Genomic DNA, 57,671 nt, shown 5'->3' with positions numbered 1-57,671 from the left:
CCTTAAGTATGCTGCAACTAAGAACTTATATGTATCGCGGTAATATCCCTGACAATGCGCAATCATCTTTTCATTTTCCATAAACTTATCCATAATGGATAGTCCCCAGAAGCAGTTCTCCTCTACCTCTTCTAAGGGGCTGACCCACATCATGCTCTCTGCATTGTAGAGAATCTGCTTATTTATGGCTCTTATGAAATTCTGATAATTGTCACGGATCTGTGCCTTCCAATTCTCCTTGCCCTCTTCCGTATCTCGATAGATAAAGTATGGTAGGAGTGTTTCCTTTAGCATATTGCTACTGATAGAAGGAAGGGCTTCAACATGCTGCATGCCTTTTTCCCAATCGTTAGAATGCCAGCAAAGCCATGCTAGCGAAAAGTGACACTTGTCCTCCAGCTCTTTGACCCCAGAGTAGCGAATAACCTGCATCGCTCTGTTTTCTGCTCTCCTGACTAGCTGTTTCCATTCCTTACCATCATTCTCCATGAGTCCTGAATAGTAAGAATTTTTTGGATTTACATAACGACTCATGTGCCCAACCGCCTGAACAAAGCTTGTCATAATACCATAATTGAATATATTCTCTTCACACTGCTGATCCAAATATTGAACTGCGCTGTAGGCTCCCTGAGACTGTTCTCCACTGTCCCTAAGCGAATTTGCTTTTTGCTCTACTTCCTGAGCAAGCCTAACATCATAGTTCTCAGTATTAAATCCAAACAACGCATCCGTTGATACATTTAAAGCCTGTGCCAGCGGAACTATCTGAGTAACATCTGGAAGACCAGCTCCGCTTTCCCATTTGCTGACAGCCTGACTGGTAATACAAAGGATACTTGCAAGTTCTTCCTGTGTATAACCCAAATCACGACGAAACTTTTTTATATTATTTCCCAACGCCATATGCTTCTACCTCTCTTTAGTTTTTTCAATAGATGCATCTTTGATAATCTCAATGTAGCAGAAACCAAAGAGAATTCCTAACAACTAATTCTCGGAGAAAAATCAACTTTGCGTTGTATCGGAGCAATTCTCAACCCCTTACCTTGTACTCATACCACTCTTCATCTGTCTTTACGAAGCCTACGCTTTCAAACATATGCTGACTCTGCGAATTGAAAGAGTAGACATTTGCCTTAACAGTCTCCATACCCTTTTCTTTTGCCAGCTTAAGCATTTCCTCTACGCAAAGCCTACCAATATGGCGATTCTGGTACTCCTTGCATACTACTATAGCCACTTCAGCATTATCTCTTAACGATACATCACCAACAAGCTCTCCTCTGTACTCTATGTAATAACAATCTCCATGTGAGCTAAGGAAATCATACATAGCATGCAAAAGATCTATATCGTAAGGCTCATCTTTGTTGTCAACCTGCTTACACACATCAAGATCCTGATACCAGGCAAGAGACACCTCATCATTCCTGTAGTAAGGAATCAATTTTATTTCTTCGTTTATAATTCGTTCTGTCATAGTTATCTTGCCGCTTTTGTTAATAGAACTACAGTTTCAACATGTACCGTATGTCCGAACATATCGCATGGCGTTACCGCCTTAAGCTCATATCCTCCATCCACAAGGATTCGGAGGTCTCTAGCCAAAGTTGCTGAGTCGCAGCTGACGTATACAATGCGCTCTGGCTTCATCTTAAGCATTGTATCAAGGCAGGCCTCATCGCAGCCCTTACGAGGTGGATCCACCACGATCACATCTGGATTCAAAGCGTTGTCATCAGCCATTCCCTTGTTGTAGAAATCTGGAAGAACCTCCTCAGCCTTTCCACAATAGAATTCTGCATTATCGATGTTGTTGCGCTTGGCATTAGCCTTGGCATCTTCGATGGCTTCTGGAATAATCTCAACGCCATATACCTTCCTGGCATCTGCTGCCATGGACAATGTTATGGTTCCAATTCCACAGTACAGATCCCAGACAGTCTCTTTACCAGTAAGTCCGGCATATTCGATAGCCTTGCCATAGAGCTTCTCACACTGCTTAGGATTGACCTGATAAAAAGAAAGTGGTGATATCTCAAACTCCAAACCACATAAGGTGTCTTTAATAGTATCTCTTCCCCAGATTGTATGGATCTCAAGGCCCATAATAACGTTGGTCTTCTCAGTATTTACACTAACAGAAATGCTGGTCATTCCTGAATTCTTACGTAGCCTTTCAACCAGCGAATCCTGGGCTTTAATAAACTGGGCCGGGCTCTGACCACCCTTGCCCTTATAGTTCACCACCAGGCACACCATGATCTCACCGCTGGTAAAGCCCTTTCTAATAAGCACATGTCTCACAAGGCCCTTACCTGAGGCCTCATCATAGGGCTCCACACCATTCTTATTCATGTGGTCTATGATGATATCCAGAATCTCTTTATTCTCTTTGGTTCCGATAAGACAGTCATCAACAGGGATAATGCTATGGGTTCTGCCTGCATAGAATCCTGCCACAATCTTGCCATTTTTATCCCTTCCAATTGGGAACTGAGCTTTATTGCGGTATCTCCAGGGATCCTCCATGCCAATAATGGACTGCATAACGCCGTCCACATAGCTTTCCTCAAATCCCCCAAGCCTTACAATGTTATTCCTAACCTTGTTCTGCTTGAACTGAAGCTGTCTTTCGTAATCCATGTTCTGGATCTGACAGCCACCACACTGACGGGCAATCTCGCACCTTGGCTTAACGCGGACATCAGATGCAGTTATCACCTCTTCAAGATGGGCATAGGCATAGTTCTTTTTAGCCTTCATGATCTTAGCCTTAACCACATCGCCAATTACCGCATCCTTAATAAAGAGGGTATAGCCGTCTACCTTACCTATGCCCTCTCCATCGTTGCCTATATCAGTGATCTCTACAGTTAGAAGATCACCCTTATCATATTTTGTTATTTCTTTTGATTTCTTATTACTCATTTATTTTCTTTCTTCAGTTCTCGCTCTTCCAGTGAAGTCTGTGGAGCTCGCCTTCCTTTTCAAGCCCTGCGAAATTGTTCTGCCTCAGAGCTTCATAAAGAACTATAGCCACAGAGTTAGACAGATTCAGTGATCTGATATCCTCGCCCATCGGAATCCTAATGCAGTTCTCCTCATTGTCCACAAGGATCTCCTCCGGAATTCCAGCACTCTCCTTACCAAACATGATGAAGTCATCCATGCCAAACTCTACTTCTGTGTAGGAGCGCTTAGCCTTGGTAGTAGCCATCCAGATCTTGGCTCCCGGGTGCTTCTCTTTGAAATCGTTGTAATCAATGTACCTTGTGACATCAAGCTTATCCCAGTAATCCATTCCGGCTCTCTTTAGATCTTTTTCCGAAAGTCTAAAGCCCAGGGGCTCGATCAGGTGTAGGCTTGTATTAGTAGCCACGCAGGTTCTTCCGATATTGCCTGTATTCTGAGGAATCTCAGGCTGATGTAAAACTATATGCATATCTATCCTATCTAGTCATCAGCATCCATAACTGCTGCCTTTGGCAGGGAAAAGATAAACTCAGTTCCCACACCAACTGTACTGATGACGTTAATGTTTTCTTCGTGGGCCTTAATGATCTCTTTTACGATGGAAAGGCCAAGGCCTGTGCCCTTCTTATCCTTACCTCTTGAGGTATCTGACTTATAGAATCTGTCAAAGACAAGCTTCTGATCCTCTTTAGGGATACCGATTCCGCTATCCTTAACAGACACAAACACCTTACTGTGCTTCTCGGTGGTCTCAATCTTAACGCTGGAGCCCTTGTGACTGAACTTAATGGCATTGTCCACCAGGTTATACAATACCTGCTGAATCTTGCTCATGTCAGCATTTACCAGCATCTGCTCGTCGGTAAGCACCAGCTCAATGCCGATATTCTTGTCCATACAGGTTCCACCAAAGGATTCCGCCACGTTCCTGATGACCTGATTGATATCAAAGTCTGCTCTATCCAGCAGCATTCCCTTGGTATTCAGGTTATTAAGTGTAAGAAGCTCATTGGTGAGCTTGGTAAGTCTGTCAGTTTCGTTGATAACGATACCCAGGTACTTGCCATGCATCTCCTCTGGAATAGTTCCATCCTGCATTGCCACAAGATATCCTCTGATTGATGTAAGGGGAGATCTGAAATCGTGGGAAACATTGGCAACGAACTTCTTCTGGTCATCCTCCTGACGGGCGATCTCACCTGCCATGTAGGAAAGTGACGCTGCCAGATATCCCATTTCATCCTCTGACTCCACAGAGAATTCATACTTCATATTGCCGGCTGCGTACTGCTCTGTTGCCGTAGTGATCTTCCTAAGCGGAATGTACACCAGCTCAGTAAAGAAGATAAGGATTATCAGTGAAAGCAGGAACAACACTATCAGCATCAGATATGAGATGTTAAGGAAATCATTGGCTGATGCCTGAATGGAAGCCACAGGAGTATGAACTACCACGTAGGCCTGAACCTTATAGTTGGACTGGATAGTGATGGGCGCGAATACGCTCAGCATCTCCTGGTCAAAAGAGCCAAAGAAGTCACCGGTAGTATAATAAGAGCTTCCCGTTGTAGTGGGATCAAAGCCCTCAACCACTATCTCATCGCCAGGTCCCAACAATCTTGAAGAATCCAGAACCAGTCGACCTGAAGGGTTGACGATCCAGATGGTAGTATCATCCAGATATCTGGAAAGAGCTACAATCTGTGTATGAACCGTATCAAGGGAAGTCTCTGCATTATAAAGGTCAGCCGCATAGGTATTGGCTATCTGGGTGGCAAACTGATACATGGTGTCAGCCTTGTCTCTTCGAAGTCTCTCATAGGTCATGCTGTAAACAAAGGTTGCAACCACTATGAAGCCAAAGATAGCAAACAATACGTAGGCCAACAGAAATTTTAAATAAAGAGTTCTCTTCATTTACTGTTGTACCTCAAACTTGTATCCAATTCCCCAAATTGTGGCAAGACGCCAGTTGGCATGATCACTTAACTTCTCACGAAGTCTCTTGATATGCACGTCTACTGTTCTTGTATCTCCGATATACTCATAGCCCCAGATCTGATCCAGGAGCTGTTCTCTTGTAAATACATGATTAGGAGAAGCAGCAAGGAAGTACAAAAGCTCCAGCTCCTTAGGTGGCATATCCACCCTTTCTCCCATGTAATTAACTGAATAGTTGGTCATGTTGATCTCAAGGTCAGGATATCTTACGATCTTGTCGTCTGACTCCTGGGTCTCCATGGTCTGTGGCTTATATCTTCTAAGCACTGCCTTTACTCGTGCCACAAGCTCTTTTGAATCAAAAGGCTTCTCCATATAGTCGTCAGCGCCCATCTCAAGGCCAAGAACCTTATCAAAGACCTCGCCCTTTGCTGAAAGCATGATGATAGGCACCTGTGACTTAGTCCTTATCTCTCTGCAAACCTGATATCCGTCGATGCCTGGAAGCATAAGATCCAAAAGCACCAGATTAGGCTTAAAGGTATCAAAGGTATTGATCGCAGACTCTCCGTCATTACAGATTCTGGTCTCAAAGCACTCCTTGATAAGGTACAGTGAGATGAGCTCTGCGATGTTATTGTCATCATCTACAATTAGAATTTTCTGTTTAGTAGCCATTTAGTCCCCCTGTTATTACTTCATGAATGTAACTATTGTTACGCCTGCGTCGCCCTCGCCAAACTCACCGAGCTTGAAGGACTTAACGTAAGGCACACCCCTCAAATAATTATGAACAGCTTCTCTAAGGATACCAGCACCCTTTCCATGCACAACTCTCACGTTGTTAAGATGAGATACATAGGCATCATCAAGGTATTTATCCAATGCAGCGATGGCGTCATCACTGTTCTTACCAATAAGATTGATCTCTGTTCTTATGCTGGCAGCTCTTGAAAGATCCATCTTTCCCCCGGAAGAGCTTGTATTCCTGCCATAGAACTTCTTCATGGCAGCCTTTGGATCCTCATCCTTAATAAGCACCAGATCTCTTATATTGGCCTTGGTCCTCATGATTCCGCACTGGATGTAAAGGTTACCATCCTTATCAGGCTTGGAACTAATTGTTCCCTTAAGTCCCATGGATACGATCTTAACTGACTCACCAAGCTTAAGCTGAGATTCCTTAAGGATTGGATGGGTCTCCTTGGGCTTTTCCTTCTTTGCTGACATGGCCTTATTCTTATCAGAAACCTTCTGACCAACGCTGGTCCTTGCTCTTTCAAGATCCTGCATTGTAGCATCAGGCCCGGCCTTTCTAAAGGTCCTGATAGTCTCATCAGCAAAGTCCTTGGCCTCCTGAAGAATATCTCTTGCTTCCTCGTTGGCCTTACGGATAATGTCATCCCTTTGTCTGTCCAGCTTATCGCTCTTTTCCTCAAGCCTTGCCTTAAGCTCTTCAACTTCTTTCTTGTACTGCTGGATCTCAAGCCTCTCGCTTTCAATGATCTTACGGCTCTTCTCCAGGTCAGCAAGCAGGTCCTCAAATCTCTTATCGTCAGTGCTTATCTGCTCCTTGGCAGCCCCAATGATCTCATCAGAAAGTCCCAGCTTGGAAGAGATTGCAAAGGCATTACTCTTTCCAGGAATACCGATAAGAAGCTTATAAGTTGGTCTCAAGGACTCAACATCAAACTCACAGCTGGCGTTCTGGATACCCTTTGTATTAAGGGCATATACCTTAAGCTCGCTGTAGTGGGTTGTAGCAAGGGTTCTGATCTTCCTTCTGTGAAGATCATTAAGTATTGATATGGCAAGGGCCGCACCCTCTGTAGGATCAGTTCCTGCGCCAAGCTCATCGAAAAGACACAGCGAATTCTCGTTGGCATTTTCCAAGATCTTAACGGTGTTAGTCATATGTGATGAGAAGGTAGACAAGGACTGCTCAATACTCTGCTCATCTCCAATGTCCGCATACACCTCATCAAACACTGACAGTTCTGATCTATCTCCTGCAGGAATCGCAAGGCCCGCCTGTCCCATCAATGTTAAAAGACCTACCGTCTTAAGAGTTACTGTCTTACCACCGGTATTAGGTCCGGTGATAATGAGCATATCGAACTCTCTGCCTGCGTAGACATCAATTGGAACCACCTTTTCTTTTGGAATAAGAGGGTGTCTACCCTTCTTGATATCAAAGGCGTGGATATCGTTAAATACTGGTGTTATAGCATTTATTGAAAGGGCATAAGAAGCCTTGGCAAATACGAAATCAAGATCTGTCATGATCTCGCTGTTATACTTGATAGCTTCCACATGCTCTGCAGTCTTAAGGCTAAGCTCAAGGAGAATCTTCTCAATCTCTGCCTGCTCCTGAAGAGCCATCTCTTTTAACTTGTTATTAAGCTCTACTACTGCGGCAGGCTCAATGAAAAGGGTTGATCCGGAAGATGACTGGTCATGGACAATACCATTTACCTGTGACTTGTACTCAGACTTAACAGGAATACAGTATCTGTCGTCACGCATGGTAACAACGAAGTCCTGAAGATAGGTCCTCATTGAGCCGTTGATCATCTTGCCAAGCTGCTCATGGATCCTGTCATTGGTCAGCATGATGCCGCGTCTGATGTGCTTAAGTGTAGGGCTGGCATCGGAGCTCATCTCCTCTTCGGAAACGATGCACCTTCTGATCTCGGCAGATACAAAGGTAAGGGGCTCAAGCATGCTGAATGCTTCTGATAATGAATCCCCCTCCTCGTCATCTCTCTGAGGTCTTCCATAGGTCTTTACCCTGTTAACATTGTCAAGAAAAGCAGCAACCTTAAGAAGTGAAGCCATGTCCAGTGAGCTTCCGATCTTAAGTGCCTTTAAGATTCCGCTAAAATCCTTATTGTCGCCAAAGGAAGTTGATCCCTTTTTGAAAATTCGCGCGATGGCGTCCTTTGTCTTTTGCTGATTCTTCCTAATCTCTTTAATATCAGATGAAGGCTCCAACTCCAGGCACATCTTCTTTCCTGGCTCTGAGCTGGCAAACTCTGAAAGCTTCTCGATTATTTTGTCATATTCTAAAATGTGTAATGCTCTTTTATTCATTTCTAATACCTACTGTGTTACATAATCATCCAAACTACAGTTTATCATTTAAACGGCTTTATTACTAGGTGAAAAGAAGCTATAATGATATAGATTATATTTCTATGGGGAGGTTCATTCATGCCAGCAAGTCCCGACGATAATAAAAATGAGAATCTGGCCAACACCAAATTCATAAGTGAAAAGATAAAACAACGACCCATCAACAGAAAGAAGCTTCTTAGAAGGACCATTATCACAGTGTCTATGGCTGTGGTCTTTGGCATAGTTGCATGCCTTACCTTCCTTCTGCTTCAGCCTATATTCAGTAACAGACTATATCCGGAAAAGGAGCCTGCAGTAGTTTCTCTTCCAGAAGAGTCAGCCAGCGACGAGCTTTCTCCAGAGGAGATGTACGCAGACGACAGTCAGATCGCTGCCGATGAAGCCCTAAGTCTTGAGGCATCTCAGAAGGATCAGATCGATGAGGCTATCGCCTCCTACTCTTTTGACTCTTCCGATTATGGCAAGGTTATGCAGTCCCTTAAGGCAGTTGCCACATCTGCTGCCCAGAGTATGGTAACTGTTACCACCATCAAGAACGACACCAACTGGTTCAGCTCCTCCTACGAAAGTAGCGGAAGTGCTTCTGGCCTCATCGTTGCAGACAACGGAACATCTATCTTCATCCTTGTTCCAGCAACCGCGGTGTCAAAGGCAGAATCTATCGGCGTCACCTTCAACAACGGAGCCTATGCCAGCGCTGAGATAAGTCTCATTGATTCAATCACCAATCAGTGCATCATCACAGTTAAGAGATCAACTCTTACAGAGAACACCAGACAGTCTATTGTTGTTGCAACTCTTGGAAGTTCCAACTCCAACGGTCTTACAGGTCTTCCAGTAATAGCAATCGGAAGCCCTATCGGTGTTCAGGATTCCATCGCCTACGGAATCATCACTTCTGAAAAGACACCTCTTGACCTGGCAGATACAGATTACAAGCTTCTCACAACAGATATTTATGGAAGCACCCAGGGAAGCGGAGTTCTCATTAACCTTGAGGGCCATGTCCTTGGAATAATTGATATGTCCTACAACTCAGAGGATCTTCCCAACCACATCTGTGCCATTGGTATCACAGAGATGAAGAGCCTTATAGAGGATCTTTCAAATGGCAAAGAAAGGGCATACCTGGGAGTTCACGGAACCACCATTCCACAGGATATTCAGACAGCCCAGAATATTCCTCAGGGCGCCTACATCACTTCCGTTGAGATGAGTTCTCCTGCCATGAGAGCAGGTCTTCAGAGCGGTGACATTATCACCTCAGTTGACGGAACAGAGATTACAACCTATGAACAGCTTATTGGCAAGCTTGCTCTATTACAGCCAAATGATATAATAACAGTTACTGTTATGCGTCAGGCACCAACAGACTATATTACAATAGAACTATCTGTGACACTGTCCAGTTCGACCCACGACTGATCACAGAAGTAGCTACTTAGAAATGAGGATTTTTTAATGAAGTTTATCAAGGATTTAAAGCCCGGTGACCGCATTGCTGACATCTACATGTGTAAGCACAAATTAAGCGCCACTACCAAGAACGGCAAAGAGTACTTTTCTGTTACTCTCCAGGACAAGACAGGCACTGTCGATGCCAAGATCTGGGAGCCTAACAGCGACGGAATAGATGAGTTCGACGACACAGATTACATTGATGTATTTGGAGAGGTTACAAGCTTTAACGGAGCTCTTCAGATCAATGTAAAAAGAGCTAGAAAGTGCCACGAAGGTGAGTACGACCCAGCACTTTACCTTCCAGTTTCTTCCAAGGACATTGAGGTAATGTACAAAGAGCTTCTTGGTATTATCGGAAGCATCACTAACCCATATCTTAAAAAGCTCCTTGAGAAATTCTTTGTTGAGGATGAGGCCTTTATCACAGCCTTCAAGAAGTCCAGCGCAGCTAAGACTGTTCACCACGGATTCATCGGCGGACTTTTAGAGCATACCCTTAGCGTTACCAAGCTCTGCGACTACTACTGCACAGCATATCCAATGCTTAAAAGAGATCTTCTCTTAACTGCATCCATCTGCCACGATATAGGTAAGACTCGTGAGCTTAGCCTATTCCCAGTTAATGACTACACTGACGAGGGACAGTTCCTTGGACACATCGTTATGGGATGTGAGATGATCGGTGAGAAGGCAAGATCAATCGAAGGCTTCCCTGAGCTGTTAAAGCAGGAGCTTCAGCACTGTATCCTTGCTCACCACGGTGAATTCGAATACGGTTCACCTAAGAAGCCATCCATTATGGAGGCTGTAGCACTTAACCTTGCAGATAATACTGATGCCAAGATGGAGACCTTCACAGAACTTCTTGCTAACATCACTGCTCCTGGCTGGCAGGGTTACAACAAATTCTTTGAGACCAACATCTTCGATACCAAGATGGAATAAACAATACAAAATAAGAGTGTCTGGATACTCCAGACACTCTTTCTTTTTCAAAAGTAAATCAAAGCTTAGAAATAAATCTTTCAAATCTCTCCATGGCAGTCTTAAGGTTTTCCAAAGAATATGCATAGGAAATTCTAATAAAGCCCTCTCCGCAGTCTCCAAAGGCTGTGCCAGGAACAACTGCCAGCTTCTCCTCTTTAAGAAGCCTTGTACAGAACTCATCACTGCTCATGCCAAACTTCTTGATGCAAGGAAATACATAAAAGGCTCCAAAGGGTTCAAAGCAAGGAAGACCGATTCTCTTAAACTCATTTAAAAGATATCTTCTTCTGTGATTGTACTCTTCCCTCATCATGGCCACATCATCATCACCGTTTCTAAGGGCCTCAACAGCCGCATACTGGCTGGTTGTAGGAGCACACATGATAGCAAACTGGTGAATCTTGACCATCTGCTTCATGATAATCTCAGGTCCGCAGGCATAACCAAGTCTCCAACCGGTCATGGCATAGGCCTTTGAAAAGCCGTTAATAAGAATTGTTCTTTCCTTCATGCCAGGGATAGAAACAATTGATACATGCTTATCCTTGTATGTAAGCTCACTATAGATCTCGTCTGAGATAACATACAGATCTTTTTCTATAACAACCTTAGCGATCTTCTCAAGCTCTTCCCTGCCAATAATGGCTCCAGTAGGATTATTAGGGAATGGAAGAACCAGGATCTTGGTCTTGTCTGTAACCTTCTCAAGAACCTCTTCAGCTGTAAGGCTAAAGTCATTCTCTTCCTTAAGCTCAATGAAAACAGGAACAGCATCTGCAAGAATTGTACATGGTTCATAGGATACATAGCTTGGCTGAGGGATAAGTACCTCATCTCCAGGATCCACCATAGCACGAAGCGCAAGGTCAATAGCCTCTGATCCACCTACAGTTACGAATATCTCCTTTATTGGATCATAGGTTACTCCCTGTGTCCTGTTTATGTAATTGGAAATTTCTACTCTTAGCTCTTTTAATCCGGAATTGGAAGTGTAGAAGGTTCTGCCCTTCTCAAGGGAATAGATACCCTCGTCTCTGATGTGCCAGGGTGTATCAAAGTCTGGTTCACCAACACCAAGAGAAATAGCCCCTTCCGTCTCCTGCACTATATCAAAAAACTTTCTGATTCCAGAAGGCTTAATATCAACAACCTTCTTGCCTATTGGATTTCTCATGGTGTGATTATCTCCCTTGTATCTTCATATTTCTTGGTAAGAATTGTACCGTGATCCTTGTACTTCTTGAGAATGAAGTGTGTGGCGGTACTAAGAACAGTGTCCAGAGTTGAAAGCTTGTTACTTACAAAGCTTGCAACCTCCTGAAGAGACTTGCCCTCAAGAATTACCATGAGATCAAATCCACCACTCATAAGATATACGCTTGTAACCTCAGGATATTTGTAGATTCTCTCAGCAATTGAATCAAATCCAAGGCCTCTCTGAGGTGTAACCTTAACCTCGATAAGGGCATTAACTTTCTCAATGCTGGTCTTGGACCAATCGACCATAGTATGGTATCCGCAGATGATACCTTCTTCCTCAAGAGCTTTTAGCTCATTGGCCACCTGTATCTCCTCCGCGCCAAGAAGTACACTAAGTTCATGTACATCAATTCTGCTGTTCTTCTCGATGATGTTTAAAATCTCTTCTCTTGTTCCCATACTTTCTCTCCTTTGGTCTATTTGTCCATCTATTCTATCATACTACACTTATCTGTCTGACTTAGGATAAAATCTTAAGAGCCTCGTCAGACTGAGGGAGATCCAAGTATCTCTCCTCCTCCAGATTATGTATCATTCTGTCATTTCCCTTTATTGTTCTTCCGATTATCGCGGCGGGAATGCCCTTTTCCTGCAAATCTCCCACCAGCCTTTCACCATTGTCAGTTGATAGCAAAAGAGCTCCTCCTGAAAGGATCTGATACGGATTGAGGCCAAAATGATCACAGATTTCAACTGTTTCCTGTCTTATAGGAATTCTTCTAAGGTCCACATCAAGGCCAACACCTGCTTTGGATGCAAACTCCCATAACGCGGCAAAGATACCACCATTTGATATATCGTGAGCTGCTGTGATTCCTGATTCCATGGCAGCCTCAATATCTTTTCTCACATTAAGGATATTCTTAAAATCCATAGCATCATGGATAAATGTGGATGGATATCTGGTGGCCAGCTCATCATATTTCTCTTTGGCAATCATCGCTGTGGCTTCAAGGCCTACCCACTTAGTCACTACCAGGTCCTGATCTGGTGCGGCTTTCTTATCAAAGAGCGCATCATCTTCCTCGGCTGACCCAACAGCTGTCACAGTTACCAGGGGTCTGTTCACCGCTGAAGTAACCTCTGTGTGTCCTCCGGCATATAAGGTACCAACTGCTTTACAGCCCTCTATGGCATCTGCCACGATCTTCTTAAGGACTGATTCTTCACTATCTACAGGTAGAAGAATGCTGACCTCAACATGATCACATGGAATATTCTGCGCAACCAGTGCATTTGCTGCCTTTACAACACCGTAAAATCCCGGATCACTAATGTCCACCGTCACCGGACAAATGGTGGAAAAAGTCTTTTTATCCACAGAAAAAGCGCAGTCTGTCCCTACAGCTGCGCTTGTGTCATGTTTAAATTCTGTATGTAATGGTTTTAAAACTGAACGCTTCAAAGCATTCTCAGTTATCTTGCCAATTCTCATATAACTCCTAGACATATACAATTTGATGATCAAAGATCAGCCGTCGCCGCCGTCTCCATCCTGATTAGCTTCTGCCTGCTGCTGAAGCTGTTCATTAGCTGCATCTACAGCCTGCTGAGCCGCTTCCTGAGCCGCCTGTGCACCGTCGGTTCCCTCAGCACTCTTAGCCGCCGCCAGAGCTCCAGCTACAGACTTGATTGTTGCAAGATCACCTGTGGCAATAGCTGTATTAAGCTGATTAAGCATCGCATCATCTGCACCTGCAGTACCAACAGTAATGATCCTTGGTACCATCTGATATGTGCTGGAATTAACCACTTCTCTGCTTGTTACTGTTCCGTTCTCTGTTACAACCTTCCAAAGCTGCGCCTTATAACCAATATGGGCAGACTGAACACCTACATATCCTACAGGCTGGGATGGATCTGTGACAATCTTATCTGCAGAAGCAGGTGTTGTCTCAATAACCTCGCTCTCGTAGGAAACCTTATGTCCGGCATCTCTTGTCTCAACGCCGTAAACATTGAATGTAATGTGCTTGTCAGAAGTTGTATATCCCTCGATATAGATAGGATAATCTGTATTGTTGATGAACTTGAAGTTCTTACCACCAGACTCTGCAATAGCCGCATCTGCTGATGGTGAAACGTAGTTAACAATCATTGAATGACAATGTCTTTCTGTAACCTCAAGCTCTGCTAAAAGAACTGCATTATAAAGTGTAGTAGATACCTGGCAGATTCCACCGCCAAAGCTCTCAACTACTACTCCATTCAAGTAAGATCCTGCAAGGTAATATCCGTTAGCCTCTGAAAATGGTGTGATCACATCAAGAACAGAGAACTCCTCTCCAGGATAAACTGTAGTACCATTAATAAGTGAGCAGCCGTTGGCAACGTTGGCACTTCTTGCCTGGCCTGATGACTTATAGCTTGTAGTGTAGGTTCCAAGGACGTCTTTAACCTTTGCGAGATCTTCAGCACTTCCCAGTGGCTCATCAGCCTTAACAGAAAGAGCTACAACATTATTATCTCCTGTAATGCCATCTGCAATGTAATTCTTAATGGCAGTTGAGGACTCAGTCTCGTCTACAAGATAGCCGGTCTGGCCTTCTGTGATCTCAAAGCCCTCACCAGTCTTCTTAAGGCCGTAATTAACTGTTTCCTGATTGAATTCTCCTGAACATGTTGCAACTATAGCAGCAATAGCCTCTTCGTCGTAGCCAAACTCAAGGCTGCAGACTACAGGCTGATTCTCAAGATCTTTGTTAGCCTTATATCTCTGAACCACGTTCCCCACATGGCCAAGAGCATAGGCCTCTTCTATTACACCAGGATTACTCCAGGTAATACCGAGCTCGCTGGCTGTGATAGTAAGCTCTTTACCCTCACCAGCAGAAAGAACTATCTCCTTCTGGCTCAGTTCATTCACATAATTATTGATTGCTTCTGTTGCCTCAGTCACTGTCATGCCGGAAACATCCACATCCCCCACATGAACCCCCTTGGATATAACTCTGCCATCTTCAGCATGAGCTGTTATACAAGGACAGAAAAACAGGACTAAAGCCAGTAATAACAGGCCCTTAACAAATTTTTTCATAATACGTCCTCAAACAAAAAAATATGCTATTATGATAATGGAAATCATAGATTTACTGAAAGGATATTATAGATGAAATTACCCTTTTTAGCAAGCTTCATAGTATTGTGCGTCATCTTCAATATCAGCATGCGCCGTGTCAGTCGTAAAGTCGAACAAAACGAAGAAAACTTCTGGGAAAAAGAGGCCCAGGCTAACAATGTCAGGAAAAAGAGCCTCGACACCCTTGAATATGTCAAAATCCCTGTAGATACCCTTCCCTTCGGATTCGAAGCAGACAACGAGGCATTAACAGCCTGCGAGGAAGAGGTTCTTGCACTTAAGAATGAAAAGATTGTTAATCTGACAGGTATTAGTAATACCGATCTTAAGCTTGCCTATGGCACAGCCAATATTACTCCCCTTACACAGTATGATCAGAACTACACATCACTTGTAATTTCTCTTCAGAAATGGGGCCAGCTCTTATACGACCTTGGCTACTATCCAGAAGCTACCAAGGTTTTAGAATTTGCAGTTAAGACAAGAACTGATATCTCAGCCACTTACCGCACTTTGGTGGATCTTTATAAAACAAAACTGGGGCTAAGCGAAGAAGAGATCAATAAAAAGCTCGATGGAATCATGCCCATCGCCAAAGAACTCAACGCACTTAGCCGCCAGCAAATCGTAGATCTTATAGAGAATTCAAAGATCGTATAAATCTGTCAAATGCTTCCTGTCCCTGTGGGGTGCGCTTATATACACCTGCATCCTCCAGGACATGCATAAATACTTTTCCAATTTCTGTCTGTAAAATATTGTCTATATTGTCTTCTGTGATGGAATCATAGTTCTTAGAGAACTCATCAACCCAATCAGCGTGCTTTTCAAGGACTTCGTCCTTTCTAAGATCTTCGCCCTTAAGGATTGCTGCCTTAAGATCCCTCATCTCTGTCTTAAGTCTTGCTGGAAGTACTGCAAGTCCCATAACCTCAATAAGACCAATATTCTCTTTCTTGATATGATGAAGCTCCTTATGTGGGTGGTAAACACCAAGTGGATGCTCATCTGTTGTTATATTGTTTCTAAGGACAAGATCAAGCTCGAACTTATCTCCCCTCTTTCTTGCGATAGGAGTGATTGTGTTGTGAGGTGTTCCGTCAGTCTCTGCCAGGATAAATGCATCCTCGTCAGTGTAGCCTCTCCATGCACCAAGGATCACATCAGCAAGCTCAATGATTCTTGAAACATCTGTGCCTGCAAGTCTGATAACAGACATAGGCCACTTAACTACGCCGCTTTCAACATCCTCAAAGCCTTTAACTGTAAAGCTTCTCTCAACTTCTGCCTTGGCCATTGCAAAGGTATAATGACCACCCTGGAAATGATCATGGCTAAGGATTGATCCGCCAACTATTGGAAGGTCTGCATTGGAACCAACGAAATAGTGTGGGAACTGCTTAACAAAATCAAAGAGCTTACAGAATGTATCATGCTCAATCTTCATAGGAATGTGCTGTGAATTAAACACGATGCAATGCTCGTTGTAATATACATATGGTGAGTACTGGAAGCCCCACTTTGAATCATTGATGGTTACAGGAATGATTCTGTGGTTCTCTCTTGCAGGGTGATCCACTCTTCCCTGATAGCCCTCATTCTCCCAGCAAAGCTGGCACTTAGGATATCCGCTCTGCTTAGCATTTCTTGCAGCAGCAATTGCTTTAGGGTCCTTCTCTGGCTTAGAGAGGTTGATAGTAATATCAAGATCACCGTACTCTGTAGGTGAAACCCACTTCATATCCTTAGCAATTCTGTAGCGTCTGATGTAATCAGTATTCTTAGAGAAGTTGTAATAAAAATCTGTAGCCTTCTCAGGACTCTCTTCATAAAGAGCCTTAAACTCTTTTATCACTTCGCTTGGACGCTTAGTCATTTCGCCCATAAGCCTTGTATCAAAAAGATCTCTGTATACAACGCTGTCATTCTCGATAAGGCCATTCTCAGCAGCATAATCATCAAGTGCTCCAAGAACCTCCTCAAGATATGTGCCATCCTCAACCTTATCTGAAGGAATAGCCTCTGCAGTTTCAAGAACATCAGCGATCTCAATATCACAGGAATCCAATCCAAGAAGGATCAAAAGAGAATTAACTGTGTAGATAATATCCTCTTTCTCCACCAGGCCTGTCTTAACGCCATATGCAACAAGTCTTTTTATTGCATCATTAACCATCATTTCTAATCTCCTTAACGCTTAAATCACTTCTGGACCATTACCGATCTCAACAGTATAGAATGTGCAATCATAGCCGATCTTATTCTTGTAGTTCTCTCCAACTACCTTCTTGAAGTTCTCAATTGCCTCATCCTTAACGATAGAAACTGTGCAGCCACCAAATCCGCCGCCTGTCATTCTTGATCCGATGACGCCAGGAACCTTCCAAGCCTCCTCAGCAAGGGTATCAAGCTCAACACCAGTTACATCATAGTCATCACGAAGTGATTCGTGGGACTGTCTCATAAGCTTACCAAAGTGCTCAAGATCGCCATCCTTAAGGGCCTTAACTGCCTCGATTGTTCTCTGGTTCTCATATACAGCGTGCTTAGCCTTCTTCTGCATATCTGGATCTGTTAAAAGATCTTTATTAGCCTCAAACTCTTCGATTGAAAGATCGCCAAGAGCCTTAATATCAAGCTTCTTCTGAAGGATAGCAAGAGCCTCTTCACACATGCTGCGCCTTGCGTTGTACTGAGAATCTGTAAGCTTGTGCTTCTTGTTAGTGTTAGCGATAACGATCTTAGCTCCCTTTAAGCTGATAGGAGCATATTCGTAAGAAAGATCTGCTGTATCAAGGAAGATAGCGTTATTCTCTTTACCCATAGCAGATGCAAACTGATCCATGATGCCGCAGTTGCAGCCATTGAAGTTGTTCTCTGAATACTGTCCAATAAGGGCGATATCCTGGTTAGTAACATCAAATCCATAGAGATCTCTTAAGATAAATCCTGTAAGAACCTCAAGAGAAGCTGATGATGAAAGACCTGAACCATTAGGAATGTTGCCATAGATAACCATGTCAAAGCCCTTATCAAGCTTCATTCCTCTCTTGGCAAATGCCCAAACAACACCGATTGGATAGTTAGTCCAGCCAGCTTTGTCTGATGGCTTAAGCTCTTCATCAAGAGTTGTTCCATATACACCGAACTTCTCCTGGTTTACTGAATAAAACTGGATATTGTTGTCATCTCTTTTCTTAACAGCAGCATATGTACCAATTGTGAGCGCGCATGGGAATACGTGTCCACCGTTATAGTCTGTGTGTTCTCCGATAAGATTAACTCTACCTGGAGCAAAATATGCCTTTACTCCATCCTTACTGCCAAATACCTTCTCAAAACTGTCGAGTACGGCCTGTTTCATATTCTGATCGATCATCTAATCCTCCTTGAAGCGCTAGGCTTTCGTAAAATTCAATTAGTTGTTTTATGTGAGTCTATATTAACCTTAACCCCTTTGTATTACTATATCAAATTGTTTCTAACACCTGTCAAAATGTTATATTATAGTACTAACAAAGAGCACCGAACTGCATATTTATATGCATAGTTCGGTGCTCTTTAGTGAGTTAAAAAACATGAGGAAGTAGCACGAACCGTGCGGATTCCGAATGTTTTTTAGGATTGCGACAACGTAAGTGGAGCAATCCGTATAATATAATTTACTATCCTTAGTTCTTAGCTGCCTCGATAAGCTTATCACGGAGCTGGCTCTCGATCTGAGCAAGCTCAGCCTCAGCCTCGTGTCTCTTAGCCTTACCCTCTGTCTGAATCTTAAGAACTTCATCAAGAGTTGAGATAAGAGTCTCGTTAGTGTGCTTAAGAGTCTCGATATCAACGATTCCTCTCTCAGCTTCCTTAGCGCTCTCGATTGTAGCAACCTTAAGAGCATCTGCATTCTTTCTAAGAAGCTTGTTAGTCATATCGTTAACTTCTCTCTCAGCCTGAGCAGCCTGAGTTGCATGCTCGATACCGATGGCGATAACCATCTGGTTCTTCCAAAGAGGAATTGTATTAACGATTGTAGACTGAATCTTCTCAGCCATTACTGTATCTGAGCTCTGTACCATACGGATCTGTGGACCAGTCTGCATAGCGATTGTTCTTGTAAGCTCAAGGTCATAGATCTTTTTCTCAAATCTGTCGCACTTGTTAGCGAAGTCCTTCGCTGCCTCAGCATCCTCAGGAAGTCCTGACTCTGCTGCTTTCTTCTGAAGTTCTACAAGAGTAGTGTTTCTCTCTTCCTCAAGTCTCTTCTTACCAGCAAGGATGTACATTGAAAGCTCCTTGTAGTAGTTGAGGTTAAGGTCATACATTCTGTCAAGAAGCTCAACGTCCTTCATAAGAGTAACTTGATGTCTCTCAAGCTCGTGGCTGATGGTCTCAACGTTTGTCTCAACCTTGCTGTACTTAGCCTTCATCATCTCGATCTTGTTAGCACTCTTCTTGAAGAGAGCCTTGAGGCCCTTCTCGTCCTCTGCGATCTCGAAGTTCTTGAGCTGGCCAACAAGATCAGTGATCATGTTACCAACTTCGCCCATGTCCTTAGTCTTAACGTTGTCGATTGCCTTCTCAGAGAAATCTGCAAGCTTCTTCTGAGTTCCAACACCGTAGTTCATGATTCCTGTTGTATTTGTGATATCTATCTGCTTACTGAACTCTTCAACCTGCTTGAGCTCTTCCTCTGTAAGCTGAGCATCTGCTGCGATATCAGATACCTTCTTCTCAGCCTTTGGTTCTTCTGTTGCTGTAGCAGCCTCTGCCCCAAATGATAATGTAGGTGCTGCTGGCTGTGTGTCAAAATTTAATTCTGCCATGTTTTCCTCCTTGACCCCCACGGGTATTATTATCTTTTCATCTGCATTGCCACGCCCTGGCCCTCAGTTGTAAGTCCGTCCTGAGCCAGCATGGTCTTCATTACTGAGATATCTGATGAAATATCCCAGGCCATATCCTGGAACAAACTATCCAAAAGATTCTCGAAAGCCATGTTGATGGTGTCTATAGCAGATTCTATTTCTTTCTTGGTCTGACTGATATTCTCGCCTTCATGATTCTGCTTATCAAGCTCTATATAAGCCTGTAACAGCTTCTTAGTTGTTGGCAGGTAATAATTCATAAGCTTGTGAAGCTCATCGGCGCTCTGTGGTTCCTTCTTAACCTGCTCAAAAATCTTATTCATAATGTCCTCTAAGTGATAAAGCTTAGTAGACATCTCGTCTGTATCTGGAATTACGTCATTGATGCTCTTAACAAAGGCGATGTACTCCTGACCATCCCTTAAGATCTCGCGTACCTTAGGTGGAAGATTACCAGGAACCTCAGCGCTCTTTTTGATGAGAGTATCTCTCTTAAGCTCTTTGGCTTCTCGTTCTACTCTGTCCTTCTCAGCTCCAAGATAAAGCTGATATGCATCATCTGTGATCATCAGGGTTGTCTCTGTTGAATCAAACTTGGCTCTTGGAAGATAGCCCATCTTGATCATATTCTTAAGGTCCTTGCGAACCTCATCATCTGATTTCATCACAACCTTAGCCAGATCGCTTACCTTAAAGTATTCCTTGCCCCACAATCTGTTACCATACTGATAGTACTTGGATGAAAGCTTAAGCTTCTTGTCTCCTTTGAAGAAAACAAAGCCGCACATGGCAAGTAATATACCAAAGATAGCAGAGCCAACTATGCTGGCTGATGTAAGTGACAATATGAAAAATACAAAAAATGGTATTGCCGGAATTACCGACAGGATCATCTGTGGAAGTCCATCGTACTTACTGACCCTCTTCCACAAGAAAGGGCATGTGACTGGCTTAACGTTATTATTAGGCACTGTATAAACAGTTTGGTTCTTCTTGCCACTAGCATAATATGTCTTCTTAGGAACTGAAGCATATCCTGTGCTGATGTTGATAGATTTAGTGGCATCACTAACTGTCTTCTTAATCTGGTTGGCAAGCTCAGTGAAATTCTGGCTTTCAACAGCTTTAGTTACAGCCTCATAAATCTCATTCCCTATGGAATTAAGATCATTAATGTTATTGCTCAAAACACCCTCCGTATCAATACTTAAACCTTTTTCATAAAACGCTTAATACATTTTAATATAATAACCTCTAAAATACAATTATCGAAACGATTGCAAGCCCAAAAACATCTCGTTAAAATGAATAGTAACAAAGCTCTTGAAAGGGAAAAGATGGAAAAGGCTTATAAACTTCTTTTTAATACCGAAGAAACCGATGATCTGTACGTATACTGCTGTGGTCTGTCCCAGACTCTGCCTGGTCACAGCTTTGGCCCGGCCCTTAAGCCACACTTTATGATTCATTACTGCCTAAGCGGTAAGGGACGCTTTTCTATCGGTGGCAATAAATACGATCTGGAGGAAGGCTATGGCTTTTTGATCGTTCCTGACGAGCTTGCCTACTACGTTTCAGACGACAAGGACCCTTGGACCTATGTCTGGATCGGATTTGGAGGAAGACGCGCTGGCGAGATCGTTTCTCAGTTGGGCCTGTCACTTCAGCAGCCTGTATTTAAGAGTGAAGCTTCCAAGCCCATTTATGACATTGTCAAGGACATGATGGACCACAACACCTTCAGTGTAGAGGATGTGCTTAGGCGAAACGGTCTTCTTTCACTGTTCTTATCCCTTATTGCCTCAGGTATAAGTGTCTCCCAAAAGAGCGACTCAGGCAGCGGCAATTACTACGTAAACCGCGCCCAGGCCTATATCCGAAGCAATTACTGTAACCCTATCAAGGTTACTGACATCGCCAACTACGTCTGTATCAACAGAAGCTATCTATATACACTCTTTGAGAACGCCCTTGGAATCTCGCCTCAGCAGTATCTGACCAGCTATCGTATCGCTAAGGCAAAAGAGCTACTTCAGCTCACCTCGATTCCTATTGAGTCAATTGCCATTTCCTGTGGCTACTCAGATCCACTGGTATTTTCCAAGGCCTTCAGACAGGAATGTGGCATGTCTCCTTCAGCCTACAGGAAGTCCCTTCCTAAGGGTGACAACATCAGCAGCAAGGAACATCTTGCCCAGGTTGAAAAGCTTATTGAGGAAAGACAGCTTGAATCCAACGATCCAAATTAAATAATTAGAATTATAATCAAACAAAAAGGGTGGTCACTATGATGTGACCACCCTTTAATATGTCTTTATTTAACTTCAATCTCAAGCTTGTCCAGATGCCAGATCTCATCAACATATTCCTGAATAGTTCTGTCAGATGAGAACTTACCGCAGCATGCAGTATTCATCATAGCCATCTTAGCCCAGCGCTTCTTGTCAGTATAGGCCTCAGAAATTCTCTTCTGAGCTGACAGATAGGACTCAAAATCCTTCAAGATGAAGTACTGGTCTGCCTTGTTAGAATTGATTGTATTAAGCAGGCAGTTGTACAAAGGTCTAAATAGCTCTTTATCCTTAGAGAAGGTGCCATCAACCATCATATCAAGAACTCTCTTAACATTAGGATTGCTGTTGTAGATCTGCATTGGATCGTAGCCGCCATTCTTCTCATAGTCGATAACTTCCTGAGAAGTAAGACCAAAGATAAAGGCATTCTCCTCTCCAACTTCATTGACGATCTCAACGTTAGCACCATCAAGAGTTCCAAGAGTAACTGCGCCGTTAAGCATCATCTTCATGTTACCTGTACCAGATGCCTCTTTACTTGCTGTAGAGATTTGCTCTGATACATCTGCTGCTGCAAAGATAAGCTCAGCGTTTGATACTCTGTAATCCTCAATGAATACAACCTTAAGCTTACCCTTGATATCAGGATCGTTATTAACAACCTCTGCCACTGAGTTAATAAGCTTGATTGTAAGCTTGGCTGTCAGATAACCAGCTGCTGCCTTTGCTCCAAAGATATAGGTCTTTGGATAGAAGTCCTTGGCAGGATGGTTCTTAATGTCATCATAAACATGGATAACCTGCAGAATATTAAGGAGCTGTCTCTTATATTCGTGAAGTCTCTTAACCTGGCAGTCGAAGATTGACTTAGGATCAACCTTGATTCCATTGTGTTCTAAGATATAAGCCGCAAGTCTTTCCTTGTTCTTGAGCTTAATATCCATGAACTCCTTCTGAGCCTTCTTGTCATCCACAAACTCTTTTAACTTATCCATCTGAGAAAGGTCTGTTATCCAGCCATCTCCAATCTTATCTGTTACCCAGTCTGCAAGAAGTGGATTAGCATGCATAAGGAATCTTCTCTGAGTGATACCATTTGTCTTGTTGTTGAACTTCTCAGGCATCATCTCATAGAAATCCTTAAGCTCTCTCTGCTTTAAGATCTCAGTATGGAGCTTGGCAACACCGTTAACAGAATGGCCGCCAACAATGGCAAGGTGAGCCATCTTAACCTGGTTATCATAAAGGATTGCCATGCTTCTGATCTTGGCCTGAACATCGATTCCTGCAGAACCAGTGTATTTACGCATGATCTGATCCACAAATCTTCTGTTGATCTCATCAACGATCTGATAAATTCTAGGAAGAAGTCTCTGGAAAAGATCTACCGGCCACTTCTCAAGGGCTTCTGCCATGATGGTGTGGTTAGTGTAGCAGCAGGTCTTGGTTGTAACATCCCAGGCCTCGTCCCATGAAAGGTAATACTCATCCATGAGAAGTCTCATAAGCTCAGCTACCGCAACAGTTGGATGTGTGTCGTTGAGCTGGAATACGTTCTTTTCATGGAAATGTCTTACATCATCATGTCTCTTAAGATATCTCTTGATCGCAGTCTGAACAGAAGCAGAGATAAAGAAATACTGCTGCTTAAGTCTTAGCTCTTTTCCTGCAATGTGATTGTCGTTAGGGTAAAGGACTTCGCAGAGCTGGCTTGCAAGGTTCTCCTGCTCTACAGCCTTCTGATAATCGCCCTTATCGAAGGAATCCAGCTGGAAGCACTGAATAGGCTCCGCATCCCAGATTCTAAGGGTGCTTACCACACCGTTTCCATAGCCAAGAACTGGCAGGTCATAAGGCACAGCCTTAACGACCTGATAGCCTTCCTGCTTGAAGACTGTTCTTCCATAGTCATCGGTGTACATATTTACATAACCGCCAAATTTAACCTCTTTGGCGTACTCGCTTCTTCTAAGCTCGAATGGATTGCCGTTCTCAAGCCAGGTATCAGGAACTTCCACCTGATAGCCGTCCTGAATCTTCTGACGGAACATACCATATTTGTATCTGATACCACAGCCGTAAGCCAGATATCCTAAGGTCGCAAGGGAATCAAGGAAGCACGCTGCCAGTCGTCCAAGACCACCATTTCCAAGAGCTGGATCCGGTTCCTGGTCCTCAACAAGGTTAACGTCTATTCCCAGCTCATCAAGAGCCTCCTTAACCGGCTTATAGGCCTGAAGGTTGATGAGGTTGTTACCAAAGGCTCTTCCCATAAGGAATTCCATGGACATGTAATAAACAGTCTTAGGATCCTGTTCAGCCACAGCACGTTGTGTGGTCATCCAATGATCAACGATGGCATCTTTGATGGCATATGCAGCTGCCTGATAAATTTCCTGAGGCGTTGCTTCTTCCATAGTCTTTCTGTAGAGAGTCTTAACATTGTACAGGACACTTCGCTTAAATAGGTCCTTATCAAAAGATAGCTGCTTTTTCTTCATGTTGCCTCCTCGTGATATACAATTTGTAGTCTAGATTATGCTATTACTATCGAATTTGCAATGCACAAGCTTATTTTACCGCAAAAAAACAGACAATTCCATAAAATATACGTAAAATCGTCATTCATGAATCGTTAAAAATCCCCTGTGCTTACGATAAACACAGGGGGTTAATGAATTAGTTAAGTTCCATAACTATATATTTGCTATTTTCGTCTGATTTCTCTATCGCTTCCTTAAATCTGTCCAAAATGCTGCTGTCATAGTCGCTTATCTCAATAAGAGCCTGGGCATCCTCTTTCTTGATGCAAAGATGGCCTGATGCGAAATATCGTTCCTGAAGACTCTCCCAGGTATCTCCACTATACAGATCGCCATTATACACATCTGGACGATACCAGGTGCTTCTGTAGTCCATATCACTCCAGATGATCACGCTCTTCTCTGGAATATTGGCATACTGGCTATCCCAGGTTCCTGTAACTATCTCATAGGCCTTCTGCTCTGTGTTCCAGGTCTCTGACTTAACCATGAAGCCGATAATTACAATGATCACTGTTCCCATAGCCAGCACAGAAAAGCCATGAAGTCTCTTCTTATCAATGCCATTATCAACAAAGATTCCTACAAGTCCCATAACCAGGAGCACTGTTGCCGGTGCAAAGAAGCGGAAATAGAAGGTATCCATGCTGGATCTGTATCTGACAATGATGAATATCACATAATAAACCGCCGCATTCACGATAAGCACCAGGTTAAGAGGGTTCTTTTTCTTGGCAGTAACCACACAGTAGAATATGAGCCCCATCACCAGGAATATGAAAAGAGCTGATATCTTAACAGAAAGGCCACTGATAAATTCCGGGGTTTCTACTGAAAATACGTTAAAGATCTCAGTCATAAGGCTCTTAAACAGATCATCTGTAAGTACTGCGTAGTCATCCCACCAGGTTCCACGGCTTACACCAGTTGGATAGCCGTTCAGCTTCTTGTTCATAAGAAGATATGAAAAGGCAGTAACAACAAAGACCGTTCCTGATACAAATATTCCAATAAGCTTATCCTTATAGATCTTCTTAGTTGGCGCCAGCTTCTCTTTTATCATTCTTGCCAAAAGATATAGCCAATAAGGTCCAACCATGAACCACAGGTAGATTCCAAAGTATCTGGTGAGGAAGGCCAGTATTCCTGAAGCAGAAAGGAGCACATAATCCCTTGTTTTAGGGCTGCTCTCACTGATGATCCTGCTAAAGGCAATTGAAAACAGTAAAAGGAACAGTACAAATGGAACTTCGCTCCAGGTGTAATAGCACATTGTAATGAAGCCTAGATTTGTAAATGAAAGGCCATATAACCAGGCCTTTTCTTTATAGATCACATAAAGTACTGCAAATATAGCTGCGATCATGACCATAGCCACATATTTGCTGGCAAGATAAGCATTTGCGCCAGTTAACATCATGGCGAAGGCGATCATTGCAGGGTATACAATAGGCCAGTTGGCGAAGTGGCTCTTATATCCAGCGATTCCCTCATAGGAAAAGCCATGTCCCTTAAGGAGGTTTACTGCCTCTCTCAAGTATCCGTCTGAATCCGCTGAGATATATACACTATCCACGTAGGATGCCTGATATATCTTAAGAGCCAATGCTATAAATAAAAGCACCAAAAATACTGGTGAAAAGATCTTATATGTCCTGTCATTTTTCTTAAATGATAAAAAGAACGCCGGGTACAACAGATAAGTTATCAACAAAAGAGCTATTATGATCACCACTGGAACTGAGAAATAGAACATCTCTCCATAGGTGACACTCTTGTCAGTTACAACATCAAAGCCAATGGATATTCCAGGCTCATACCCGTTAACCTGCATGAAATATGGATTGCAGCCATGGGCTACAAATGTAAAGGAATATGTGGCACCGTTTTCCATGGTAAAGCTGGTACCTGCGTTGTACCACTGTCCTGAAGACATCTCAGAAATTTGAACTGTAGAAACGGACACTTCATGTCCCTTGTCATCAGAAACCTTGATCTCCAGATTCTGCTCACTGCCTGTGGTAGCTACATCGTCGCCGATATTTAACAAAAGAACCTCAAGGCCCATTACGTCCACTGTTCCAGAGGTATTGGTATAGGTTCTTGTGAGTGGCTCTCCATCGTTAAGCTCCACATATATTGGCTCTGAGCCAAGCTTTGGAAGCTTCTGAGATGTTCTTTGCACCTCAGGAACTGTCTTTCCAAGAAAGACAAGAGTTATAACACATAAAAGCGCCACTAATGCGCTGAGAATTATCTTACTTTTTTTCTTTTCCATACTGTCTCCAGACTAATAGTGGTTATGATAAAAGCTCTTTTGCCAAGTTCATCGCAAGCTGTACAGAAGCGTCGGAATTGTAGTGGGTATGCTCTCCCCATCTTCCAACACCGTACACACCATTTTCCTTGGCGAATCTAAGGATACATCCTATCTGGTTTGGCTTATCCAGCGTATTTATTGGATATGCGTACTCGGAAGTAAAGTTAATGCTTCCTTGCGCCTGTCTGTATCTCTCTGACCTGGTCTCGGTCCAATAGCCCTTGGCACCAGGGAAAAAGTTCTTTCTAACAAGGATTCTGTGATAGTCCTTATCCTCATCTGGAAAGTAGATCCACTGAGCATCAGTATCCATATCCTCTTCATGGTATGTGACCTCGATCGATGTGTGTCTAAGGCTCTTTGCTGCATCTGCAACTTCCTGTGGCGCATTCTTAAGCTCTATAGAGCTCCATGGAATAGTTGTAATGATGAACTCTGCCTCTATCTGGGTTCCATCCCCCAACCTGACACTTCTGTCGGTGAGATTTAGCTCTTTTACCTTCTCTGAGGTCTTAAGGGCATTTCCCAGAGCATCTCCCATGCGGAGCCATATCTCGCCATAGCCGTATTTCTTGGGGTAAAAGAACTGTGCATGACCAGGCTGCTTACCAAAGGCCTTCTTCTGTCTGCAGGACTCCAAGGTCTCTTCGTAGCTAACGTCAGGAAGCTTATCCAGCCAATAGATTCCAAGGTCATTGAGGTTGTCTCCAAACATCTTGCGATTGTAGGGAAGCATGTACTCCTCTGCGATCTTATCGCCAAGCTTCCAGGTTATCCAGTCAATGAATTTCTCAGGCTTTTTCGCTCCTGTGTTGCAGCCTGCCTCTGAGATTGAATCAAGAAACTTTTGCTGCTCATCCTCTGGAAGCTCCCAGATATTGGCTTCAAATGGATGATGAAGCTCGAAGGTTTTAAATCTGATACGACTGTCACGTTCGTAAGAATCCCATTCATCCCTTGGCATGAAGCCAAAGAGAAACTCACAGACTTCTGGTCTTCTTACATCCAAAAAATGCCCACCTCCTATATCAAGAGGTGCGCCATCTATATCTTTGGAGCGGCAAAGGCCGCCAACTTCTCCCTCTGCCTCAAGAAGCAGAAGGTCCTTTTCTCCATTATTCAAAAGATAATTAGCAACGCTAAGACCTGTTGGGCCTGCGCCAAGAATAAGATATTTTACCTTCATCTCATTACCTTTTTCTCATTTTTTTTGAGCATAAATAAAATCTTAAGCGCTTCTGTTACTGACCTCATCTTAAGACTTGAAGTACTGCCTGTGTAGTGGATTGGCACTTCAACGGTGTTAAGATTCCTGCAGTAGAAACGCATCTCTGTCTGGTACATGTGACCTGTAGATAGGAAGGCATTAAGGTCCATGCCCTTTAAAATATCAACCTTGAAAGCCTCAAAGCCGCTGGTCATATCCTTAAGTTTGGTTCCAAGTACTGCGTTAGAAAGGATTGTTCCGCCACTACTAAGAAATCTTCTGTACATTGGCTGATTATCTGTTCCGCCGCCATTTATAAATCTTGAGCCCCAGACACAGTCATAACCTTCATTAAGCTTATCAATAAACTGTGGGATTTCCTCTGGCTTGTGGCTTCCGCCACCGTCCATCTCGATGATCTGCTCAGCTCCGTCCTCAATTGCTCTTCTAAAGCCCTCAAGATAGCAGCTGATAACGCCTTTACTCTCTTTATAGTATATGCACTTAACTCTTCCAGTGCTCTCATAGCTTCTGATAATGTCTGCCGTATTATCTGTACTGTAATCGTCTACTACCGGGTATACAGACAGATTATCGTAAGGTAACGCCAGGATTCTGTCCAAAAGGCTTGCCATTGTCTCGCCTTCATTGGCTACTGGCATTACTATTATTGTCTTTTTCATGTAAAAAAATTCCTTATATTCCACTAAATTTCACAATCGTCCACGTTATAAAATATCACATCCATTATAAAAAAGCTACAATGCACAGGATTTAAATTCTATGCACTGTAGCTTTCGTTAAATATCAGTATTAAATGGCTTTCGTTCTATCAAACTCTCTCAACACCGATTGTAACCTTCTCGCCGTTGATATCCCACTCCTTAGCATTAGCTACATCAGAGCCATAAACGATCTCGTTAGCAAGAACCTTTGTTGAGATGCTGTCAGCATTAGCCTTAACGATCTCAGCAAGCTTGTCGTTACCGTTAAGAGAAACCTTGATGTGATCCATAACCTCAAATCCAGAATCCTTACGCATTGTCTGAACCTTAGAGATTACTTCAAGAACAAATCCTTCTCTTACAAGCTCTTCTGAAAGGTTTGTATCAAGAACAACTGTGATTCCCCAGTTCTCCTGAGATACGAAGCCCTCTTTCTGAGCCATCTCGATAAGGAGGTCTTCCTTAACAAGCTCTACATCCACATCGTTAACTGTGAACTTGATTGAACCGTTTGTATTAAGCTCGTCCATAGTAGCATTTCCATCAAGACCCTCAAGGTAATTCTTGATTGCTCCGATGTTCTTACCATATTTAGGTCCAAGAGTCTTAAGCTGTGGCTTAAATGTATAGCTTGTAAAGTCGCGAACGTCATCTGTGAATGCTACGTTCTTAACGTTAAGCTCATCTCTGATGATCTCAGTGTAGAACTCACCTACAGTCTGCTCAGCCTTTACATACATCTGGCCGATTGGCTGACGGTTCTTGATGTTAGCTGCGTTTCTGGCTGCACGTCCAAGAACAACGATATCAAGAACTTCTTCCATGTCCTTCTCAAGCTTAGTATCGATGAGGCTCTCATCTACTGCAGGGAAGTCGCAGAGGTGAATTGACTCTGGAGCATCCTTGAAGCTGTTGCGAACAAGGTTCTGATAAATCTCCTCAGTCATGAATGGAACCATAGGAGCTGCTGCCTTACATACAGTTACAAGAGCTGTATAAAGTGTCATGTAAGCAGAAATCTTATCCTGCTCCATTCCCTTAGCCCAGAATCTCTCACGTGATCTACGTACATACCAGTTAGACATCTCGTCAACGAAGTTATCAAGTGCCTTACCAGCCTCAGGAATTCTGTAATTAGCAAGGTTCTCATCAACTGCCTTCACGCAGCTGTTGAGCTTACTAAGAAGCCATTTATCCATAACTGTGAGCTTATCAAGCTCAAGCTTGTAGTTAGCTGCATCAAATCCATCGATGTTAGCGTAAAGTGTGAAGAATGCATATGTGTTCCAAAGTGTTCCAAGGAACTTACGCTGTCCTTCCATAACTGCATCACCTGAGAAACGGCTTGGAAGCCAAGGTGCTGAGTTAGTGTAGAAGTACCATCTGATAGCATCTGCACCATATTTTTCAAGAGCGTCGAAAGGATCTACTGCGTTACCCTTTGACTTACTCATCTTCTGTCCATTCTCATCCTGAACAAGGCCAAGAACGATAACGTTCTTGAATGCAGGCTTGTTGAAAAGAAGTGTTGCCTCTGCGTGAAGTGAGTAGAACCATCCACGTGTCTGGTCTACAGCCTCTGAGATAAACTCAGCAGGGAACTGCTTCTCAAAGAGCTCCTTATTCTCAAATGGGTAGTGAAGCTGAGCAAATGGCATTGCTCCTGAATCGAACCAGCAGTCAATAACCTCTTTTACTCTGTGCATCTTCTTACCGCACTTAGGACATGTGATCTCAAACTGATCAATGTATGGTCTGTGAAGCTCGCAGGTCTCAGCTGATGGATCTCCTGAAAGCTCAGCAAGCTCTTTTCTTGATCCTACAGAAAGCTGGTGACCACAGTCATCGCACTCCCAGATATTAAGTGGTGTTCCCCAATATCTGTCACGGGAAATACCCCAGTCCTGAATGTTCTCAAGCCAGTCTCCGAAACGTCCCTTACCGATTGACTCTGGAACCCAGTTGATCTCTTTATTATTGCGGATAAGGTCTTCCTTAACCTCAGTAACCTTAATGAACCAAGATGAACGAGCATAGTAGATAAGTGGTGTTCCACATCTCCAGCAGTGTGGATAATCATGCTCCATCTTAGGTGCGCCAAAGAGAAGGCCTCTCTTATCAAGGTCCTTAAGAACCTCTGGATCTGCACTGATAGCGCCCTCATCCATTTCCTTCTGTGTTGGCTTACATCTCATGCCAGCAAAAGGAGTCTCTGGCTTAAGCTTACCTTCTGAATCTACCATCTGTACAAGTGGAGCGTCATACTTACGACCAACTCTTGCGTCGTCTTCACCGAATGCAGGAGCGATATGTACGATACCTGTACCATCTGTCATAGTTACGTATGTATCACAGTAGATAAAGAAGCACTTCTTGTGCTGCTTCTCAGCTTCGTCAGCTGCACACTGGTAAAGTGGCTCATACTCTTTGTACTCAAGATCTGTTCCAACGAATGTCTCAAGAACCTCGTATGCTGGCTTATCCTTATCTTCCTTGTCAAGTAATGTGCCGAGTACGTTGTCTGCAAGTGCTGCAGCGAGATAATATACATTTCCATCAACAGCCTTAACCTTGATGTACTTCTCATCAGGGTTTACGCAAAGACCAATGTTAGAAGGAAGTGTCCAAGGTGTTGTTGTCCATGCAAGGAAATATGCATCCTCATCCTTAACCTTGAAACGAACAAGAGCTGAACGCTCCTTTAATGTCTTATAGCCCTGTGCTACCTCGTGTGATGAAAGAGGTGTACCACAGCGTGGGCAGTAAGGAACTACCTTAAAGCCCTTGTAAAGAAGGCCCTTCTTCCAGATTTCATTAAGAGCCCACCACTCAGACTCGATGAAGTTGTCATCATAAGTGATGTATGGGTGCTCCATATCAGCCCAGAAACCAACTGTGCCAGAGAAGTCTTCCCACATTCCCTTATATTTCCAAACAGATTCCTTACACTTCTTGATGAAAGGCTCCATTCCGTATTCTTCGATCTGCTCCTTGCCGTCAAGACCAAGCATCTTCTCAACTTCAAGCTCAACAGGAAGACCGTGTGTATCCCAACCAGCCTTACGAGGAACTGTATAGCCCTTCATTGTGCGGTATCTAGGAATCATATCCTTGATGGCACGAGTAAGAACGTGTCCAATATGTGGCTTACCATTAGCTGTTGGAGGGCCATCATAGAACATATACATTTCACCCTTGCTACGGGTATCAACACTCTTCTGGAAGATGTCTTCTTTTTTCCAGAATTCTTCAATCTTCTTTTCTCTGCCGACAAAATTCATATCAGTATCGACTTTGTTATACATTGTGAAGCTCCTTTCTTGCATTAAAAAACCTCGTCCTTTGTAAAAAGGACGAGGTAAAATTTACTCTCGTTATACCACCTGTTTACACATACGCGCCAAAGCAAAAACCTTGGTTGAATACGCTTCCCGTTAACGCCAGGATTCACGGCAAGAATCTACTAATAGTTTCGATCCTGCAGCTCGGAAGTGATTTTCGTATAGCTATTACTTGCACCAGCTCGCACCAACCGCCGGCTCTCTGAAGGCTTCATATGCTACCTACTGTCTTCGTCACAGCTTTTTATATCATATTAACGAACATTCTACTATGAATTATTTGTTATTGCAAGAATAAAAAAATCCCCGACCACATATAGTAGTCGAGGATTCTATGTACACAATATCTATCACTTTTCTTCCAGTGCCTTGTAAACACAGGCTGCGCGAGCAAATTTACGATACACAAACATTATAGTCTTTTTCAGTTATATTGGCTATTCAGGGAAAGAAACTTGTGGCTTATTATTTTTATTTATTATGGCATGTTTGATATAATGATAATATAGTAACATTGTATCGACACAAAGAGGTTCTATTATGGCGACGAAAAAGAATCCCAACAAAGATGTCTATATAAGCGACGTAGGCGTATATCATAGCAACAAATCAAAACAAACCTTTGTTTTTGTTCTCTTATGCAGAATTCTGAGCATCGTTATGGCCATTCTAGGCTTAGCAGCCTTTGTTTCTGGTAATTTCTGATTATCTCATGAGAGGATAAGTTATGAGTGATTTTAAAAAAAGAACTTACGAAGTCATAGAAGTCTCCAGCATAGGTGATGCCTCCAGCAGAGCCTATGATGTTCTCATGACCACAACTGTCATTGTTGGCATGATTCCTTTGACTCTAAAGGCCGATAATAAATATACCTTCTGGATTGAGATTCTCACAACGATAATCTTTCTTATCGACTACATTGCCAGAATTTACACTGCCGATTATAAGATGGGTTACAAGAGTGTCAAAGCCTATATTGCTTACCTCTTTACTCCTCTTGCTATTTTTGATTTTCTTTCACTGGTTCCAGCAATATATCTTTTTACCCCGGTATCATCAACCATTGGCCTGTTCAGACTCTTTAGAATATTCCGTGTTCTAAAGCTTGTGCGCTACTCCAAGACCATGGTTGTCATAGCCAACGTCCTGCGTAAAGTAAAGAAGCAGCTTATGGCTGTACTTATATTGATCACGCTCTATATCTTTGTATCCGCAATGCTCATATTCCAGCTAGAGCCAGATCTTTTTACCAACTTCTTTGACGCGCTATACTGGGCCACAATCTCCATTACAACCATAGGTTACGGAGACATTTCCCCAACCACTTCGGTAGGCCGCTTTATAACCATGATCTCCGCCCTTGTTGGCGTAGCAGTCATTGCTCTCCCAACAGGTATCATTACAGCTGCATACATGGCAGAGATCAGTAGAAAGAAATCAAAATACGAGCTATAAACCACAATAATAGCCCCATTACACCAGATAGTGATGTAATGGGGCTTTATTAGATTTAAAGGTATTTCATTAAGGTCTCAATATCTTCTCTTGTGGTTGCCCAATCCGTGGCAAGTCTTATAACCGTATGACTGTCATCAGCCTTCTCCCAGAAGCCATAGCCAACATGCTTGGACAGTTCTGCCAGCTTGTCATCCTCCATAGTAATGAACTGCTGATTGGTTGGAGAATCGATGTAAAGCTGATATCCCTTCTCCTTAAGGCCTTCTCTTAAGAGCTCAGCCATCTCAATGGCATTTCTGCTGATATCCATATACAGATTGTCTGTAAATAACGTATCAAACTGAAGTCCCAAGAGCCAACCCTTAGCAAGAAGTGCGCCGTGCTGCTTGATTATAGGCACCGGATGCTTTGTTGGTACGCCATTTGGAAATACAACAGCCTCTCCAAAAAGAGCTCCCACCTTAGTTCCGCCTATATAAAAAACGTCTACAAGATTTGCAATGTCTTCAAGGGTCACGTCAGTTCTTTTGCTCATAAGACCGTAACCAAGCCTTGCTCCGTCAAGGAACAAAGGAATCTTGAACTCCTTGCAGACTCCCGAGATCTCTTCAAGCTCTGCCTTGGAATAAAGTGTTCCATACTCTGTAGGATGAGAAATGTACACAGCTCCAGGGAAAACCATATGCTCGTGATTATCATCAGCATAAAAATCTTCGATGAGCTTTTTAAGGTCTGATGCATTAATCTTACCCACCTGGTCAGAATAGACAGCTCTTTTGCCATTCTCTGTGTTAGGAACCTCGTCAAAGCTTGGAAGTGTCAGGACCTTGTGTCCGGAAAACTCGATGGCTCCTGCCTCATGGGCTGCCACATGTCCTGTCTGCGCGGCAACCACGCCCTCGTAGGGTTCAAGGAGCATGTCGATAATGGTCTGATTAGTCTGGGTTCCACCCACCAAAAAGAACACATCCGCATCTTTTTTATTGCAAGCTGTCTTGATTTTATCTGCAGCGCTCTTGCAATATTCGTCTGTACCATATCCCACGATCTGCTCGAAATTTGTCTCCTGAAGTCTCTCTAAAAGCCTTGGGTGAGCGCCTTTCGTGTAATCACTGGAAAAAGAAATTCTGCCTTCCATACCCTTTATCCTCACAAAATTTTTTTCTTGCAAAATTCGATTGTAAACAATCGATAAACCGTTTATAAATTTATTCGAAAGAGACCGCAGCGTAATCAAGGACCTCTTCAAGAGCCTTTACAAATCCCTCAAGACCCTCTTTATCTTCTTCAGAAAATCTGTTAAGGCTTGGGCTATCAATATCAAGAACCGCAACAACCTTGCCATCTCTGTGGATAGGCACTACGATCTCAGAGTTTGATGCACCGTCACAGGCGATATGTCCTGCAAACTCATGGACATTTGGTACAAGCATTGTCCTATCTTCTCCAGCTGCAGTTCCGCAAACGCCCTTTCCAAGCGGAATTCTGATGCAGGCAACCTTTCCCTGGAATGGTCCAAGTAAAAGCGATCCCTTGTCCATCACATAGAATCCAGCCCAGTTAAGGTCCTCTAAATTCTCAAATAAAAGCGCTGAAGCATTGGAAAAAACCGGAATAAAAGATGGTTCATCCTCAGCCAGCGCTTTGATCTGCTGTGTCAGTAGCTTATAATCTGTCATAATCGATACTCCTCTAATAATCTGTTTCCAAGTATCAATTATTCTAGCATTAAATTACCTTGTGCACAATTATTTTCCATTTTTCTTTTGAGCAATCATAATAACAATGAAGCCTAAGAGCATTAGTCCGAAGCCCGCAGGCATCTTCAAGTTTCCCAAAAGGGATGCACAAACAAAAGACATCAATAATTCTCCCATACTAAGTATCTATAATTCACGTATTTGCACGCCTGTATCTATAGTCCGTCACAGATTACATTTCGTCAACCACCTGATAGATCACGAACTTAAGGTAGTAAGATGCTGCTCCGCCTACAAGAATAGGGTGATCAGCGGCCTGCTGTCTGAACTCGATCTGGCGAAGTCTCTTGTGGGCGTCCCTTGCTGCCTCTTTTATAGTCTTAAGGAAAAGCTCTTCGTCCATGAAGTGTGAGCAGGAGCAGGTTGCAAGATAACCGCCATCCTTAACCAGCTTCATTCCACGCATATTGATCTCTTTATATCCTGTTGTAGCCTTCTTGATAGAAGCACGTGACTTGGTAAATGCTGGAGGATCAAGGATTACTACGTCGAACTTCTCTCCCTTTCTCTCAAGCTCAGGAAGAAGCTCAAATACATCGGCGCACTGGAAACTTACTCTGTCCTGTACTCCGTTAAGTCCAGCATTCTCTCTTGCCTGTTCGCATCCAAGGTCAGAAGCATCAACACCAAGAACTGATGACGCTCCGCCTGCTGCCGCGTTAAGAGCAAAAGAACCTGTATGAGTAAAGCAGTCCAGAACCTTCTTACCCTTGCAAAGGCCTCTGATTGACTGTCTGTTAAACTTCTGATCAAGGAAGAATCCTGTCTTCTGCCCATTTTCAACATCTACAAAGTACTTGATACCGTTCTCTTCAATAAGAACCTTGGTATCAAACTCTTCACCGATAAAGCCCTTAGTTCTCTCAAGTCCTTCAAGTTCACGGACCTTGGCATCGCTACGCTCATAAATTCCGCGGATAGTAACGCCGTCCTCCTTAAATACATCCTTGCAAGCACCAAGAATAATATCCTTCATTCTGTCTGTTCCAAGAGCCAGAGACTCGATTACAAGCACATCAGCAAACTTATCAATTGTGATTCCTGGAAGGAAATCAGCCTCTCCAAACACAAGTCTGCAAGAAAGCTTAGTATAAGCCTCACCCATATCCTTGCATCCATCAGACAAAAGAAATCTATCGACATATTCAGCCATGACAGCCTTTCTGTATTCCCAGGCTGCCTTAACCCTTGTCTTAATGAGCTCTTCATTTACTGGGTGATCCTTCTTACGAGACATCATTCTGACTCTTATCTTGGAATTAGTGTTGATCACTCCATAGCCAAGGAAATAGTCATCGAAGTCGTGAACTTCTACCACATCTCCATTTTCAAAAGAGCCCTTAACACTTGCTACCTCATTATCATATATCCAGGCTCCGCCTGCCTTAAACTCACGGCCTTCGCCTCTTTTGATCATTACTACCGCTTCAGAAACTACTATCTTGTTGTTCTCCATGTTTTCCCTTTTCCTAAGATTTTTAAATTAATGCAGATTTTTTTATAATTACATGTTGACAATACAACAGATTTAGTCTAAAATCAATTCGTTGTCGCAATTACTTCGACAAACAAATGCGATAGTGGCGTAGTTGGTAACGCGCGACCTTGCCAAGGTCGAGACCGCGGGTTCGAGCCCCGTCTATCGCTCTTCAAACTAAAAGATATCTTTTGTTTGTTAACTTAATAAACGCGATAGTGGCGTAGTTGGTAACGCGCGACCTTGCCAAGGTCGAGACCGCGGGTTCGAGCCCCGTCTATCGCTCTAAAAAAACCTCAGACATGTGCCTGAGGTTTTTCTTTGTTCTTCAATTTTCTTTTATCAATCTTTACTTACATTTCTTATCACAAACAGTGTTCCCACCATCATCACAATTCCTACCGCAAGACAAACCGCCCAGTTTCTCACGAATCCTGAAACGATGTATGCTACAAAGGATACAATTGCAGCAGTCATAGCGTATGGAAGCTGAGTTGAAACGTGTTTAATGTGATCGCACTGAGCTCCGGCACTGGCCATGATAGTTGTATCAGAAATAGGTGAACAGTGATCTCCACATACAGCACCAGCCATACAAGCTGAGATTGCAATGATCATAAGCTCATTATTCATATTTGATCCAAATACATTAACAACTATAGGAATGAGAATACCAAAGGTTCCCCATGAAGTTCCTGTAGCAAAGGCAAGGAAAGTAGCAATTATAAATACCAGTGCAGGAAGAAAACTCATTAAAGCGCTATTATCAGCAAAGTTTCCAAAGATACCTGCTACATAAGTGGCAGCTCCAAGAGAATCTGTCATTGACTTAAGAGTCCATGCAAAGGTAAGAACAAGTACCGCAGGAACCATACTCTTAAAGCCCTCAGGAATTGAATTCATGCACTCTCTAAAGCCAAGTACTCCCGTGAGCTTAAAGAATACTATTGTAAGCACAAGAGCTGCTACAGAGCCATATACAAGTCCAACGGAAGCATCTGATCCAGAAAATGCATCTACAAAGCTTTCGCCCTCAAAGAATCCGCCTGTATAGATCATTCCGATTACGCAGCAGATAATAAGGGAAACTATAGGGAAAATAAGGTGCATAACCTTACCCTTTATAGATACTGGAGGATTAGGCTGATCGCTGGCACCAAGAAGTCCTTCACCTTCTCCAAAGTTCTGCATGATATCTTTTACCTTAATATGCTTCTCAGCCTGCTTCATTGGGCCGTAGTCGAATTTCATGTAGGTAAGGCCGAACATCATGACAATAGTAAGGAGAGCGTAGAAATTATAAGGAATAGCCCTTACAAAAAGAGTAAGGCCATTTACTCCATCCACGAAGCCGGTAACAGCTGCTGCCCAGGAAGAAATTGGTGCAATGATACAGATAGGAGCAGCGGTTGCATCAATAAGATAAGCCAGCTTTTCTCTGGAGATCTTGTGTTTATCAGTAACAGGACGCATAACAGATCCAACTGTAAGGCAGTTAAAATAGTCATCAATGAAGATAAGCATACCAAGAATAACTGTGGCAACCTGTGCTCCAGTCTTGGTCTTAACATGGGTTACAGCCCATTTACCAAAGGCAGCTGAACCACCAGCTCTGTTCATAAGCATTACCATAGTTCCAAGAACAACAAGGAAAATCAGGATTCCCACGTTCCATGGATCAGAGAGCTGAGCAACCATACCGTCTACAAATACATGCTGAATTGTTCCCGTAAAACTAAAGCCAGAGTACAATGCTCCGCCCACTATAATACCGATAAAAAGTGAGGAATAAACTTCTTTTGTGATGAGAGCCAGCACAATAGCGATAATTGCAGGAACTAAGGACCAGAAAGTTTCGATAAACATACAATTCTCCTCCGCGTTAAAGTGATAAAGCTAGTCTTATTATTTTACGAATTATTATTTGTTGTCAACAAAAAATGGGAAAAAAAAAACTGACTTAAGAATATTCTTAAGTCAGTCCCTATGATATCAATCGAGGCGACAGGATTCGAACCTGCGGCCTCCGCGTCCCGAACGCGGCGCTCTACCAAACTGAGCCACGCCTCGAAATAAGTTAATGCCTACCGAATTAGCAAGCATTAACGATTATATCAATCCGCTGTATTTTCTGCAACTTCTGAGGATTCCTGCTGATTCTCTACTACTTCTTTTTCCTCAGTTTCTTCTGTCTTATTCTCAGTTGTATCCGCTTTTACCTCATCCTTAAGGTCCTCAAGAACGATGGCCATCATATCATCACTTGATGGATTCTCCATGGTTGATACTCGTCTTGCCTGGTTAGTAATGATCTCCTCAAAGAGATTACGAACCTCTCTTGCGTTAGCAAAGTTATCGATGTGCTCAAGTCTCTTGGCATTGATAAGAGCTCTTATCTGGTGCTTAACCTCCTCATCAACCTTGTAATCGTACTTATCACAGTTCATGTAGAAGATTTTCTCAAGATCGTCGATGCTGTAATCAGGGAATTCAATGTACTTGTTGAATCTGGACTTAAGACCAGGGTTACTGTCAATGAATTTCTCCATAGGCTCTGTGTATCCGGCAACGATAACCACAAAGTCATCACGGTTATCCTCCATAGCCTTAAGGATTGTATCAATAGCTTCCTGACCAAATGGATCGTCCTTCTGTGAAAGGGCATAGGCCTCATCAATAAAAAGAACTCCGCCCTTAGCCTTGGCGATCTGCTCCTGAGTCTTAATTGCAGTCTGTCCAACATAACCAGCTACAAGACCTGATCTGTCTACTTCCACCAGCTGGCCCTTAGAAAGAACTCCGATCTGCTTGTAAATCTTAGCTATGATTCTGGCAACAGTGGTCTTACCTGTTCCAGGATTACCTGTAAACACAAGGTGAAGTGATACTGGAACTGACTTAAGTCCCTGTTCCTTTCTGGCCTTCTGAACCTTAACAAAAGCTGTAAGCTCTTTTACGTCAGACTTAATTGTATCAAGGCCAATGAGCTTATCAAGGGTCTCCATTGGATCCTCTTCTGGCTCATCACTTTTCTCTTCCTCCTGAGGAAGGTTCTTATCAGCTGCAAAAAGAGCTTTCGCCTCCTTAAGAGCTTCATTGGCATCCTTAACTGGATCTCCTGAAGAAAATTTCTCTTTTTCTTCTGTCTCAGAAACCTCTTCCAGAACCTTATCCATCTCTTTTTCAGTGTCATCTAAATTGAGGTTAAAGTCATTGCCCTCTTCGAAGGCTCTGTCGATTTCCTTCTGTATTGCTTCATCCTTCTTGGTATCTCCTGATGATGTAGGAGTACTTGAAAAGAAATCACTATAAAGACTTCCAAGAAGGTCCTTCTGCATATTTGTAATCTTGTTAAGTGTTTCTAATTCTTTTTCCCTTGAATTACTCATAATTCCCAATAATACCTTATCCACATATATACTGAAATTTAGGTGCGTTTTCCACATTTCGCACGCTACTTATCCATATTAACACAAGGCGACATATCCTAAAAGGACATGTCGCCAAAATTATAATTATCTTAAGTTAATCCGCCATCAGCGGTCATCTGACAACCATCAGTCGTCGAGGAACCATCCGTTTCTTGTAAGGAATGTTCTGTTAGTTACAAGAGAATCGATATCATAACCAATTACTTGTGAATACTTAGACTTGTAAGTACCAGCCTGGTTAGTATCAATGTACTTGTAAACATCGTAGGACTGCTTCTTGGAACCATCAAGATTCTTAAGTCCCTGTGCAATATGGCTTTCCATCTCATGAGCATCATCTGTCTCTCTAAAGAGAATGAAGCTTGTGATATATGGGTTATTCTGTGCCATTGTGAATGCATATGCAATTGATGCTGCCTGGTACTCCTCACCAAAGCTTGATGTATAACCGATCTCAGAAAGTGAGATTGCTCTTACCTGACCAGCAGGATTGAGGAATGAAGCCTGGCACATATAATCTGTTAAAAGATATATATTCTCGATTGTAATGTAAGGTGTAGTAAGTGATGTGCTTACATACTGTGACTGCTGCTTCCATGCATATGGATCAAACAGTGGTGCATTGTATGGGTGAACTGAAAGTGACCAGTCAACATTACCTTCACGGTTCATGTAGTAGTTGAATCTATCAAGATATTCCTTAGCAAGGAAGCATCCTGGGTTAGACTTTCTGTTCCACTCCTGATCGATGGAGTTGAATACTCTTGCATTGGCGTTAACGCCCTTGATCTCGTTGTAGAAAATTCTGAAGGCCTTAACATACTCGTTAACGTTGAGCTCAAGGTTAGTTGAGTTCATGTAGTACCACTCTGTTCTGGCATTAACTTCGTTACCGATAACCCAGTTATCAACTGTACCAAAGCTTCCACCAGAATATCTCTGAGCAAGGAATGCTGCGATAGCCTTAAGGTGCTGTGTACCGCCATCTTCCTTAGTGTTCATTGCATAGCCAGGGCAAACATGTGAATCTCTTGAAAGAGGATGAATAAGATCTGCGCCAGCTTCTGTCTTGTTGTTAAGAATTGTAAGTGTAAGCTGGAATCCATTGATAGAGCACCATCTTACGAATCCATCATACTGAGCAAGTGCTGCTGTGTTGAACTGATATGTAACACCGTTGTAGTTAAACTCTGTAGTGTTTCCATCAGATGAAGGTCCTACGATATCACCCATGTAAAGGTTGTAGACCATCTGCTTAACACCAAGATCCTTAAAGGTGTCTGCGTTAGCATCGTTAGGAAGAATTCCCTTGATACCATGATCATTTCTTGCAACTGTCTTAGACGCAATAGCCTCTGGGTTAGTGATATAGTGCTCATCACTTACCTGAACCATTGAACCGCCACTCTTAACTGCTACAAGGAATTTTTTACTAAGAACTGATTCTGATGTATTGTAACCAAGATCAAAAGTAAAGGATGCGCTACCAGCTCTCTGTGTAGTAGCAACCACCTTACCTGTTGTTCCATCCTGGTATACCTCATCAGCGTACAAGTAATATTTGCCATCATCTGAACCAGGCAAAGAACTTGCAGAAACATTTACAACTACGCTGCCCCCGGAAATAACGCATGAATCGATAGATACTGGTCTACCTGCTGCCTCTACCACATTAAGGCCATCATGCTTAACATAGGTGTAGCTTCCAGCTGCGCAAACCACTGTTAAAGCGGCCATTACTGCGCCCATAACCTTTTTGAAACCTAATCTCTTTTTCACAACAATCCTCCAGTGAATATTAGATATATTTTTGTGATATCAGGAAATATCACGAATTAACTATACTTCCCACAAAACTTCTGACGGCTTCCTCGTCATTTGCATGAAGTGCACTTTTTATTGTAAGGGAATCTTCCAATATTGTCACGTTTTTTAAATTTGCTAATTTTTCCGTCATGAGCTTAACCGTTGCTGGAGCCCATGTTCCGTTCTGTGCAAGGGCAAAAATCCTGTTCTGAACGCCAAGGGCAATACAGTCACTTAAGAAGCTCTCCATTGGTGGATAGATTCCGTTGTTGTAGGTTGGACACATAAGAACTATCTTCTTACATCTCCACACCTCGCCAATAAGATAGGACACATCTGTTCCGGAAACATCATAGACCTTCACATTCTTGGATGTCTGAGCGCGAAGCTCTGAAGCCACCGCCTCTGCAGCACTGGCTGTATGTCCATACAAGCTTCCGTAGAACACAACTATATCGTCAGTCTCTGCCTCATAAGTGCTCCACTTCTGGTACTTATCAAGCAGATACGCAATATCTTTTCTCCAAACCGGCCCATGGAGGGACAAAAGCATCTTGATATCAAGACCCTGCGCCTTCTTAAGCACCGCCTGAACCTGCATTCCATACTTACCAACGATATTGGCATAATATCTTCTTGCTGAATCAAGGAAATCCTTCTCATAGTCATATTCATCAGCAAAAAGCCCACCATCCAAAGCTCCGAAGGTTCCAAATGCATCCGCGCAAAGAAGCGCTCCAGAAGCATCGTCGTAGGCCATAAGGACCTCTGGCCAATGAACCATAGGTGCAGCCACAAAGTGGAAGGTATGATGACCTGTCTCTAAGGTATCACCCTCTTTTACCTCAAGTCTCTTATAATCCTTGGCCTCTTCAAAGAACTGTTCCATTATCTGGAAGGTCTTGGCACCACCAACTATTGTAACTTCTGGGAAAAGAGCTATCACTGTGCTGATAAGTGACGCATGATCTGGTTCCATATGAAGAACAACAAGATAGTCCAGCTTCTTGCCCTTAAGAACCTCCTTCAGATTCTCAAGATACTGATCTGATATGGAAATATCTGCAGTATCAAAAACAACCTTTTTGTCATCATCAACAAAATAGCTGTTATAAGAAACACCCTCTGGAACTGGGAAGATATTCTCAAAACGTTCAAGCCTTCTGTCACTTCCACCGATCCAATATATATCCTTTGTAACTTCTCTAAAACCCTTCATGGCAGAACCCCCTTTAATGAATTATAGTATGTTTTTAAACTCCAGAATAGTCTTTTCAACCACCTTGATATCAATAGGCTTAGAAACATGTGCATTCATGCCTGCATCAAAGGACTGCTGAACGTCGTCAGCGTAGGCATTTGCAGTCATGGCGATGATTGGTATCTTCTGAGACCACTCTGTTCCTAATGCTCTGATGGCCGCTGCTGCCTCATATCCGTTCATAACTGGCATCTGGATATCCATAAGGATCATGTCATAGTCGCCTTCCTTTGCGGCTTTGAACAATTCAACAGCCTCCTGGCCATTGCAGCCTCTGGTAACTGTTGCTCCTTCCATGTTCATGAGCTCTATCAGGATATCTGCGTTGATGTCATTATCCTCTGCTGCCAGGAACTTCATACCTTCAAGCGGATTCTTAACCTCATCTGTATCCTTTATCTGAGTTCTGCTGATAATATCATCAACCAGCTGCTTAAAGGTTGATAAGAAGAACGGCTTCTGCATCATATCATTTGCGCCTGCAGCCCTTACTTCATCTTCAATCTGGCTATAGTCATCTGCAAGAACAATGATAAGACAGTTATTTCTCTTATCCTTTCCTCTCATATGACTGATGATCTCTGCAGCCTTCATGTTTTGAACAACTTCGTTTACCAGAATAACATCGATTGGCTTCTTGTCCGCATCATATACATCGATAAGATGCAATGCTCCATATCCTGTCGGCGCTTCAACAATATCAAGTCCGCCTGTATCAAGCTGACTTGTCATCATATCTCTTCTCTCATCGTCATCATCAACAATGAGAATTCTGCTGATTCCATGGGCTGTCCAGAAGTCCACATCCATGCTGTAAACAACCTTAAGACGCAGATTAACAACAAAGGTACTTCCCTTGCCTTCTTCACTCTCTACTCTTATGGTTCCGCCCATGAGTTCAACAAGACTCTTTGTAATAGCCATTCCAAGGCCAGTACCCTGAATCTTCTTGGTAGCGCCCTTTTCTTCTCTCGTAAAGGCATCAAAGATCTTGTCCTTATACTCAGGCTTCATTCCAATGCCGTTATCAGTAATGGTGAATGTAACGTTATTAAAGCCCTCTGATGAAGATGGTGACTCTTTTATCGTGAACTCAATCTTACCGCCCTCAGGAGTGTACTTAACCGCATTTCCTAGGATATTAACGAGAATCTCATTGATCCTTTGCTTATCGCCCATGAACATATCATGCTCAAGGCCTTCAACGTTAACTATGTACTCCTGATTCTTTTCCTTAGCCTGGAAGCTGATAACTGAATTGATTTCCTCAAGAAGCAGGCCCATAGCCATTTCTTTAATATCAAGTGTGGTCTTGCCGCTCTCGATCTTACTCATATCAAGTACATCGTTCAAAAGAGCTAACAAGTTCTGTGAAGCCAGCGAAATCTTATGGGTATACTCTCTTATCTTTTCCGGCTCTTCGGAATGCTTATCTATAAGCAGGTTAAAGCCTGTGATGGCATTCATAGGAGTTCTAAAGTCATGGGACATATTAGCAAGGAAGCTGGTCTTTGCTTTATTCGCCGTCTCTGCTGCACTAAGGGCTTCCTGAAGCTGATGATTACGTTTAAACTCCTGAGTTCTATCATAAAGAGCTACCGCCATACGTCTTCCGCCATCATCTATGGTGCAGACCACAACTCCGCGGTAATACAGACGCTCACCGGTATTGAGATTCTCAAATCTAATCTCGTCTATTACTATTTCTTCGCCATCTTTGAAGCTCTTTTCAATGGCTTCTGAAAGCCTTTCGCCCTCATAATCGGTTCTCTGAGCTTTTTCTATTGTTCTTATATCCGCCTTCAGCTCACTTAATGGCACGCCAAGAACGTTCTCTGCATTTGCCGTAATAAAGCTCGTAGCGAAGCCTCCTGCGTTTACCACCGCCAGAATATCGTTGTTTTTCTCAACCACGAAATCAAAGAGCCACTCTCTGTAGTGAATATCGTTCTCTTTGAGAAGCATATCCTCTTCATTTCGTCTGTTGATCTCGGCGACCATGGCTCCAAGCTGTCTAGACATGCTCACCATCTCTTCTGACACTCTGGTGATCTCATCATTTCCAGTATCATTACTAACGATGTCAAAATGGCCATTCTTTACATCATCTGCCATTTTATTGATGGCAATGATTCTGTCACTAAAATTGTCCGCGATCTTGGAAGTAGCTATGAAAGCCAGGATAAATACTATAAATGCAAGAATGAGATCCGAAATAAGAATGCTTAGAACCTCAGAATTAAGCTTTGCTCTGTTTACATAGTAATAGATATCCCAGGAATTAGTTAATGGAGATGTCTTTACTATGAAATACTTCTTTGTCTGTACTGAAGTCTTGCCGTTTTCAAGAATTCCGTCTCTGATCTCATATAGAATTTTATCGTTCAGCGCTTCATCCTCGATAGGCTTCATGGTCACAATTGACCCCTCAGGATTAAAAATGACCATACCATTATCCAGGTATGCGCTCTGATTTATACTTGAAAAGAAATTAGCTTTGTTTATTTTAAGGGTAACAATACCAACCACCTGAGAAGAAGTGGATGTGTCCAGCAATGCCTTAAGTACATAGATCTCGCCATCCTCTCCAATTACCCAGTTGGTGCTATATTCGTCTGTGCATAGACGGTACCAGGCAAGCTCCTGGTCCGTTTGTGGCTTACTTAAGAATCCACCAAGATGATCCATGTGGATCTGATCTGAATAGATGTGAATATCATCAATGGTATTATCACTTCCAAGGTAATACCAGATCAAAGGCTCAATAGCAGCGTTAAGCTGTTCCGTTACACCGTACTCGTAAACATCGGCCCTCTGGAGACTTTTCCTGAAGGCTTCCTCGTAGGATATGAATTTGACCACGTCGTTGGCTTTTTTGACATTGTTTTCAAGGCTGGACGCAACTATCTCCGCATTACCATCCATCGTCAGCCTTGTCTGGGAAATGAGATTTCTTTTGGCAATAACATAAACATAGACACCAAGAATAACGATGGGAATTACTATAAGGATCGTAAAAGCAACTCTCAGCCTTCTCCTAATGCCATGATTTCTGATAAATCTCTTTTCCTTAATATCCATGGATATCTCCTTGGCTACTCTTCCAACAACCAGATTGCTATCCTAATATCCGTTACCTTACCAGTACTTTCTCCAGTTCACCTATGTACATTACATGATAATTACCATCCTTGTAGAACTCATCTACTATGGAATCATCCAAAATGCACTCTTTCTCTACTTCTTGCCTGTATATTACTCGACAGATCAGAACATTACTTGATTCATCGATATATGGAATTCCATTGTGGTAATTCACTGTTAATCTGGCGCCCTTTAGCTTATCCTCGTCTCTTCCGGAAACCATCTCGATATATTTAAGGGCCCCGCGATATTCCTTGTTATCCAAAAAGCTAAGGGAGAACTCCAGGGACTTATCTATAAGCTCTCTTGTGTATCTGGAACTTCTTACATAGACATAGATAATTCTCTTTCCCCACAGCTGACCTACGCCGCCGTAAGTAGCTGCCGCCACATTAACCTTCTCTCCATCGCAGGTGGTAACAAGCATTTTGCCACCATCAAAAACGTAAGCACCACTTTCAATGTCTTTTGGATCTACAGGTTGCATTACTCGCATAGGACACCTCCATATGGAAAAAAGATTAAAAGTCTCTTATTTTATCATCCTCTGTTAAGCCAGTGTTTTCAATTTTTGTTATCGTAATACCGTAGCTAAATTCATCGCTTACTTTAATAGTAACATGGTCTCCTACCTTATGTCCAAGTAATTGTTTGCCCAGTGGAGACTCTACACTAATAAGGCCTTTAAGGGAATTCTGGCGCATGGTTGTCACGATTTTATAGGTCTCTTCACTACCATCATCGTCTATCTTAACTGTGACAGACTTATTCATTCCCACTTCGTCCTCTGTCGATATATCGTCAATAACCTTGGCGGTCTTTATCATTCTTTCCAAAAATCTTATTCTGCTCTCATTCTGATTCTTGGCCTTTTTAGCTGCGTAGTACTCGAAATTCTCAGACAGATCCCCTTGTGCTCTTGCCTCCTTAACATGCTCAAGCAGCTCTTTTCGAACAACTATTTTACGATGTTCGATCTCTGCCTCCATGTCCTCAATATCTTTTCTTGTCAGTTCGTTGTTCATCTGATCCCCCTTAAAAGTAAATATATGTACATTAGTATCGCAAGAATATCCAATTATGCAAAAAGGGACGAGAGCCGAAGGCCCCGTCCCCATTTATATCTAGTTAGCTTATCAAGCCTTTCCAACTGATCCGAAGAGTTCCATCTTCTCTTTAACAGTTGCCTTGATTGCCTCAGCACCAGGAGCAAGAAGCTTACGAGGGTCAAATCCCTTACCTTCAAGATCCTTACCAGCCTCAACATACTTACGAGTTGCATCAGCAAATGAAAGCTGGCACTCTGTATTAACATTGATCTTAGAAACGCCAAGTGAAATAGCCTTCTTGATCATGTCAGCTGGGATACCTGTACCACCGTGAAGAACGAGAGGCATAGCACCTGTCTTCTGCTGGATAGCATCAAGAACGTCGAATCTAAGTCCTGGCCATCCCTCTGGATACTTACCATGGATGTTACCAATACCAGCTGCAAGCATATCTACGCCAAGATCAGCGATTCTCTTGCACTCGTCTGGATCAGCACACTCGCCCATTCCTACAACGCCGTCTTCCTCGCCGCCGATTGAACCAACCTCAGCCTCGATAGAAAGACCAAGCTGGTGAGCTACGTTAACGAGCTCCTGAGTCTTAGCAACGTTCTCTTCGATGTCATAGTGTGAACCATCAAACATGATTGATGTGAAACCAGCCTTGATGCACTTGTAACATCCGTCGTATGTACCATGATCAAGGTGAAGTGCTACAGGAACTGTGATTCCAAGGCTCTCATCCATAGCCTTAACCATAGCAGCTACTGTGTTAAAACCTGTCATGTATTTACCTGCGCCCTCAGATACACCAAGGATTACAGGTGACTTAAGTTCTTCAGCTGTTAAAAGAACTGACTTTGTCCACTCCAGGTTGTTAATGTTAAACTGGCCTACTGCATAGTGGCCTTCTTTTGCTTTTACAAGCATGTCTCTTGCGGATACTAACATTTGTTTTTCTCCTTGTACATAATGTTATTGATAGTTAATAACATTATATACTTGTTGCCTGAAAAAATAAAGTTAATGTTTTCACAATCAGCCAAAATCCAATGTGTTATCAGCCCAGAATTCATCGTCTGATACTGGAGCAAAGCTATTGTATCTAAGAACCGCTGCTGACTTACCTGAAAGAGTAGTTATAACCACGCCGTTTCTAACCTTGTACATAGCTGAATCAGTTCTAAATCCTGAATTATCAGAGATAATAAGCTGTGAAAGAAGGGCGTCATCTGGTATTCCTATTGGCCAAACCTCGATCTCCTTGGTCACTTCAAACTCATTGTTATTAACAAGTACCACTACTGCAGCAGTTCTGTTAAATCTTCCGTATGCAATGAAGTTATTATCTGCCATAAGCTCCATAACTGAACCCGTCATAAGCTCAGGACAGCTCTTATGTATTCTTATCATTTCCTTGTGGAATGCGATCATCGCTGTATCTTCGTGGCCCCAAGGATATGTTCTTCTGTTATCAGGATCTGTGAATCCGCAAACACCTGCCTCGTCACCATAATAAATTGTAGGTGCACCAGGCCATGTCATCTGGATTACTACAGCTTCTCTCATGACACTCTTGCTGATTCCTGTATCTGCAGAAGCAGGCATAAGTGTTGCGCTTCTTCCAACCTTCTGGCTGGTTCTTGTAAGGAATCTGGAATGATCATGATTAGAAAGCTCATTCATGGCACTGTAAAGAGAAGGCATGCTGAAGTTCTCTCCGCCACAGTACATGAGACTGTCAAAGAACTCTCTTGCATTACCAACCTTTGAAGGCTTGAATTCGTCGCTGTGCTTCTCCATTCCTGTAAGGAACCAGGTTACAGGCTCCATGAATGCATCATAGTTCATGACAGTATCCCACTCATCTCCCTGAAGCCAGTCTCTTGCTGGACCGTAGTGCTCTGCAAGGATGATAGCATTAGGATTAGCTTTTTTAACCTCTTCTCTGAACTTCTTCCAGAAGTTGTGATTATACTCTGGTGAGTGTCCAAGATCTGCTGCCACGTCAAGTCTCCAGCCATCAGCATTGTATGGCGCAGAAACCCACTTGCGTCCGATCTTAAGGATATACTCCTCAAGCTCCTTAGAGCCTTCATAGTTAAGCTTAGGAAGGGTATCATAGCCCCACCATCCATCGTAGCTTCCGTTATATGGCCATTCTCCGCCGTGGAATGAGAAATAGTCATGGTATGGGCTTCTCTCATCTACATAGGCACCTTTCTTATAGCCTTCGGCGCCTTCATAGATTCTTTCTTTATCAAGCCACTTATTAAATGAGCCACAGTGATTAAATACACCATCAAGAATGACTTTAATGCCTCTCTGATGAGCTTCTGCTACTAACTTAGCAAAAAGCTTGTCACTGGCCTCTAAATTTCTCTTATCTGTTACTCTCTTGATATATCTGCTGGCCTTGTCATTAGTCTGACCCTCAGTAAGGAGCTGACCTCCGTCCTCTACGATCTTACCGAAGTGTGGATCGATATGATCATAGTCCTGAGTATCGTACTTATGAGATGAAGGAGATACAAATATAGGGTTAAAATAGATAGCATCTATTCCCAAATCCTTGAGGTAGTCGAGCTTATCAAGCACGCCCTGGAGGTCTCCTCCATAAAACTCAGCAAAATCAAACTGAACATCTGGATACTGATCCCATTTCTTAACCTGGATACTTCCATGTCCATTGTAGAAGTACTCGTTATCAAGAACATCGTTACTAGAATCACCGTTACAGAATCTATCAACAAAGATCTGATACATTACTGCACCCTTAGACCAGTCTGGTGTATAGAATCCTGGTAACACCTTAAACTTCATGTTATCCTGAGGTCCCTGACAAACACCGCGCTTGTCAAAGAAACAAAATGATCCGTCATTGCCTTCAATCTTAAAAAAATAGCTAATTGGATCCTGCTTGGTCATAACAGCTACGTCATAATAATCAAACTCTCCATCAGTCTCTGTCTTTTTCATCTGGAGGTTCTTCTGTTCCCAAAATAGGGTTACTTCCTTAACGTCTCCCTTGGCAGTTCTGAATCTTACCTGTGTAAGCCTTTCCTTGTCTGGTTCCGCTGGTCTTAAGTAGTCCAGCGTCATGTCATGAAATAATGCTCTGTTGTTCATAAAAATCCTTTTATAATCGTTTTTCTTCCCACAACGAAAAAAAGACAGCTGGGATGCTGTCTTTTTTAGAGAAGGTATTTCTTACTTTTGGGGTATAGCAAAAAACTATATAATGTATTGGGGGGTTACGCATATTATAATACCTCCGCCCCAAACCCGCGTAAATACTAATACTTCACAAATATGTCAAAAACAGCTAGTGATTTTTGTGCAAATTGCACAATCAAATTTCTATCTTTATTTCCGTGTCAATTTCGTGTCCTTCAAAGAGCGCTTCAAACTCTTCTCTTCCAATCTTTTCCTTTGCAATAAGGAGCTCAGCACTGGAATGAAGGATGTCCTCATATTTGAGAATTATCGCTTTTGCTTTGCTATAACATGTATCGATGATAAGCTTAACTTCCTTATCAATCTCTCCAGCCATTAACTCACTATGCTTCTTGGAATGGGATATGTCATAACCAAGGAAAACATCTTCTTCGTTGTCATCATAATTGATAACGCCAATAGATGAAGACATTCCATACTTAGTTACCATATTCCTTGCTGCCATAGTTGCTTTTCTAATGTCACTTGATGCGCCTGTTGTAATATCACCAAAAATGATTTCCTCTGCAATTCTTCCCCCTAGGGAAACCATAATATCCTGAAGCATTCTGGACTTGGTGATAAACATATCATCATTCTCAGGAAGTGGCATTGTATAACCTGCTGCCCCAAGACCTGTAGGAATAATGGATATTGTATGCACTGGACCAACATCTGGAAGAACATGGAACAATATAGCATGTCCTGTCTCGTGATAAGCTGTGATCTTTTTCTCTTTTTCTGAAATGATCTTGCTGTGCTTCTCAGTACCAATACCAACCTGAACAAAGGCTTTGTTGATATCGCTCTGATTGATAACACTCTTATCGTTAATAGCGGCATTGATAGCGGATTCATTCATCAGATTCTCAAGATCTGCTCCTGTAAATCCTGCTGTAGTCTGTGCCACCTGCTTAAGGTCTACATCATCTGAAAGAGGCTTGTTGCGGGAATGAACCTTAAGTATTGCCTCTCTTTCATTGATATCTGGTCTTGTTACTGTAATTCGTCTGTCAAATCGGCCTGGTCTTAAAATAGCTGGATCAAGAACGTCTACCCTGTTGGTAGCAGCCATAACAATGATGCCCTCATTAACACCAAATCCGTCCATTTCAACAAGCATCTGGTTAAGGGTCTGTTCTCTTTCATCATGTCCGCCGCCCATTCCGGTTCCACGTCTTCTGGCAACAGCATCGATCTCGTCGATGAATACGATACAAGGTGAATTCTTCTTGGCCTCTGCAAACATGTCTCTGACACGGGAAGCACCAACACCAACGTACATCTCAACGAAATCAGAACCTGAAATGCTAAAGAAAGGAACATTAGCCTCGCCTGCTACAGCCTTGGCAAGGAGCGTCTTACCTGTACCTGGTGCGCCCTCAAGAAGGACCCCCTTAGGAATTCTAGCGCCAACTCTTGTGAATTTATCAGGATCCTTAAGGAACTCGATAATCTCAAAGAGCTGTTCCTTCTCCTCTGCAAGTCCTGCCACATCAGCAAGTCTTATCTTATTCTCATCACCCTTAGAGAGCTTAGCTCTGCTCTTACCAAAACTCTCATGCTTGGTAGCAACTGATGTACTAGCCTGCATGTTGGTATACATGGAAAAGACAAATACAATAACAATAAGGCCGACGATAATTGGAACAATGCCATTTATAAGGATATTCTCAGCAGGAACATCTTTAACCTCATAGGTTATGCCGTTGGCTGCCACGATTTCCTCAATAGCTGTAACGTCTGTGGTATAGAAGGTCTCATCTGATCTGTCCTCTACAAACGACACCCTGATAGAACCAGTAGGAGTCTCTGCATTGGGCATGATTATCACATAGGATACCTTTTCCTCAGCGATATCTTTTTCAAGAGTCACCTTAGAATAAGCATCTGCCCTGGGTCCAAACAGACTTCCTCCGTACTCCAGCACCACCACTACAATCAGCAGTACTATAGCAAACAAAAAGAAAGGATTATAATTTCTTTTTCGCTCCAATTTCCCCTGCCCCCTTTTATGTGCCATTAGTTAAACTCCACAACTCCGATATAAGGAAGATTACGATATCTCTGATCATAATCAAGTCCATAACCTACTACGAACTCATCTGGAATCTCAAATCCTGTATAATCAACCTTAACGTCTGTTACTCTTCTCTCTGGCTTATCAAGAAGTGTGCAAAGCTTAATGCTTGCTGGTCCTCTATCGCCAAGCATCTTGATAAGATATGAAAGTGTTCTGCCTGAATCTACAATATCCTCAACGATAAGTACATGTCTGTCCTTAAGAGGCTCATCAAGATCCTTAACGATCTTAACTACACCACTTGACTTTGTTGAGCTACCATAACTTGAAGCAGACATAAAGTCCATAGTTACAGGTACTGTGATACGCTTTGCAAGCTCACACATAAAGAATACACCGCCCTTAAGTACGCATACAAGGTGTACTGTCTCTCCCTGATAGTCTCTACTGATCATCTCTCCAAGTTCCTGAATTCTCTTATCTACCTCTTCCTCTTTTAAAAGAACTCTAACTGATTCAGCCATTAATATTTCCTCCATTGCTAAAATTTATAGACAAGATAGTCTTAGTGCTTTCCGTCACTTTGTAGTTGCTATTCATTCTGTAGCCCAGAACCCACGCAACTTCGCTGCCAATTGCCAGCACAACTATCTTTTTTCTGGCGTCTCTTGGGATTTTTTCATCTGTCATATACTTGGTTAGCTTCTTGGTATGGATTTCTCCATCCTGTTCGAAGCAGATGTAGTCTCCCTTACTGGGATGCCTAAAAAATGCTGTTTGTATTCTATCATAATCAAACCATTTCGTATATGTAGATGTTGGAAACGCTGTCCCACCATTATATTCTATCAAGGACACAGATGCCATACCTAAATTTTGAACATTTAGTGCCTTTTTTTTAGTAATAATGTCCTGTAAAAAAACTTTCTCGAATTCCTTTTCCTTTTCGTCCGCATGGTTAAAAGAAATTCTCAGAAACTCATATTCTCTTTTGGCAATAAGTCCATAAGGAAGGTCAACGCTGGCACTGCCATTCTGGTCGTTAGAGAGCCTCATCACCATATCCACATGCCTGTATGTAATATCTTTTCTTGCAGGAGTAAGCTCCTCGAAACATTTAAGAATCACATCTTCCTTGATCACATCAGACTCTTTGGACAGGACATTTAGATCGATAACCAGACCATCCTTGTCCTTTTTTACTGCTTCCTTGTAGAGTTTGTCTGAAACAGAGCGGATATATTCGTCTGCCTCTGCAAATTTGATGGCTGCCCTGGAAAGATGCTCCAATGACGCGCTGTTGATCTCACTTTCCGCAAATGGAAGCATTTGATTGCGGATCTTGTTTCTTGTATGGATATTCTCTGCATTTGTAGAATCAATGCAGAAGTTTATGTTCTTATCCTTAAGGTAATCTTCAATCTCTTTTCTGGTGACACATAATAATGGCCTAATCACGTTGTCTCTGCTGGCCCTTATGCCGCCTGCTCCATGAAGCCCCGTCCCTCTAAAAAGGTTCATAAGAAGGGTCTCTGCCACATCATTCTGATGGTGGGCCACAGCTATATAATCAGCATTATTATCCTTAAGCACCTTGGAAAAGGCATCATATCTTACCTTTCTTCCAGCCTCTTCCTCTGTCATATTCCACTTCTTGCTAAGTTTGGGGATATCTTTTTTAACAACTACGCATTCTATTCCAAGATTCTTACAATAATCCTCGGAGAAATCCGCGTCATTCTGGGCATCCTGTCTGATCCCGTGATTAACATGCACTGCAACCAGCTTAATACCAAGCACCTGCTTAAGGGAATGAAGAACTGTTAAAAGAGCAGTCGAATCCGCCCCTCCCGACATGCCTACCACCACTGTCGATGAGGGTTTGATCATTTCCTTACTCTTTATGAAATTCAAAACCTTGCTTTCAAATTCGTTCATCTTATTCCCAATAACAAAGCGCAGACTACACGTCCATAATAGTGATGTCTGCGCTAATTATCTTCATTCTTAAAAATAATCTCTCCAGGATACACAAGCCCCAGCTTGTCCTTTGCTATTTCTTCTATGTACTTACGCGTCTCTGTGTACTTCTCGAATTCCTCAATCTCAAGACTTCTCTGCTCCTCAGCTTCAATCTGAGAAACAAGAGCCGCCTCTTTCTCTTGGTACTCTTTGGTCTTCTGCAATAGTCCGATACTCTTGATCGATACAGCTGTAACAAGTATCATCACTACTACAGTCGCCCATAGGATACCAGCTCTATTCTGGAATCTACGACGCTTATAGCGTGCCTTAGTTGCCATTCTATACCCCACTAATACAAAAAACTCGATATATCTCTAAATATATTCTAATACAGCTTTTAAAACCGTGTCAAATGTAGCGATACAGAGATGATACGTCTTCCTTGTGTATTGTCTCCTGAATATCCAGGACCTCAACGCTTACATCCTTGTTACCAAAGGCTATTGTGATCTTGTCGCCAACCTTAACATCAGCAGATGCCTTGGCTGGTCGTCCGTTAATGGTTACTCTTCCCGCATCGCAGGCCTCATTGGCCACGGTACGTCTTTTAATAAGTCTTGTTACCTTTAAATATTTATCTAGTCGCATTTATTATCCTTCTCCTGATGCCGTATTTGCGGCGTCGCTTCCGCCGCCTTCTTCTGGTTTGGTGGTATCACCAAGATCTGCTCCGTCTCCAGATGGCTCTTTGTCGTCAGTCTGCTCTGAACTTGTCTTTCCTTCATCTGATGGAGGTGTTGTAGCTTCTTTTGTTGCCTCTGTGTCTGCTTCTGGCGCTGCTGTAGTAGCTTCACTACCGCTGTCAGAGCTTACAGTGCTGGCTCCATCATCTGATGACGCACTGGACGCAGCATCCGACGAATCCTTGGTTGATCCACTGTCTGATGAGGAATCATCAGTAGTTATCTTAATAAGATCTGGGAACTCATATTTTACATTATCCTGGTCTGAATCCACGCAGATTCTATAACTCTTTGTTTCATAGCCCTCTTTTTTGAGGATGATCTCGTGGTTACCTGAGATCTTAACAACACTGGTAGGAATCATTCCCACATAATTACCGTCAAAATAAAGCTCCGCGCCATAAGGCTTATCTATATAAATCTTGTAACCTGTGATAACTGTTCCTGAAGGTACTGTCTGAGAGTTATTACTTGTAACTTCATTTTTCTTGTGTGAAGAACTTACAGAGGCCGCATCCACATTGTTAACGCGAAGGGATGACCTCTCTGAGCTCTTATCTGAAGTGGATGATCCTGATGAACCAGAATCAGAGGATGAAGCTGTTGCTGCATCCGGATCCTTCTCAAGCTCAATACTTACTACAGACTTAGGTGTTCCAACTTTGAGGTATTTAGTCTGGGTAATATAACCATCTGCCATTACCTTTAGATTATGATAACCATAAAGAACTGTCTGAGGAACTCCTGTAATGACCTTGTCTCCATCCACGAAGACCTCTGCGTTCTCAGGTGTTACCTCAAAGGTTACCATACCCTCTTTAGGCTTGTTAATAGTTACATTACTGGTATCAACAACAGTCTCCTGGTTCCTACTAATAGTAACCTCGGACTGATAGTTAGCTCCATTACCGATAATAGAAAGATTATAATCTCCCTCAGGTGCGCTAAGAAGCATATTAGGAGAAATCTTGTAGATAACATCATTATCAAGCTCAATCCATGCTCCCACAAGGCTGTGGTTCTCAACGCTGTCAGATGAAAGACTCACATATCCGTGTCCACTTGTAACAACGACGCTGTAAATATCCTTGCCGATTCCACTAACTCTGACACAGTCTGTTGCAAGAACGTCCTCTGGAAGAGCCAGCTTATCCTCTGCAATTACTAAAGTCTTTGTATCAAGTCTGTATATATCGCCCTTAACTCTGGCGGTTCCGTCTCCTCTTACCAGCTCATGATCCCTGGTGGAATCGATGACCCAGGCCTCACTGGAAACCTGAAGAGATGTGATGTGTTTGCTGCTCTTTAAAAAGGTCACGTTAACTATCTGCCCCTGCTCCAAAAGCATGGCAGAAATAGCTGTTCCCCTGCTACTGTAGATCATACTGGTATTATCATAGCTAAGAGTATAGCTTCTTCCAGTAACATGGTTCCTAAAGGTGATCTCTTTTTTCTCAGGATTCACTGCACGGATTGCACAGGTGTCTGCAGAATCATATTTCCCCACGAGAGAAATAGACACCGTGCCTTGCTTATCTTCTGAAGCAAAAGAATCAGAACTTAGACAAGTCAGTGTGCTTACAGCGACAAAAAGCGCCAATGCTACCCTACAAGCTTTCACCAATCTTTTCATAACCCACCTCATATAAATGATTTCAGGCGCTCCGGCTCTAATAAGTACTCCTTGTTATTGTGATCAGGTTCATCTAAAACATCTATAAGCATGGCATTAAGGATATCTCCCATCTGTTTACCGGGAGTTATCCCTGCTTCTATCAGGTCTTTTCCAGTTACTGCCAGATCCTTGAGGGTAATGCACTGGTTTGCTGCCACTACTTCCTCATAGATCCTGCGTACCTTGTCGATTTTATCCAGTTTTTCTTCTCTTTGATATGTGCTCTGGGCGAGAACATCGGCGGTTCGAACCTCCAGTAAAAGAGGAAAATCCTCAGTTCCCACCTTATTCATGAATCTTCTGACACTCCTTGGCGTGGTCTCCATATCGCAGTCGTGGTACTTTATCAGGTTGCAGACCCTGTCCATGGTCTTAGTGTCGAATTTAAGGCGTCTGAATATGCCATGAGCCATTTCTGCTCCCATCTGGTCATGGCCATAAAAATGACATATGCCTTCTTCATCTATCTTTATTGTAGCAGGTTTTGCCATATCATGCATCAGCATGGTAAGCCTCAAAACCTTGTCT

General features: G+C 42.7%; 44 protein-coding genes, 3 tRNA genes and 1 other annotated feature (2 of these 48 cut by a window edge). Of the genes, 7 read left to right on the top strand and 40 right to left on the bottom strand.

The window, feature by feature from the left end:
- The 7 genes from T541_RS0104220 to T541_RS0104190 all read right to left on the bottom strand — a co-directional run.
- Positions 1-906, bottom strand: the 5' portion of a protein-coding gene (locus T541_RS0104220) for a helix-turn-helix domain-containing protein (RefSeq protein WP_026651501.1). It extends 252 nt beyond the left edge of the window; 906 of the gene's 1,158 nt are visible here — the first part of the coding sequence; the start codon lies at positions 904-906; the stop codon falls past the left edge of the window.
- A 130-nt stretch (positions 907-1,036) separates the two neighbouring features.
- A complete protein-coding gene (locus T541_RS0104215) occupies positions 1,037-1,483 on the bottom strand; it encodes a GNAT family N-acetyltransferase (RefSeq protein WP_026651499.1) in 447 nt (148 codons plus the stop codon).
- A 2-nt stretch (positions 1,484-1,485) separates the two neighbouring features.
- Positions 1,486-2,934 (bottom strand): 23S rRNA (uracil(1939)-C(5))-methyltransferase RlmD, encoded by a 1,449-nt coding sequence (gene rlmD, locus T541_RS0104210; RefSeq protein WP_051538086.1) that lies wholly within the window; start codon positions 2,932-2,934, stop codon positions 1,486-1,488.
- Positions 2,935-2,947: 13 nt separating this feature from the next.
- Positions 2,948-3,448 (bottom strand): tRNA (cytidine(34)-2'-O)-methyltransferase, encoded by a 501-nt coding sequence (locus T541_RS0104205; RefSeq protein ID WP_026651497.1) that lies wholly within the window; start codon positions 3,446-3,448, stop codon positions 2,948-2,950.
- Between the two features lie 11 nt (positions 3,449-3,459).
- The gene (locus tag T541_RS0104200) at positions 3,460-4,896 is read right to left on the bottom strand and encodes a sensor histidine kinase (RefSeq protein ID WP_026651496.1); all 1,437 of its coding nucleotides are present in this window, start codon (positions 4,894-4,896) and stop codon (positions 3,460-3,462) included.
- A complete protein-coding gene (locus T541_RS0104195; RefSeq protein WP_026651495.1) occupies positions 4,897-5,598 on the bottom strand; it encodes a response regulator transcription factor in 702 nt (233 codons plus the stop codon).
- A gap of 15 nt (positions 5,599-5,613) precedes the next feature.
- On the bottom strand, positions 5,614-8,013 hold the full coding sequence (locus T541_RS0104190; RefSeq protein WP_026651494.1) for an endonuclease MutS2: 2,400 nt from the start codon (positions 8,011-8,013) through the stop codon (positions 5,614-5,616).
- Between the two features lie 120 nt (positions 8,014-8,133).
- Between T541_RS0104190 and T541_RS18795 the strand changes: the two genes are divergently transcribed.
- Complete coding sequence (locus tag T541_RS18795; RefSeq protein ID WP_051538085.1) at positions 8,134-9,483, top strand: S1C family serine protease; 1,350 nt, start codon at positions 8,134-8,136, stop codon at positions 9,481-9,483.
- Between the two features lie 36 nt (positions 9,484-9,519).
- Entirely contained in the window at positions 9,520-10,464 is a 945-nt protein-coding gene (locus tag T541_RS0104180; protein WP_026651493.1) for a 3'-5' exoribonuclease YhaM family protein, read from the top strand.
- A gap of 58 nt (positions 10,465-10,522) precedes the next feature.
- Here the strand turns inward: T541_RS0104180 and T541_RS0104175 are convergent, their stop codons facing one another.
- From T541_RS0104175 to T541_RS0104160, 4 genes are all read right to left on the bottom strand, one after another.
- Complete coding sequence (locus T541_RS0104175) at positions 10,523-11,680, bottom strand: aminotransferase class I/II-fold pyridoxal phosphate-dependent enzyme (RefSeq protein WP_026651492.1); 1,158 nt, start codon at positions 11,678-11,680, stop codon at positions 10,523-10,525.
- Complete coding sequence (locus T541_RS0104170; protein WP_026651491.1) at positions 11,677-12,165, bottom strand: Lrp/AsnC family transcriptional regulator; 489 nt, start codon at positions 12,163-12,165, stop codon at positions 11,677-11,679. The genes T541_RS0104175 and T541_RS0104170 overlap by 4 nt, the downstream gene beginning before the upstream one ends.
- Positions 12,166-12,226: 61 nt before the next feature.
- Complete coding sequence (locus tag T541_RS0104165) at positions 12,227-13,201, bottom strand: AIR synthase-related protein (RefSeq protein ID WP_026651490.1); 975 nt, start codon at positions 13,199-13,201, stop codon at positions 12,227-12,229.
- Between the two features lie 36 nt (positions 13,202-13,237).
- Positions 13,238-14,803, bottom strand: a complete 1,566-nt coding sequence (locus T541_RS0104160) for a VanW family protein (RefSeq protein ID WP_026651489.1) — start codon at positions 14,801-14,803, stop codon at positions 13,238-13,240.
- Positions 14,804-14,875: 72 nt separating this feature from the next.
- Here T541_RS0104160 and T541_RS0104155 point away from each other — a divergent pair, with 72 nt between their 5' ends.
- Positions 14,876-15,505, top strand: coding sequence for a hypothetical protein (locus tag T541_RS0104155; protein ID WP_026651487.1), 630 nt, complete (start codon positions 14,876-14,878; stop codon positions 15,503-15,505).
- On the opposite strand, the gene galT is transcribed toward T541_RS0104155, so the two are convergent.
- From galT to T541_RS18790, 4 genes are all read right to left on the bottom strand, one after another.
- Positions 15,480-17,021, bottom strand: coding sequence for a UDP-glucose--hexose-1-phosphate uridylyltransferase (gene galT, locus T541_RS0104150; protein ID WP_026651486.1), 1,542 nt, complete (start codon positions 17,019-17,021; stop codon positions 15,480-15,482). The genes T541_RS0104155 and galT overlap by 26 nt on opposite strands.
- A gap of 21 nt (positions 17,022-17,042) precedes the next feature.
- Positions 17,043-18,224, bottom strand: a complete 1,182-nt coding sequence (locus T541_RS0104145) for a galactokinase (RefSeq protein ID WP_026651485.1) — start codon at positions 18,222-18,224, stop codon at positions 17,043-17,045.
- Between the two features lie 292 nt (positions 18,225-18,516).
- Positions 18,517-19,662 carry a toxic anion resistance protein gene (locus tag T541_RS0104140; RefSeq protein ID WP_026651484.1) on the bottom strand — a complete coding sequence of 382 codons (1,146 nt, stop codon included), beginning with the start codon at positions 19,660-19,662 and terminating at the stop codon, positions 18,517-18,519.
- A gap of 29 nt (positions 19,663-19,691) precedes the next feature.
- The gene (locus T541_RS18790; RefSeq protein WP_051538084.1) at positions 19,692-20,891 is read right to left on the bottom strand and encodes a 5-bromo-4-chloroindolyl phosphate hydrolysis family protein; all 1,200 of its coding nucleotides are present in this window, start codon (positions 20,889-20,891) and stop codon (positions 19,692-19,694) included.
- A gap of 150 nt (positions 20,892-21,041) precedes the next feature.
- On the opposite strand from T541_RS18790, the gene T541_RS0104130 reads away from it, so the two are divergent.
- Positions 21,042-21,953 (top strand): AraC family transcriptional regulator, encoded by a 912-nt coding sequence (locus T541_RS0104130; RefSeq protein ID WP_026651483.1) that lies wholly within the window; start codon positions 21,042-21,044, stop codon positions 21,951-21,953.
- 65 nt (positions 21,954-22,018) lie between these two features.
- On the opposite strand, the gene T541_RS0104125 is transcribed toward T541_RS0104130, so the two are convergent.
- The 5 genes from T541_RS0104125 to ileS form a co-directional block, all read right to left on the bottom strand.
- The gene (locus T541_RS0104125) at positions 22,019-24,499 is read right to left on the bottom strand and encodes a glycogen/starch/alpha-glucan phosphorylase (RefSeq protein ID WP_026651482.1); all 2,481 of its coding nucleotides are present in this window, start codon (positions 24,497-24,499) and stop codon (positions 22,019-22,021) included.
- 178 nt (positions 24,500-24,677) lie between these two features.
- Positions 24,678-26,819: a hypothetical protein gene (locus T541_RS0104120; protein ID WP_026651481.1), complete on the bottom strand. Its 2,142-nt coding sequence runs from the start codon at positions 26,817-26,819 to the stop codon at positions 24,678-24,680.
- A 22-nt stretch (positions 26,820-26,841) separates the two neighbouring features.
- Positions 26,842-28,047 carry a protoporphyrinogen/coproporphyrinogen oxidase gene (locus T541_RS0104115; protein ID WP_026651480.1) on the bottom strand — a complete coding sequence of 402 codons (1,206 nt, stop codon included), beginning with the start codon at positions 28,045-28,047 and terminating at the stop codon, positions 26,842-26,844.
- Complete coding sequence (locus T541_RS18785; protein ID WP_034465972.1) at positions 28,044-28,751, bottom strand: glycosyltransferase; 708 nt, start codon at positions 28,749-28,751, stop codon at positions 28,044-28,046. The genes T541_RS0104115 and T541_RS18785 overlap by 4 nt, the downstream gene beginning before the upstream one ends.
- Before the next feature lie 149 nt (positions 28,752-28,900).
- A complete protein-coding gene (gene ileS, locus T541_RS0104105) occupies positions 28,901-32,098 on the bottom strand; it encodes an isoleucine--tRNA ligase (protein WP_026651479.1) in 3,198 nt (1,065 codons plus the stop codon).
- A 41-nt stretch (positions 32,099-32,139) separates the two neighbouring features.
- Positions 32,140-32,381: a binding site (T-box leader), on the bottom strand.
- A gap of 480 nt (positions 32,382-32,861) precedes the next feature.
- Here ileS and T541_RS0104095 point away from each other — a divergent pair.
- A complete protein-coding gene (locus T541_RS0104095) occupies positions 32,862-33,590 on the top strand; it encodes an ion transporter (RefSeq protein WP_051538083.1) in 729 nt (242 codons plus the stop codon).
- A gap of 55 nt (positions 33,591-33,645) precedes the next feature.
- Here T541_RS0104095 and T541_RS0104090 read toward each other — a convergent pair whose 3' ends face one another.
- The 3 genes from T541_RS0104090 to T541_RS0104075 form a co-directional block, all read right to left on the bottom strand.
- Positions 33,646-34,731, bottom strand: coding sequence for a threonine aldolase family protein (locus T541_RS0104090; protein ID WP_026651477.1), 1,086 nt, complete (start codon positions 34,729-34,731; stop codon positions 33,646-33,648).
- Between the two features lie 70 nt (positions 34,732-34,801).
- Entirely contained in the window at positions 34,802-35,272 is a 471-nt protein-coding gene (locus T541_RS0104085) for a GAF domain-containing protein (protein ID WP_026651476.1), read from the bottom strand.
- A 253-nt stretch (positions 35,273-35,525) separates the two neighbouring features.
- Complete coding sequence (locus T541_RS0104075) at positions 35,526-36,809, bottom strand: class I SAM-dependent rRNA methyltransferase (RefSeq protein WP_026651475.1); 1,284 nt, start codon at positions 36,807-36,809, stop codon at positions 35,526-35,528.
- Positions 36,810-36,927: 118 nt separating this feature from the next.
- Between T541_RS0104075 and T541_RS0104070 the strand changes: the two genes are divergently transcribed.
- Positions 36,928-37,000, top strand: a tRNA-Gly gene (locus T541_RS0104070).
- Positions 37,001-37,042: 42 nt separating this feature from the next.
- A tRNA-Gly gene (locus T541_RS0104065) sits at positions 37,043-37,115 on the top strand.
- Positions 37,116-37,172: 57 nt separating this feature from the next.
- On the opposite strand, the gene T541_RS18780 is transcribed toward T541_RS0104065, so the two are convergent.
- The 17 genes from T541_RS18780 to T541_RS0103980 all read right to left on the bottom strand — a co-directional run.
- Positions 37,173-38,696, bottom strand: coding sequence for a Na+/H+ antiporter NhaC family protein (locus tag T541_RS18780; protein WP_034465970.1), 1,524 nt, complete (start codon positions 38,694-38,696; stop codon positions 37,173-37,175).
- Between the two features lie 130 nt (positions 38,697-38,826).
- Positions 38,827-38,900: transfer RNA gene (locus T541_RS0104055), tRNA-Pro, on the bottom strand.
- A 44-nt stretch (positions 38,901-38,944) separates the two neighbouring features.
- Entirely contained in the window at positions 38,945-40,219 is a 1,275-nt protein-coding gene (locus T541_RS18775; protein ID WP_081779853.1) for an AAA family ATPase, read from the bottom strand.
- 168 nt (positions 40,220-40,387) lie between these two features.
- Positions 40,388-42,040, bottom strand: a complete 1,653-nt coding sequence (locus T541_RS0104045) for a DUF5722 domain-containing protein (protein ID WP_026651474.1) — start codon at positions 42,038-42,040, stop codon at positions 40,388-40,390.
- A 49-nt stretch (positions 42,041-42,089) separates the two neighbouring features.
- Complete coding sequence (locus tag T541_RS0104040) at positions 42,090-43,286, bottom strand: FprA family A-type flavoprotein (RefSeq protein ID WP_026651472.1); 1,197 nt, start codon at positions 43,284-43,286, stop codon at positions 42,090-42,092.
- A 21-nt stretch (positions 43,287-43,307) separates the two neighbouring features.
- Positions 43,308-46,409: a response regulator gene (locus T541_RS20525; protein WP_051538082.1), complete on the bottom strand. Its 3,102-nt coding sequence runs from the start codon at positions 46,407-46,409 to the stop codon at positions 43,308-43,310.
- Between the two features lie 52 nt (positions 46,410-46,461).
- A complete protein-coding gene (locus T541_RS0104030; RefSeq protein WP_034465967.1) occupies positions 46,462-46,968 on the bottom strand; it encodes a flavin reductase in 507 nt (168 codons plus the stop codon).
- A gap of 25 nt (positions 46,969-46,993) precedes the next feature.
- Complete coding sequence (locus T541_RS0104025) at positions 46,994-47,497, bottom strand: GreA/GreB family elongation factor (protein WP_026651470.1); 504 nt, start codon at positions 47,495-47,497, stop codon at positions 46,994-46,996.
- 111 nt (positions 47,498-47,608) lie between these two features.
- On the bottom strand, positions 47,609-48,472 hold the full coding sequence (fba, locus tag T541_RS0104020; protein WP_026651469.1) for a class II fructose-1,6-bisphosphate aldolase: 864 nt from the start codon (positions 48,470-48,472) through the stop codon (positions 47,609-47,611).
- Between the two features lie 87 nt (positions 48,473-48,559).
- A complete protein-coding gene (locus T541_RS18765; RefSeq protein WP_034465963.1) occupies positions 48,560-50,650 on the bottom strand; it encodes a glycoside hydrolase family 13 protein in 2,091 nt (696 codons plus the stop codon).
- A gap of 223 nt (positions 50,651-50,873) precedes the next feature.
- On the bottom strand, positions 50,874-52,760 hold the full coding sequence (gene ftsH, locus T541_RS0104010; RefSeq protein WP_081779842.1) for an ATP-dependent zinc metalloprotease FtsH: 1,887 nt from the start codon (positions 52,758-52,760) through the stop codon (positions 50,874-50,876).
- A complete protein-coding gene (gene hpt, locus T541_RS0104005; protein ID WP_026651467.1) occupies positions 52,760-53,284 on the bottom strand; it encodes a hypoxanthine phosphoribosyltransferase in 525 nt (174 codons plus the stop codon). The genes ftsH and hpt overlap by 1 nt, the downstream gene beginning before the upstream one ends.
- Positions 53,277-54,698: a tRNA lysidine(34) synthetase TilS gene (gene tilS / locus T541_RS0104000; protein ID WP_034465960.1), complete on the bottom strand. Its 1,422-nt coding sequence runs from the start codon at positions 54,696-54,698 to the stop codon at positions 53,277-53,279. Before tilS ends, hpt begins: the two co-directional genes overlap by 8 nt.
- A gap of 53 nt (positions 54,699-54,751) precedes the next feature.
- Complete coding sequence (locus T541_RS0103995; protein WP_026651465.1) at positions 54,752-55,063, bottom strand: FtsB family cell division protein; 312 nt, start codon at positions 55,061-55,063, stop codon at positions 54,752-54,754.
- A 70-nt stretch (positions 55,064-55,133) separates the two neighbouring features.
- Positions 55,134-55,373: an RNA-binding S4 domain-containing protein gene (locus T541_RS0103990; RefSeq protein WP_026651464.1), complete on the bottom strand. Its 240-nt coding sequence runs from the start codon at positions 55,371-55,373 to the stop codon at positions 55,134-55,136.
- A 3-nt stretch (positions 55,374-55,376) separates the two neighbouring features.
- A complete protein-coding gene (locus T541_RS0103985) occupies positions 55,377-57,101 on the bottom strand; it encodes a PEGA domain-containing protein (RefSeq protein WP_026651463.1) in 1,725 nt (574 codons plus the stop codon).
- Between the two features lie 8 nt (positions 57,102-57,109).
- On the bottom strand, positions 57,110-57,671 hold the final stretch of the coding sequence (locus T541_RS0103980) for a CCA tRNA nucleotidyltransferase (RefSeq protein WP_026651462.1). 773 nt of this gene lie beyond the right edge of the window; the window shows 562 of its 1,335 coding nt (coding positions 774-1,335); its start codon lies beyond the right edge, outside the window; the stop codon is at positions 57,110-57,112.

Source organism: Butyrivibrio proteoclasticus P6B7 (assembly GCF_000622085.1).
Classification (GTDB): domain Bacteria; phylum Bacillota; class Clostridia; order Lachnospirales; family Lachnospiraceae; genus Butyrivibrio; species Butyrivibrio proteoclasticus_A.
Note: the sequence above shows the minus strand (reverse complement) of the source record. Positions and strands in the feature narration are given on the sequence as shown.

Excerpts from the sequence above, each read along its gene's own strand:
- T541_RS0104115 (WP_026651480.1), bottom strand. The coding sequence starts at position 28,047 with ATGAAGGTAAAATATCTTATTCTTGGCGCAGGCCCAACAGGTCTTAGC.
- T541_RS0104040 (WP_026651472.1), bottom strand. The coding sequence starts at position 43,286 with ATGAAGGGTTTTAGAGAAGTTACAAAGGATATATATTGGATCGGTGGA.
- T541_RS0104205 (WP_026651497.1), bottom strand. The coding sequence starts at position 3,448 with ATGCATATAGTTTTACATCAGCCTGAGATTCCTCAGAATACAGGCAAT.
- T541_RS0104155 (WP_026651487.1), top strand. The coding sequence starts at position 14,876 with ATGAAATTACCCTTTTTAGCAAGCTTCATAGTATTGTGCGTCATCTTC.
- T541_RS0104180 (WP_026651493.1), top strand. The coding sequence starts at position 9,520 with ATGAAGTTTATCAAGGATTTAAAGCCCGGTGACCGCATTGCTGACATC.
- T541_RS20525 (WP_051538082.1), bottom strand. The coding sequence starts at position 46,409 with ATGGATATTAAGGAAAAGAGATTTATCAGAAATCATGGCATTAGGAGA.
- T541_RS0104195 (WP_026651495.1), bottom strand. The coding sequence starts at position 5,598 with ATGGCTACTAAACAGAAAATTCTAATTGTAGATGATGACAATAACATC.
- T541_RS0104095 (WP_051538083.1), top strand. The coding sequence starts at position 32,862 with ATGAGTGATTTTAAAAAAAGAACTTACGAAGTCATAGAAGTCTCCAGC.
- T541_RS0104200 (WP_026651496.1), bottom strand. The coding sequence starts at position 4,896 with ATGAAGAGAACTCTTTATTTAAAATTTCTGTTGGCCTACGTATTGTTT.
- T541_RS0104130 (WP_026651483.1), top strand. The coding sequence starts at position 21,042 with ATGGAAAAGGCTTATAAACTTCTTTTTAATACCGAAGAAACCGATGAT.
- rlmD (WP_051538086.1), bottom strand. The coding sequence starts at position 2,934 with ATGAGTAATAAGAAATCAAAAGAAATAACAAAATATGATAAGGGTGAT.
- hpt (WP_026651467.1), bottom strand. The coding sequence starts at position 53,284 with ATGGCTGAATCAGTTAGAGTTCTTTTAAAAGAGGAAGAGGTAGATAAG.
- T541_RS0104125 (WP_026651482.1), bottom strand. The coding sequence starts at position 24,499 with ATGAAGAAAAAGCAGCTATCTTTTGATAAGGACCTATTTAAGCGAAGT.
- T541_RS18785 (WP_034465972.1), bottom strand. The coding sequence starts at position 28,751 with ATGAAAAAGACAATAATAGTAATGCCAGTAGCCAATGAAGGCGAGACA.
- T541_RS0104085 (WP_026651476.1), bottom strand. The coding sequence starts at position 35,272 with ATGACAGATTATAAGCTACTGACACAGCAGATCAAAGCGCTGGCTGAG.
- T541_RS18795 (WP_051538085.1), top strand. The coding sequence starts at position 8,134 with ATGCCAGCAAGTCCCGACGATAATAAAAATGAGAATCTGGCCAACACC.
- fba (WP_026651469.1), bottom strand. The coding sequence starts at position 48,472 with ATGTTAGTATCCGCAAGAGACATGCTTGTAAAAGCAAAAGAAGGCCAC.
- T541_RS0104140 (WP_026651484.1), bottom strand. The coding sequence starts at position 19,662 with ATGGCAGAATTAAATTTTGACACACAGCCAGCAGCACCTACATTATCA.
- T541_RS0104120 (WP_026651481.1), bottom strand. The coding sequence starts at position 26,819 with ATGGAAAAGAAAAAAAGTAAGATAATTCTCAGCGCATTAGTGGCGCTT.
- T541_RS0104190 (WP_026651494.1), bottom strand. The coding sequence starts at position 8,013 with ATGAATAAAAGAGCATTACACATTTTAGAATATGACAAAATAATCGAG.
- galT (WP_026651486.1), bottom strand. The coding sequence starts at position 17,021 with ATGGTTAATGATGCAATAAAAAGACTTGTTGCATATGGCGTTAAGACA.
- T541_RS0104160 (WP_026651489.1), bottom strand. The coding sequence starts at position 14,803 with ATGAAAAAATTTGTTAAGGGCCTGTTATTACTGGCTTTAGTCCTGTTT.
- T541_RS0104170 (WP_026651491.1), bottom strand. The coding sequence starts at position 12,165 with ATGGGAACAAGAGAAGAGATTTTAAACATCATCGAGAAGAACAGCAGA.
- T541_RS0103985 (WP_026651463.1), bottom strand. The coding sequence starts at position 57,101 with ATGAAAAGATTGGTGAAAGCTTGTAGGGTAGCATTGGCGCTTTTTGTC.
- tilS (WP_034465960.1), bottom strand. The coding sequence starts at position 54,698 with ATGAACGAATTTGAAAGCAAGGTTTTGAATTTCATAAAGAGTAAGGAA.
- T541_RS0104090 (WP_026651477.1), bottom strand. The coding sequence starts at position 34,731 with ATGGAAGGCAGAATTTCTTTTTCCAGTGATTACACGAAAGGCGCTCAC.
- T541_RS0104075 (WP_026651475.1), bottom strand. The coding sequence starts at position 36,809 with ATGGAGAACAACAAGATAGTAGTTTCTGAAGCGGTAGTAATGATCAAA.
- T541_RS0103990 (WP_026651464.1), bottom strand. The coding sequence starts at position 55,373 with ATGCGACTAGATAAATATTTAAAGGTAACAAGACTTATTAAAAGACGT.
- T541_RS18780 (WP_034465970.1), bottom strand. The coding sequence starts at position 38,696 with ATGTTTATCGAAACTTTCTGGTCCTTAGTTCCTGCAATTATCGCTATT.
- T541_RS0104030 (WP_034465967.1), bottom strand. The coding sequence starts at position 46,968 with ATGCGAGTAATGCAACCTGTAGATCCAAAAGACATTGAAAGTGGTGCT.
- T541_RS0104145 (WP_026651485.1), bottom strand. The coding sequence starts at position 18,224 with ATGATCGATCAGAATATGAAACAGGCCGTACTCGACAGTTTTGAGAAG.
- T541_RS0104165 (WP_026651490.1), bottom strand. The coding sequence starts at position 13,201 with ATGAGAATTGGCAAGATAACTGAGAATGCTTTGAAGCGTTCAGTTTTA.
- T541_RS0104215 (WP_026651499.1), bottom strand. The coding sequence starts at position 1,483 with ATGACAGAACGAATTATAAACGAAGAAATAAAATTGATTCCTTACTAC.
- ftsH (WP_081779842.1), bottom strand. The coding sequence starts at position 52,760 with ATGGCACATAAAAGGGGGCAGGGGAAATTGGAGCGAAAAAGAAATTAT.
- T541_RS18765 (WP_034465963.1), bottom strand. The coding sequence starts at position 50,650 with ATGAACAACAGAGCATTATTTCATGACATGACGCTGGACTACTTAAGA.
- T541_RS0104025 (WP_026651470.1), bottom strand. The coding sequence starts at position 47,497 with ATGAACAACGAACTGACAAGAAAAGATATTGAGGACATGGAGGCAGAG.
- T541_RS0103995 (WP_026651465.1), bottom strand. The coding sequence starts at position 55,063 with ATGGCAACTAAGGCACGCTATAAGCGTCGTAGATTCCAGAATAGAGCT.
- T541_RS0104175 (WP_026651492.1), bottom strand. The coding sequence starts at position 11,680 with ATGAGAAATCCAATAGGCAAGAAGGTTGTTGATATTAAGCCTTCTGGA.
- ileS (WP_026651479.1), bottom strand. The coding sequence starts at position 32,098 with ATGTATAACAAAGTCGATACTGATATGAATTTTGTCGGCAGAGAAAAG.
- T541_RS18775 (WP_081779853.1), bottom strand. The coding sequence starts at position 40,219 with ATGAGTAATTCAAGGGAAAAAGAATTAGAAACACTTAACAAGATTACA.